The organism is Longicatena sp. (assembly GCF_982403165.1).
Genome location: NZ_CEVYEL010000009.1, coordinates 1 through 57,671, shown reverse-complemented (window position 1 = coordinate 57,671; position 57,671 = coordinate 1). Strand labels below are relative to the sequence as shown.

Annotated in this window: 66 protein-coding genes and 1 other annotated feature (1 of these 67 running past the window's edge); of the genes, 6 read left to right on the top strand and 60 right to left on the bottom strand. The window is 38.6% G+C overall.

Translation table 11 applies throughout. The annotated features are described in order from the left end of the window. Both AC1VS3_RS03310 and AC1VS3_RS03305 read left to right on the top strand, forming a co-directional pair. Positions 1–115, top strand: the 3' end of a protein-coding gene (locus AC1VS3_RS03310; RefSeq protein WP_008688560.1) for a TetR/AcrR family transcriptional regulator C-terminal domain-containing protein. It extends 458 nt beyond the left edge of the window; only the last 115 of its 573 coding nucleotides appear in the window; the start codon falls outside the window, past its left edge; it ends in the stop codon at positions 113–115. Further along, a complete protein-coding gene (locus AC1VS3_RS03305; RefSeq protein ID WP_008688570.1) occupies positions 116–454 on the top strand; it encodes a cupin domain-containing protein in 339 nt (112 codons plus the stop codon). It begins immediately after the preceding gene. A gap of 126 nt (positions 455–580) precedes the next feature. Here AC1VS3_RS03305 and AC1VS3_RS03300 read toward each other — a convergent pair whose 3' ends face one another. The 11 genes from AC1VS3_RS03300 to AC1VS3_RS03250 all read right to left on the bottom strand — a co-directional run bounded on the left by AC1VS3_RS03300 (position 581) and on the right by AC1VS3_RS03250 (position 8,415). After that, positions 581–934, bottom strand: coding sequence for a hypothetical protein (locus tag AC1VS3_RS03300; protein ID WP_008688572.1), 354 nt, complete (start codon positions 932–934; stop codon positions 581–583). Beyond that, positions 931–2,235 carry a pyrimidine-nucleoside phosphorylase gene (locus tag AC1VS3_RS03295; protein WP_008688574.1) on the bottom strand — a complete coding sequence of 435 codons (1,305 nt, stop codon included), beginning with the start codon at positions 2,233–2,235 and terminating at the stop codon, positions 931–933. Before AC1VS3_RS03295 ends, AC1VS3_RS03300 begins: the two co-directional genes overlap by 4 nt. Beyond that, positions 2,232–2,720, bottom strand: coding sequence for a dihydrofolate reductase (locus AC1VS3_RS03290; protein WP_008688576.1), 489 nt, complete (start codon positions 2,718–2,720; stop codon positions 2,232–2,234). The genes AC1VS3_RS03295 and AC1VS3_RS03290 overlap by 4 nt, the downstream gene beginning before the upstream one ends. Further along, a complete protein-coding gene (locus AC1VS3_RS03285; RefSeq protein WP_008688577.1) occupies positions 2,717–3,415 on the bottom strand; it encodes a pseudouridine synthase in 699 nt (232 codons plus the stop codon). The genes AC1VS3_RS03290 and AC1VS3_RS03285 overlap by 4 nt, the downstream gene beginning before the upstream one ends. Position 3,416: 1 nt before the next feature. Beyond that, positions 3,417–5,069 (bottom strand): oligosaccharide flippase family protein, encoded by a 1,653-nt coding sequence (locus AC1VS3_RS03280; RefSeq protein WP_008688578.1) that lies wholly within the window; start codon positions 5,067–5,069, stop codon positions 3,417–3,419. Positions 5,070–5,083: 14 nt separating this feature from the next. Next, complete coding sequence (locus AC1VS3_RS03275) at positions 5,084–5,647, bottom strand: hypothetical protein (RefSeq protein WP_008688580.1); 564 nt, start codon at positions 5,645–5,647, stop codon at positions 5,084–5,086. A 151-nt stretch (positions 5,648–5,798) separates the two neighbouring features. Further along, the gene (locus tag AC1VS3_RS03270; protein ID WP_008688582.1) at positions 5,799–5,963 is read right to left on the bottom strand and encodes a DUF1540 domain-containing protein; all 165 of its coding nucleotides are present in this window, start codon (positions 5,961–5,963) and stop codon (positions 5,799–5,801) included. Between the two features lie 40 nt (positions 5,964–6,003). Then, positions 6,004–6,189, bottom strand: coding sequence for a sporulation protein Cse60 (locus AC1VS3_RS03265; RefSeq protein ID WP_226906244.1), 186 nt, complete (start codon positions 6,187–6,189; stop codon positions 6,004–6,006). A 33-nt stretch (positions 6,190–6,222) separates the two neighbouring features. Next, positions 6,223–7,074, bottom strand: a complete 852-nt coding sequence (dapA, locus tag AC1VS3_RS03260) for a 4-hydroxy-tetrahydrodipicolinate synthase (protein WP_008688586.1) — start codon at positions 7,072–7,074, stop codon at positions 6,223–6,225. After that, on the bottom strand, positions 7,074–7,655 hold the full coding sequence (locus AC1VS3_RS03255; protein WP_008688587.1) for a dipicolinate synthase subunit B: 582 nt from the start codon (positions 7,653–7,655) through the stop codon (positions 7,074–7,076). Before AC1VS3_RS03255 ends, dapA begins: the two co-directional genes overlap by 1 nt. Next, on the bottom strand, positions 7,645–8,415 hold the full coding sequence (locus AC1VS3_RS03250) for a hypothetical protein (protein WP_008688588.1): 771 nt from the start codon (positions 8,413–8,415) through the stop codon (positions 7,645–7,647). The genes AC1VS3_RS03255 and AC1VS3_RS03250 overlap by 11 nt, the downstream gene beginning before the upstream one ends. A gap of 129 nt (positions 8,416–8,544) precedes the next feature. Between AC1VS3_RS03250 and AC1VS3_RS03245 the strand changes: the two genes are divergently transcribed. Both AC1VS3_RS03245 and AC1VS3_RS03240 read left to right on the top strand, forming a co-directional pair. Then, the gene (locus AC1VS3_RS03245; protein ID WP_008688589.1) at positions 8,545–9,117 is read left to right on the top strand and encodes a TetR/AcrR family transcriptional regulator; all 573 of its coding nucleotides are present in this window, start codon (positions 8,545–8,547) and stop codon (positions 9,115–9,117) included. Positions 9,118–9,295: 178 nt separating this feature from the next. Further along, positions 9,296–9,712, top strand: a complete 417-nt coding sequence (locus AC1VS3_RS03240; RefSeq protein ID WP_008688590.1) for a DUF2871 domain-containing protein — start codon at positions 9,296–9,298, stop codon at positions 9,710–9,712. A 536-nt stretch (positions 9,713–10,248) separates the two neighbouring features. On the opposite strand, the gene tyrS is transcribed toward AC1VS3_RS03240, so the two are convergent. The 23 genes from tyrS to gpr all read right to left on the bottom strand — a co-directional run bounded on the left by tyrS (position 10,249) and on the right by gpr (position 34,066). Beyond that, the gene (gene tyrS, locus AC1VS3_RS03235; RefSeq protein WP_008688593.1) at positions 10,249–11,472 is read right to left on the bottom strand and encodes a tyrosine--tRNA ligase; all 1,224 of its coding nucleotides are present in this window, start codon (positions 11,470–11,472) and stop codon (positions 10,249–10,251) included. A 38-nt stretch (positions 11,473–11,510) separates the two neighbouring features. Further along, positions 11,511–11,716, bottom strand: a binding site (T-box leader). Positions 11,717–11,758: 42 nt separating this feature from the next. Next, positions 11,759–12,754, bottom strand: a complete 996-nt coding sequence (locus AC1VS3_RS03230) for a LacI family DNA-binding transcriptional regulator (RefSeq protein WP_008688596.1) — start codon at positions 12,752–12,754, stop codon at positions 11,759–11,761. A gap of 18 nt (positions 12,755–12,772) precedes the next feature. Beyond that, positions 12,773–13,306, bottom strand: a complete 534-nt coding sequence (locus AC1VS3_RS03225; protein ID WP_008688598.1) for a hypothetical protein — start codon at positions 13,304–13,306, stop codon at positions 12,773–12,775. Then, positions 13,303–13,698: a hypothetical protein gene (locus AC1VS3_RS03220; protein ID WP_008688600.1), complete on the bottom strand. Its 396-nt coding sequence runs from the start codon at positions 13,696–13,698 to the stop codon at positions 13,303–13,305. The genes AC1VS3_RS03225 and AC1VS3_RS03220 overlap by 4 nt, the downstream gene beginning before the upstream one ends. A 49-nt stretch (positions 13,699–13,747) precedes the next feature. Next, a complete protein-coding gene (gene murC / locus AC1VS3_RS03215) occupies positions 13,748–15,061 on the bottom strand; it encodes a UDP-N-acetylmuramate--L-alanine ligase (RefSeq protein WP_008688601.1) in 1,314 nt (437 codons plus the stop codon). Positions 15,062–15,079: 18 nt separating this feature from the next. After that, entirely contained in the window at positions 15,080–15,835 is a 756-nt protein-coding gene (locus tag AC1VS3_RS03210; RefSeq protein WP_008688602.1) for a hypothetical protein, read from the bottom strand. Between the two features lie 19 nt (positions 15,836–15,854). Next, a complete protein-coding gene (locus tag AC1VS3_RS03205; RefSeq protein ID WP_008688603.1) occupies positions 15,855–16,193 on the bottom strand; it encodes a thioredoxin family protein in 339 nt (112 codons plus the stop codon). Positions 16,194–16,274: 81 nt separating this feature from the next. Further along, positions 16,275–16,934 carry a tRNA (guanosine(46)-N7)-methyltransferase TrmB gene (gene trmB / locus AC1VS3_RS03200; RefSeq protein WP_008688604.1) on the bottom strand — a complete coding sequence of 220 codons (660 nt, stop codon included), beginning with the start codon at positions 16,932–16,934 and terminating at the stop codon, positions 16,275–16,277. An 8-nt stretch (positions 16,935–16,942) separates the two neighbouring features. Next, positions 16,943–18,334: a dipeptidase PepV gene (gene pepV / locus AC1VS3_RS03195; RefSeq protein ID WP_008688606.1), complete on the bottom strand. Its 1,392-nt coding sequence runs from the start codon at positions 18,332–18,334 to the stop codon at positions 16,943–16,945. A gap of 194 nt (positions 18,335–18,528) precedes the next feature. After that, positions 18,529–20,736 carry a polyribonucleotide nucleotidyltransferase gene (pnp, locus tag AC1VS3_RS03190; protein ID WP_008688607.1) on the bottom strand — a complete coding sequence of 736 codons (2,208 nt, stop codon included), beginning with the start codon at positions 20,734–20,736 and terminating at the stop codon, positions 18,529–18,531. Between the two features lie 110 nt (positions 20,737–20,846). Further along, on the bottom strand, positions 20,847–21,113 hold the full coding sequence (gene rpsO, locus AC1VS3_RS03185; protein WP_008688610.1) for a 30S ribosomal protein S15: 267 nt from the start codon (positions 21,111–21,113) through the stop codon (positions 20,847–20,849). Between the two features lie 251 nt (positions 21,114–21,364). Next, on the bottom strand, positions 21,365–22,474 hold the full coding sequence (gene hemW, locus AC1VS3_RS03180; protein ID WP_008688614.1) for a radical SAM family heme chaperone HemW: 1,110 nt from the start codon (positions 22,472–22,474) through the stop codon (positions 21,365–21,367). 22 nt (positions 22,475–22,496) lie between these two features. Continuing rightward, the gene (locus AC1VS3_RS03175; protein ID WP_008688616.1) at positions 22,497–23,216 is read right to left on the bottom strand and encodes a sporulation initiation factor Spo0A C-terminal domain-containing protein; all 720 of its coding nucleotides are present in this window, start codon (positions 23,214–23,216) and stop codon (positions 22,497–22,499) included. A gap of 17 nt (positions 23,217–23,233) precedes the next feature. After that, entirely contained in the window at positions 23,234–24,100 is an 867-nt protein-coding gene (locus AC1VS3_RS03170) for a hypothetical protein (RefSeq protein WP_008688617.1), read from the bottom strand. A 147-nt stretch (positions 24,101–24,247) separates the two neighbouring features. Further along, a complete protein-coding gene (gene lepA, locus AC1VS3_RS03165; RefSeq protein ID WP_008688619.1) occupies positions 24,248–26,053 on the bottom strand; it encodes a translation elongation factor 4 in 1,806 nt (601 codons plus the stop codon). A 254-nt stretch (positions 26,054–26,307) separates the two neighbouring features. After that, positions 26,308–26,991: a ribose-5-phosphate isomerase RpiA gene (gene rpiA, locus AC1VS3_RS03160; RefSeq protein ID WP_008688621.1), complete on the bottom strand. Its 684-nt coding sequence runs from the start codon at positions 26,989–26,991 to the stop codon at positions 26,308–26,310. A gap of 4 nt (positions 26,992–26,995) precedes the next feature. Further along, the gene (zwf, locus tag AC1VS3_RS03155; RefSeq protein ID WP_008688623.1) at positions 26,996–28,384 is read right to left on the bottom strand and encodes a glucose-6-phosphate dehydrogenase; all 1,389 of its coding nucleotides are present in this window, start codon (positions 28,382–28,384) and stop codon (positions 26,996–26,998) included. Then, positions 28,377–29,792, bottom strand: coding sequence for an NADP-dependent phosphogluconate dehydrogenase (gndA, locus tag AC1VS3_RS03150; protein ID WP_008688625.1), 1,416 nt, complete (start codon positions 29,790–29,792; stop codon positions 28,377–28,379). Before gndA ends, zwf begins: the two co-directional genes overlap by 8 nt. Next, positions 29,793–30,746 (bottom strand): lactonase family protein, encoded by a 954-nt coding sequence (locus AC1VS3_RS03145; protein WP_008688626.1) that lies wholly within the window; start codon positions 30,744–30,746, stop codon positions 29,793–29,795. Between the two features lie 172 nt (positions 30,747–30,918). After that, a complete protein-coding gene (fmt, locus tag AC1VS3_RS03140; protein ID WP_008688628.1) occupies positions 30,919–31,848 on the bottom strand; it encodes a methionyl-tRNA formyltransferase in 930 nt (309 codons plus the stop codon). A gap of 51 nt (positions 31,849–31,899) precedes the next feature. Continuing rightward, the gene (locus tag AC1VS3_RS03135) at positions 31,900–32,190 is read right to left on the bottom strand and encodes a hypothetical protein (RefSeq protein ID WP_008688630.1); all 291 of its coding nucleotides are present in this window, start codon (positions 32,188–32,190) and stop codon (positions 31,900–31,902) included. Between the two features lies 1 nt (position 32,191). Further along, entirely contained in the window at positions 32,192–33,106 is a 915-nt protein-coding gene (locus AC1VS3_RS03130) for a stage II sporulation protein P (protein ID WP_008688632.1), read from the bottom strand. Between the two features lie 84 nt (positions 33,107–33,190). Further along, a complete protein-coding gene (gene gpr / locus AC1VS3_RS03125; protein ID WP_008688634.1) occupies positions 33,191–34,066 on the bottom strand; it encodes a GPR endopeptidase in 876 nt (291 codons plus the stop codon). Between the two features lie 103 nt (positions 34,067–34,169). Between gpr and rpsT the strand changes: the two genes are divergently transcribed. Both rpsT and AC1VS3_RS03115 read left to right on the top strand, forming a co-directional pair. After that, the gene (gene rpsT, locus AC1VS3_RS03120) at positions 34,170–34,436 is read left to right on the top strand and encodes a 30S ribosomal protein S20 (RefSeq protein WP_008688635.1); all 267 of its coding nucleotides are present in this window, start codon (positions 34,170–34,172) and stop codon (positions 34,434–34,436) included. Positions 34,437–34,690: 254 nt separating this feature from the next. Beyond that, positions 34,691–35,788: a transglutaminase domain-containing protein gene (locus AC1VS3_RS03115; protein WP_008688638.1), complete on the top strand. Its 1,098-nt coding sequence runs from the start codon at positions 34,691–34,693 to the stop codon at positions 35,786–35,788. Positions 35,789–35,922: 134 nt separating this feature from the next. Here the strand turns inward: AC1VS3_RS03115 and rseP are convergent, their stop codons facing one another. The 26 genes from rseP to AC1VS3_RS02985 all read right to left on the bottom strand — a co-directional run bounded on the left by rseP (position 35,923) and on the right by AC1VS3_RS02985 (position 57,598). Next, positions 35,923–36,993, bottom strand: a complete 1,071-nt coding sequence (rseP, locus tag AC1VS3_RS03110) for an RIP metalloprotease RseP (protein ID WP_008688639.1) — start codon at positions 36,991–36,993, stop codon at positions 35,923–35,925. Beyond that, positions 36,990–38,150, bottom strand: coding sequence for a 1-deoxy-D-xylulose-5-phosphate reductoisomerase (gene dxr, locus AC1VS3_RS03105; RefSeq protein WP_008688640.1), 1,161 nt, complete (start codon positions 38,148–38,150; stop codon positions 36,990–36,992). The genes rseP and dxr overlap by 4 nt, the downstream gene beginning before the upstream one ends. Next, positions 38,147–38,926, bottom strand: a complete 780-nt coding sequence (locus tag AC1VS3_RS03100; protein ID WP_008688641.1) for a phosphatidate cytidylyltransferase — start codon at positions 38,924–38,926, stop codon at positions 38,147–38,149. The genes dxr and AC1VS3_RS03100 overlap by 4 nt, the downstream gene beginning before the upstream one ends. A gap of 2 nt (positions 38,927–38,928) precedes the next feature. Next, complete coding sequence (locus AC1VS3_RS03095; RefSeq protein WP_008688642.1) at positions 38,929–39,633, bottom strand: isoprenyl transferase; 705 nt, start codon at positions 39,631–39,633, stop codon at positions 38,929–38,931. Between the two features lie 273 nt (positions 39,634–39,906). Then, positions 39,907–40,449 (bottom strand): ribosome recycling factor, encoded by a 543-nt coding sequence (frr, locus tag AC1VS3_RS03090; protein ID WP_008688643.1) that lies wholly within the window; start codon positions 40,447–40,449, stop codon positions 39,907–39,909. 19 nt (positions 40,450–40,468) lie between these two features. Continuing rightward, on the bottom strand, positions 40,469–41,182 hold the full coding sequence (gene pyrH / locus AC1VS3_RS03085; RefSeq protein ID WP_008688644.1) for a UMP kinase: 714 nt from the start codon (positions 41,180–41,182) through the stop codon (positions 40,469–40,471). A gap of 287 nt (positions 41,183–41,469) precedes the next feature. Then, positions 41,470–42,360, bottom strand: coding sequence for a translation elongation factor Ts (gene tsf, locus AC1VS3_RS03080; protein WP_008688645.1), 891 nt, complete (start codon positions 42,358–42,360; stop codon positions 41,470–41,472). A 24-nt stretch (positions 42,361–42,384) separates the two neighbouring features. Then, entirely contained in the window at positions 42,385–43,338 is a 954-nt protein-coding gene (gene rpsB / locus AC1VS3_RS03075) for a 30S ribosomal protein S2 (protein WP_008688646.1), read from the bottom strand. 238 nt (positions 43,339–43,576) lie between these two features. Beyond that, positions 43,577–44,494 (bottom strand): site-specific tyrosine recombinase/integron integrase, encoded by a 918-nt coding sequence (gene xerA / locus AC1VS3_RS03070; RefSeq protein WP_008688647.1) that lies wholly within the window; start codon positions 44,492–44,494, stop codon positions 43,577–43,579. After that, positions 44,494–45,786: a methylenetetrahydrofolate--tRNA-(uracil(54)-C(5))-methyltransferase (FADH(2)-oxidizing) TrmFO gene (gene trmFO / locus AC1VS3_RS03065; protein ID WP_008688649.1), complete on the bottom strand. Its 1,293-nt coding sequence runs from the start codon at positions 45,784–45,786 to the stop codon at positions 44,494–44,496. Before trmFO ends, xerA begins: the two co-directional genes overlap by 1 nt. Then, entirely contained in the window at positions 45,783–48,002 is a 2,220-nt protein-coding gene (topA, locus tag AC1VS3_RS03060; protein ID WP_008688650.1) for a type I DNA topoisomerase, read from the bottom strand. The genes trmFO and topA overlap by 4 nt, the downstream gene beginning before the upstream one ends. A 72-nt stretch (positions 48,003–48,074) precedes the next feature. Beyond that, positions 48,075–48,812 (bottom strand): DNA-processing protein DprA, encoded by a 738-nt coding sequence (gene dprA / locus AC1VS3_RS03055; RefSeq protein ID WP_008688652.1) that lies wholly within the window; start codon positions 48,810–48,812, stop codon positions 48,075–48,077. A gap of 115 nt (positions 48,813–48,927) precedes the next feature. Beyond that, the gene (locus AC1VS3_RS03050; RefSeq protein WP_008688654.1) at positions 48,928–49,317 is read right to left on the bottom strand and encodes a hypothetical protein; all 390 of its coding nucleotides are present in this window, start codon (positions 49,315–49,317) and stop codon (positions 48,928–48,930) included. Between the two features lie 20 nt (positions 49,318–49,337). Continuing rightward, the gene (locus AC1VS3_RS03045; protein WP_008688657.1) at positions 49,338–50,276 is read right to left on the bottom strand and encodes an SPFH domain-containing protein; all 939 of its coding nucleotides are present in this window, start codon (positions 50,274–50,276) and stop codon (positions 49,338–49,340) included. A gap of 25 nt (positions 50,277–50,301) precedes the next feature. Continuing rightward, positions 50,302–50,727 (bottom strand): NfeD family protein, encoded by a 426-nt coding sequence (locus AC1VS3_RS03040; RefSeq protein ID WP_008688659.1) that lies wholly within the window; start codon positions 50,725–50,727, stop codon positions 50,302–50,304. A 7-nt stretch (positions 50,728–50,734) separates the two neighbouring features. Beyond that, on the bottom strand, positions 50,735–51,115 hold the full coding sequence (locus AC1VS3_RS03035; RefSeq protein ID WP_008688660.1) for a hypothetical protein: 381 nt from the start codon (positions 51,113–51,115) through the stop codon (positions 50,735–50,737). Positions 51,116–51,328: 213 nt separating this feature from the next. Then, a complete protein-coding gene (locus tag AC1VS3_RS03030) occupies positions 51,329–51,952 on the bottom strand; it encodes a ribonuclease HII (RefSeq protein ID WP_008688661.1) in 624 nt (207 codons plus the stop codon). After that, positions 51,942–52,802, bottom strand: coding sequence for a ribosome biogenesis GTPase YlqF (gene ylqF / locus AC1VS3_RS03025; RefSeq protein ID WP_008688662.1), 861 nt, complete (start codon positions 52,800–52,802; stop codon positions 51,942–51,944). Before ylqF ends, AC1VS3_RS03030 begins: the two co-directional genes overlap by 11 nt. Continuing rightward, a complete protein-coding gene (gene lepB, locus AC1VS3_RS03020; protein WP_481275514.1) occupies positions 52,792–53,370 on the bottom strand; it encodes a signal peptidase I in 579 nt (192 codons plus the stop codon). The genes ylqF and lepB (AC1VS3_RS03020) overlap by 11 nt, the downstream gene beginning before the upstream one ends. 8 nt (positions 53,371–53,378) lie before the next feature. Beyond that, positions 53,379–53,978, bottom strand: coding sequence for a signal peptidase I (gene lepB, locus AC1VS3_RS03015; protein ID WP_008688664.1), 600 nt, complete (start codon positions 53,976–53,978; stop codon positions 53,379–53,381). 60 nt (positions 53,979–54,038) lie between these two features. Then, positions 54,039–54,386: a 50S ribosomal protein L19 gene (gene rplS / locus AC1VS3_RS03010; RefSeq protein WP_008688665.1), complete on the bottom strand. Its 348-nt coding sequence runs from the start codon at positions 54,384–54,386 to the stop codon at positions 54,039–54,041. 260 nt (positions 54,387–54,646) lie between these two features. Further along, on the bottom strand, positions 54,647–55,402 hold the full coding sequence (trmD, locus tag AC1VS3_RS03005; protein ID WP_008688668.1) for a tRNA (guanosine(37)-N1)-methyltransferase TrmD: 756 nt from the start codon (positions 55,400–55,402) through the stop codon (positions 54,647–54,649). After that, positions 55,399–55,902 (bottom strand): ribosome maturation factor RimM, encoded by a 504-nt coding sequence (gene rimM, locus AC1VS3_RS03000; protein ID WP_008688670.1) that lies wholly within the window; start codon positions 55,900–55,902, stop codon positions 55,399–55,401. Before rimM ends, trmD begins: the two co-directional genes overlap by 4 nt. Positions 55,903–55,937: 35 nt before the next feature. Continuing rightward, the gene (locus AC1VS3_RS02995) at positions 55,938–56,186 is read right to left on the bottom strand and encodes a KH domain-containing protein (RefSeq protein ID WP_008688671.1); all 249 of its coding nucleotides are present in this window, start codon (positions 56,184–56,186) and stop codon (positions 55,938–55,940) included. Positions 56,187–56,188: 2 nt separating this feature from the next. After that, positions 56,189–56,458: a 30S ribosomal protein S16 gene (gene rpsP, locus AC1VS3_RS02990; protein ID WP_008688673.1), complete on the bottom strand. Its 270-nt coding sequence runs from the start codon at positions 56,456–56,458 to the stop codon at positions 56,189–56,191. A gap of 159 nt (positions 56,459–56,617) precedes the next feature. Then, positions 56,618–57,598 (bottom strand): D-isomer specific 2-hydroxyacid dehydrogenase family protein, encoded by a 981-nt coding sequence (locus AC1VS3_RS02985; RefSeq protein WP_017144644.1) that lies wholly within the window; start codon positions 57,596–57,598, stop codon positions 56,618–56,620. Positions 57,599–57,671 lie beyond the last annotated feature (73 nt).

Here is a 57,671-nt window from a genome sequence, read left to right as displayed (position 1 = left end):
GAAAGAGAGTCCCGAACAGGTTGCCAGTGCCTTGAAAAGTTTAGCCCAGGATTCTGAAAAACTGGCTTATGAGAAATATCGCGAATCCTATCGTAAAATGAAAGGAACTACCTAAATGAAACAACCTATTGAACATTATGAAAACCGTGCAGGTGGAAAAGGAACCATGCACATAGAACGTCTTTTATCACCAGAAGAAATGGGCCCACATGTGAAAATGTATGCTCGCGTAACAATTGATGTTGGATCTTCGTTGGGATATCATGCTCATCACGGAGATAGTGAAACTTATTATATTCTTGAAGGAAAAGCTCGTTATCATGACAATGGCACTATACGTATTTTAGAACCATTTGATGTAACGCATACTCCAGATGGAGCATCGCATGGCATTGAAAACATTGGTACGACGCCTTTGGTGTTTATGGCACTCATTATTTCTTCTGTAAGATAAAAACAACGTTATGCAATGAAAAACGATTTTCAAAGGAAAAGAGCAGATTCCCTGCTCTTTTGTTGTTCTTATTCAACTCATATACTTGTATTTAATGTTAAACCCATTTTCATTACGCAAATGGCTCTATTCATGAAAGGATAAGCAAATACCTGGTATTATAAACAATACATATGCTGGAACATAAGCGGAGAAAATAGGATATCTTATCATACCAGAGAGCCAAGGCAAGGTATGAAAGAAAAAAGTATCCACTAAAACAATCGTATAACACGTCAGCAATATGACACCCATCATGGTCAAAGTTGTATTTACATAAGTGATACGCTTACTACATAATGCATATGTGAGCAAAGTGATGCCATACGCCATACAGCCATATTTTATGACAGACCAAAAAGAACTAATCAATACTACTTTATCTATTGCCAAGGCAACTAGAATACAGATACAGGCAAGCGCAAACAAACCTTTTTTCATTCACCTAATACCTTATGAATCAAAGGCTGTTTTGCTAGTGGAACAGCGGAAAATGTATACGCGTCATAAAAATCCTGCAACCATTGTTTTGCTAATGGATGATTGCTATGCACATACGCAAGTACATCTCCTGTTTGCACATAATCGCCATCCTTTTTATTTAAAACGATACCCACAGAAGGATCTATGCGATCTTCTTTTACCATACGTCCGGCCCCAAGCTGCATCGCTAATGTTCCTAATTGCAAGGCATGCAGTTCTTTTACATAACCATCACATAACGCCTTTACCTCAAAAATGGCTTTTGCTTTTGGTAATGTTTCTGGATGTTTAATCTGTTCTACATTGCCTCCTTGGGCCTGTACCATTGCTATTAATTTTTCAAAAGCCTTCCCATTTTTAATAACTTCCATCAGCATCGCCCTAGCTTGTGACTCACTATTTGCAAGATGAGCCTGCTGTAACATAATACTGCCAGCTTTCAAGCATAATTCAGTAAAATCCTGCGGGCCTTCCCCTTTTAAGGTAGCTATTGCTTCCTTTACTTCTAAGGCATTTCCAATGGCATTGCCTAAAGGCTGATTCATGCTGGAAATCATGGCTCTAACATCTTTATGGAAATGCTTACCGATTGCTATCATCGTTTCGGCCAATTCTTCTGCTTTTTGTGCAGTTTCCATAAAAGCCCCTTCACCATACTTTACATCTAACAAAATGGTATCACTGCCAGCAGCTAATTTTTTTGACATGATGCTGGAGGCTATCAACGGTATTGAATTCACAGTAGCCGTGACATCTCGTAAAGCATATAATTTTTTATCCGCAGGTACTAATCGTTGCGTTTGTCCAATGATTGCCAAACCGATGGTATTGACTTGTTCAAGAAATTCCTGTTCATTTAAATCCACGCGAAAACCTTCAATACTTTCTGCCTTATCTAAAGTGCCGCCGGTATGACCTAAGCCGCGTCCACTCATCTTTGCTACCTTGGCGCCACAGGCTGCTACCATCGGTGCTAAGGATAAGCTTGTTTTATCACCTACGCCACCTGTAGAATGCTTGTCACATTTCACACCAGAAATCGCAGACAGATCCATGACATCTCCACTATACAACATTTCTTCACATAAGCAGGCCGTTTCCTGAGCATCCATACCATTAAAGTAAATAGCCATCAAGAGTGCACTCACCTGATAATCAGGGATGGTGCCTTTCACATAACCATCAATGAAAAAATGTAATTCTTCTTTTGTCAAGGATGCTTTTTCTTTCTTTTTTTCTATGATATCGACAAACCTCATAAAGATGCTCCTTTCTTTTTTCGCAATAAGCGAAAAAATTGAAATTTTGTATATCTAATTTGCTCTTTCACCATAAAGTCTTTCTCATCAAACTTAGGAAAAAATACCGTTCCTTCATAGGTGTCAGGAAGAAGTGAAAGCCATAACTCATCTGCATATGGTAAAGACTGCTCATATGTTTGCGCACCACCACAGATGAGTAATGGCTGTGCTTGTGGTTTCCAATTGAAGATGACTTTTTGCAGGGAAGTTTCGATATATTCATACCCTGGTTTGCCTGCATAGTTAGGATTCCTAGTTAAAACATGAACGTGTCGTTGCGGCAATGTACTTTCCATCGCCTCCCATGTTTCTCTTCCTATGAGTACATGCTGATGGAGGGTTTTCATTTTAAAAAATGCCAATTCTTCTGGCACATGCCAAGGCATTTTATCATGATTACCAATAAGTCCATGTGCATCCAGAGCAGCCATGAGAACAATCATGCGACTGCCTTAAGAGCAGCAAGCTCTTCCTGTGTCAGCGCTCGCCACTCGCCCACTTCTAAATGATCATCTAATCGCAAAGGCCCCATAGCTACGCGTTTTAAATACAGTACCTCATTGCCAACAGCTGAAAACATCCGTTTTATCTGATGATAGCGGCCCTCTTCAATGTGAAAGAAACAGCTTGTTTCATTAATGACTTCTAATGCAGCACATAATACTGTTTTTTCATCTAAAATGATGCTTCCATTGCACAATGTTTTAATTGCCGTTTCATCTAAACATAGCTGATGCTCGACATAATAGGTTTTACGTACATGGTGCTTAGGTGATAGTAAGTGATGCGCTAGTTTCCCATCATTGCTAATGAGCACCAGCCCTTCCGTATCCATATCTAATCTTCCAACTGGGAAGCAGCCTTTGGGCAACATGACATCAAAACAATCTAACACTGTTTCATGTTCACTATCCTGAGTAGCACAAATGACTCCACTTGGTTTATTCAGCATCAAATAGACGAAAGGTTCATAATAAATATGTTCCCCATCGAGTTGAACCAAATCATCTTCTTCCACATGCATATCATCTTTTACCACCAATTCACCATTCACACGTACATGTTTTTTGCGAATTAGTTGTTTCACTTCTTTACGTGTTCCCACACCGGCATGGGATAAATATTTATCTAATCGCATATTATCCTCTCTTCCGTTTCTTAAATAATACAGCAAAATCCAAGTGTAATAACGTTTGTGGCAAATGGAATACATACGTGAACGCAAAGTAGCCAATACAAGAAATACCGCCAGCAAAGGCCATTTGTATAAATGCCATGCCACGTCCTGCCTCATAATTTCCACGAAGTCCTAAATGAAAGCACAGTTGTGCAAGTATCCATAAAATACCACAACCGCATAGGATGACGAAAAGTCGATGCAAGGTATATTTCCATTGAATATCATGATGTTTTGTTAGTTCATACAAACTGATGCTAATATTCAGCATAGCTGAAATCACCGTGGAAAACACTAAGCCTTGGTAGCTAAATTTTACCAGCATGATATAGCTAAGGGCAAATTTCACAACGACTTGAATTGTCGTATTGCGCACAGAATTGCGTCGTAACCCCGTAGCCACCATTAAATTGGTAACAATTGGAGTCATCGTATCTAGAAAAGCGACAATGGAAAACCAGCGAATAATCTGGGCTACTGCCGGGATGTCTTTAGCATGTTCCGGCGGAAATAGTGTAACGATCAGCGGTTCAGCAAACACATATAGGCAAAACGATACCGGTAAAGCAATATACAAAACGATATCTATGCAATCGCGGATGTTTTTACGTACCTGTTTCATATTATGTTGCGTTATGGCACTTGTAATATGGGGAATGATCGCACTGGAAAAACCTGGTGCCAATACCATGGGAATACTCATCAACTTAACAACCTTATAATTAATAGTAGATGAAATCAGGGTGATTTCACTTCCTGAAAGACCATGCCCCTTTAAACCTTTTTGTAGGAACAATGTGTTAATAATGCTATCACTATAGCCTAATAAAGCTATTAACATAAACGGTATGGATACATATAACAATTCCTTTAAAATCTCTCTGCTTTCAATCTTATTTTCAAAGGCCTGTTCATGTGCCAATCGTCGTATTTCTTTCATTCGCTTACGATCATAAAATTTAAGATGGATCATCGCCGTGATAGCTGCAACGCTCGTTGAGAAAACGCCAAAATATACAGCCCATATATGATCACCATGAAAGATATAAACAGCGATGCTGGAAGCAATCAGCACAAACGAAGCATTTGCTAGCTGTTCCAAAACTTGTGACAATGAATAGATTTCCATCTCTTTCAATCCCTGATAAAACCCACGCATACTACTCAGAATCGGCACAAAGAACAAAGCAAAACTGGAGCCGACAAATGCCCAACGTAAATCATCTGCACTTCCTGCCCCATCGTACATCATATGCGCAATTGGTTTGGAAAACAGCATAAATAACAACATCATGACAAATCCTAAAGAAATCATCAATCGCGTGCTGAGCTTTTTCACAAAAATACTTGTCTTATAATCACCTTTTGTCGTGTAACGAGCTACCAGTGTTGCTATTGCAAAAGGAAAGCCCGCCTGACATACATTTAATAAATACATGTAGAGCGATTGGGTAATCGCATAATATTCGACGTTGACATTGGTACCCAAAATATTATTGAATGGTATTGCATAAATCAGTCCAATCAATTTGGCAAAAAAGATACCAGCAGAGCTTACCAATGCTCCGGCGACGATTGACTGTTTTCTTTTTGTACTTCTTGTGTTATCCTTCATGAATAGTTTCCTCTCTAATCCACATTTGCTTTACCAGCATCTGAAGTAGTCTTTTCTCCAATTGCCGTATCCCCTTTTTCCTGCACATAATTACAGTTGAAAAAAACACGGGATTGGTTTTGCAATGTGCTGTCTTTCCAAGTCACCATCACATTGACCGTAAATTGTTTCTTTGGTGATATCGCATCTAAAATGATCATTTTAACAAAGCCTTTTTCTCCCCGCGCTTGATAGGGAATCATATTATACTGACTGTTGGCATCATCCCCTAATATCCCAATACAAGGATATACATTCGTATTAGAATCCATATTCTGATCCACTGCGATGGCCTGGATATCATACATGGCAACTTGTGGATTATACAGCTCTATTTCATATTTATAATCATCCTTTTGTTTAAATACATTCATCTTATATTCAAAGGGAATGATTTTTGATTCTATCCCCTTATTACTAACTACGGCATCAATAAAGCTCTCATATACTTTTATGCTTTCACTATCTTGATGATGCAGATTTTTACATCCGGTAAGAAATACCGTCAACAAGATGCATAAAATCGAAAGTTTACGCATGAAATCACCTCGGTTTTAATTATACCATATGTATGTGAAATGCACCATACCTGTAATATCAAGGGGCTTTTATCTGTCGATGGGAAAGTATTGATGATTGTCTTAGGAATTCGCGGAAAGAAAAAGCGATCGTATGGATCGCCTTTGTTTGTTATTTTCCGCATTTGCAACGGAAAGAACTGCATTCAGTTTCGCAACAAGCATTTGGTTCAATGCAATTGTCGCAAGTAACACTGATGGTTTCTGCTACACAATGATTGTCTTTATGATAGACACAATTGTTCACACTACATAAAATTTCGGTTTTTTTCTGCATATTTACACCTCCATCAGTAGTATGCGCAAACACTTTCATGTTATGTGCGATATATGAGTAGTGCTGAAAAGCAATATATTTGTTCTTCCTCCTGTATACTGCAGGAAGTTGAAAATTTAATATCAACTACATCGATATCCGGATTATCCTCTAAAAATGCATTGATCATATCGCTGAGATCATCCTCATGCTCCTCATCAAACACTTTGACCTGAACCATCTTCATCACCTAAGATGACTCTAACATATTCATGAAGGATTACTTGTCGATAAAAGTAGCCTGTAGTTTCTTTTTTAAATGTTCATTTTGCACTTCGATCATAGGTAATCGCAAAACATTTTGAATTTCTCCTCTTTGTGCCAAGACATATTTCACACAAGCTGGAGATGGTTCCTGAAATAACAATGTCGCTTCCTGCTTTAATTCCTTACGCAATTCGTTATCTTTACGATTGCCACATAGAAAATGCTTTAGCTTGGTAAGTGATACATGTCCAAGTACAGATACCAAACCATCCATACCCGCATCCATGCCTTCGTCAATGGTTCCATCTTCCCCGCTATATATTATGAAATGAGGATGCTCTTTTTTTAACTTTTGAACTGCTGCAAAATCATCACATGCCTGCTTTAAAGCAACAATATTCGGACATGTTGTTATTAATTTTGCGATCGTCTCTGCTTCAAGTTTCACACCTGTCCGAGATGGGATATTATAAAGCATAACATTGACAGAGCTATGTGCAGCAATGCATGCAAAATGTTCATACAATCCAGCTTGTGAAGGTCGATTATAGTACGGTGCAGCTAAAAGCACACCATCAATAGGCAGCTGTTGAACCTGATGCACAGCCCGCAAAGTATCTGCTGTACAATTTGTCCCACAGCCAAACCATATTTCTATCTCATGATGGGTTTCTTGCAAGACAAATTTCACTATTTGCGAACGTTCCTCTTCACTTAAACAAGGTGTTTCTGCTGTTGTACCACATACGATAAACCCATCCGCTCCCTCCGCCATTAAGCGGGCAATTAATGCACGCAATGCCGGATAATCAACCTCATGTTCTTTGGTAAAGGGAGTAATCAATGCTACCATCAATTTTGCCATTATACGTTTCCTCCTAATAAGATTGGTTCTATCTGTTGATCTTGAAGCGCCATATCACAGGTTTCCATTAACAGATCCCATTTGGCGACAATACTGCGTTCTTTTTGGAATGGTGCATCTTGAGCAAATGGAATGGCATAAAACCCTCGATAATTCAGCAGAGTGAAAATATTAGCACCACTAATCCCCAGGCCATCATTTGTTGCTATTCCAAAAACAATATTTTTCTTATTTCGCAGCATAGCTTTGGCAGCTAGTGTAACAGGATGATCGTAAATGCCGTGCACTAGTTTTGCACAAACAGTAGCACTCATCGGGGCAATCACCATTAGATCGTAACAATTGCATGGGCCGACCTTTTCAGCCTCTACGATTGTATGAATGATACTGTGACCACTTAAATTTACCAAGCGATTCAAAAAATCATCTGCTTTAAAGAAACGTGTATCACAAGTGTACACATTTTCACTTACCACGATTTGTACATCATTTTCCTGACATAAGATTTCCAACTGCTTTAATACTTTCGCATGATTACAAAATGAGCCACAAATACCAAATAAAATGCGCTTATTCTTCATGTAATCTCCTCCTTATATGATCTGCGATAATATTACCGGCACTGATACATGCAAAACGACCTGGCAGATTACTGATCTTGTAATAGTTCAGATGCAGACGGTGTATTTGTTCCTCATGAAACAAAACGGGTGTTGAAATATCTAAGAATAATGGTGTTTTTGACCATGAACGTATCTGCGCATCATCCAATATTTGTACCGGAGCAGTATAAATGATGACATCGCCACATTCTTTCCATTCCTTTATTGGTAAAAATTCCTTACTCATCACACAATCACGGCGTATTACGCGTACATGAGTATGAAGATTTTTTAACATTGTATAAATAGCTTTACCACAATGCCCATATCCAACAATATCGATTGTTATAGCATAAATACTTTTACAAGTATGTGAAATTAATTCATTTAAAACACCTTCTGCTGTTAAAATAGCGTTTTGTGTTATGACCTCTTCCGCATTCATATAATAATCGACTTCTACATTTAATTTTTTGGCAGCTTCATTTTCTATACCCTGGAAAACAACCATTTCTTTTCCCTGAATTTTCCAAAAGCTACTGGGAATATGCATATAGGAATTCCACATCTGTACATTATGTTCTTCATTCATTCCCTTCACTGGCAAGACAAAAGCATCCAGCTGTGGTAATGTTAAAAAGTCAGTATCTTCCTGTATCCTATAAACTACATAATCTTTTTTCAGATTATCTGCTACCTGCATCATTCTTTCATCACTACAAACCACACCGATTTTCATAGCACTCCTCCTTTACTTTTATACTATGTGAATTGTATCGATTGGTTCTATAGCATAGAAAGGTATTCTACTTGACGAGCAGCAATAACGCGTCTATAATGAACAGTGTTCATATTAGGAGGAATCATTATGAATAAGGTAGTCACATCAAAAGACGAATTATTAGAAGCTGCCGAACAAATCACCTATGAGGAAGGAATGACTCACCTCAGTATTCGCTCGCTCGCCAAAAAACTGGATATATCTGTTGGTGTAGTGTACAATTACTTTCCTTCAAAAGCCGATTTAGTATTGGCTATCATCGAAAATTTCTGGAAAAAGGTTTTTCATAAAGATCTTTGCACATTCGATGAACCCCCTTGTTTCCCTATCTTCTATGAAACCATCTATCAACGTTTAAGCGAACATATAGAGGATTTCCAAGCTGTTTTTTTAGGACAATTGCATGTATTGCGCTCAGAAGATAAGCAAAAGGGGAAAGCCTTGGAACAACAATATTTACAGCACATACAGAAAGGGTTTCTTCTTGTCCTATCTCAAGATTCGCATATTCCTGAAAGCTTATGGACAGCAACCTTTACAAAGGAAGCCTTTCTACAGTTTTTATTTGAACATATGTTGGTAGATCTCTCACATCAACGCAAAAACTGTCAATTCACAAAAGAAATGTTATATCGCTTATTATATGCGAAATCAACATAATTTCACGTTACAACGAACAAAGTTCAGCAACAATGCTTTGCAAACAATAAATAATGGAAATAGGCTTTCATATTCTCTATCTAACCATTGTTATTTTTTGAAACCCTCTCTATTAAAAAGGCGAAGCATGATAAAGCAATTCCATTATTTAGCATCATAAGAAAGGAGTTCTATCATTATGAAAAGAACAGTAAACTACGCTATACTTTATGCAATTCTCGCCATGATTGGTGGTATCTTTTATCGCGAATACACCAAATTCATGGGATTTGACGGCAGGACAACACTTGCCTTTGTACATACCCATCTCTTTCTGCTGGGAATGGTCATGTTTCTCATCGTGACATTTGCCATTCATCAATTTCATATCGAAAAACAAAAACATTATCGGCTATTTCTTATTCTCTATCATCCCGGTGTCTTATTAACTTCCCTCATGCTCTTTCTGCGCGGTATCACACAAGTAAATGGTAATGAACTAACCAATACTGTTAACGCTATGATCTCCGGTGTTTCCGGTATCGGCCATATCCTAACAGGTATCGGTCTTCTTCTTTTCCTGTTTATATTGAAAGCGAGTGTGAAAGATGCGTAAACGAATGTATATCCCTAAAAACTACCTTTTGTTACTAGCCGGCTTCATTTGGTTGCTAGCGGGTATTAATATACTAAATATCGGCTATCAATCCACTTCTGTTCTTACTTTATGGATGATGCTAGCAACGATCTTGACCTTTCTTGTTTTCTATTTTGCTATTTTTCGCAAACTCATTCATAAGCATACAAATCGAATCTTACGTTATGCCCATGCTTATATGCATATATTACAATTTTTCGATAGAAAATCATACATCATCATGTTTTGTATGATGAGCGGTGGTATTTTATTAAGAATAAGCCATGTATGGCCAACAGTATGCATAAAATCTTTTTATACCGGTATAGGTCTAGCCCTATGCATATCAGGCCTGTGTTTTATAAAGCAATTTTATCACCAGCAGCTTTCATTCACTAATAAATAAAGCACATCAGATACTATTTCTGTATGTGCTTTTTTCTCATATATATATAATCTTTCATATTGAAACGTGGGATTTCATAAGTATATCTGTTTGAAATTCTTTGTTTATCTTATTGTGTAATTACATAATAATTACGTTTCCCGCGTTTGATAATGGTTTTATTCGTTGTGATTGCATGTGTTGAGCTTACGATAAATTCACAGTCTTTTATACGTTCACCATTGATTTGAATAGAACCTTGCTTGATCCATTCTCTTGCTTCACGTTTACTACTAGCAATTTTCGCTTGTACTAAGACATCAAGTAACGGCATATGATCATCCACTGCGATACTATCAAAACCATGCAACGCATCCTCGAGTTCATCGCTGGTTAAATCTTTAATATTTCCTTTGAAGAAAGCATTCGTAATTTTTAATGCTTTTTCATATTCCTCTTCACCATGCAAATCAATAACGACGGCTTTCGCAAGTGCCTTTTGTGCTTCTCTGCGTCCCGCATCTATCTTTGTCTTTTCTTCTAAATCTTCAATTTCTTCGCGGCTTAAGAAGGTCAATGTCTTTAAATATTCAATAACCTTACTATCTTCACTATTCACCAAGAACTGATACAGTTCATAAGAAGATGTTTTATTTTTATCCAGCCAAATCGCCTTGCCTTCGCTTTTGCCAAACTTTGTTCCATCCGCCTTAGTTACCAATGGCATTGTAAACCCATATGCTTCTTTACCTAATTTCTTACGAATCAATTCAATACCGGCTGTGATATTCCCCCACTGATCTTGTCCTGCTACTTGCATGATACAGTTGCGGTTTTCATACAAATGCATAAAATCCAACGCCTGTAAGATCATATAAGAAAATTCTGTATACGTAATTCCTTCATCCAATCGACGAGCAACAATATCTTTATTCAACATATAATTAATGTTAAAATATTTCCCATAATCGCGCAAGAAATCCAAAGTATTGATATCCTTAATCCAATCGTAGTTATTTACAACTTCAAAGCCAAATACATCCTGCGCCTGTTTCTTTAGACATGCAAAGTTATGCGCAACTTCATCTTTTGATATCATAGCGCGTTCTGCTGTTGGCTTAGGGTCGCCAATTAACCCTGTTCCTCCACCAACTAACAAAATCGGATTGTGCCCTGCCTGTTTTAAACGCTTAGAAATTAAAAAGGATGAATAATGTCCAATATGCAAGCTGTCTCCGGTAGGATCAGTACCAATATAAAAAGTGACCTTTTCATTATTCAGCATGTTTTCAATTTTCGGTGAGCTGCAATCTTTAATTAAGCCTCTCCATACCAATTCTTCATAAATATTCATAGTCTATTCCTTTCTCAGCCATTAAAAAAGCGTCCTTATCCAAGGACGCCGTTTTTTATTTGCGTGGTACCACCTTAGTTCCTCATAACATGAGGCTCTCAAGCTCATAACGTGAGCATACGGCTTTACTTTTCATAAAGCAGCTCCAAGGTGTATTCCATAAGTTCCTGACTGCGGCTTTTCACCAGCCAGCCGCTTCTCTGTGCTCATTTCCTTATGTACTCTTTCTTATCATAGCTGTTGTAGTATTAAGTATAATGTAATTTTTTACTTTGTCAAGCAATGATTACTTGGTTGATTTACGTGGAGTGAAAATATAGCTCAATTCGATTTCTTTATCTGGAACATCATTTTCATCCGTTAGCATCTTTGTCAATAAACGCATAGCAACAGCACCTAAATCATAATCTGGAATTTTAAAGCCAGAAATCTGAGGGCGTGCCATAGAGTTATATTTACTATCTAAGATACATACCAATTCCACATCATCCGGAATATTCATTCCTGCTTCTTTCACGGTGTTCATAACCGCCATAGCTTGAGAATCACGATACGTAATGACGACATCATAAGGGACGCCATCCTTCACATATTCTTTCAAAAATAAGTAAGAGGAACGATATTCCTTAGGAATTTCAATATAGCCGTCAAATTCCATACCGTTTTCTTTATAAGCACGTGATAATCCATCACGAAGTTGTTTGATCATTGCTGGATTCTTACGATCCTCAATCAATGCCAAACGTTTTTTCCCTTTTGCGATGCAATCCATTGCATAATCATAAACAAGGCTGGAGTAATCCACATAAACAGAACCAACAGTTTCATCACTCATCTTATTACCGATGACAACAATGGGAACTTGATATTTTGTTAACTGATTCAATTCTTCCTTATTTAGCTTATCATTGAAAATCACAACACCATCCACACGGGATTTGATGATATTTTCAATAATATCATTCATTTCAGTAATGCCTTCCGTCGTTGTATGCAGCATCAGATTATATTTATAAATTTTTGCCACATCAATCAAACCATTAATAATCTGTCCCGTATAGAAATAGCTTGCTTCTGGTACGATCAGAGCAATCGTCGTCGTTTTCTGAAGTGCCAATCCTTGAGCAATCGCATTCGGTTTATAGCCTAATTTTTCAATTGCCTCCTGCACTTTCACACGTGTGTCTTCACGGACAACTTCAGAACCGTTGATAACACGGGAAACGGTTGCCAGTGAAACATCTGCTTCTTTTGCTACATCATAAATGGTAATTCGTTTCATAACACTTATCCCTTCTGACTAATCGTCTTCATCCTTCGTGTCTAAGACACGTTGTAACCCTTCAAAGGCTTTTTCCGCTGCTTTCAGCGTACCCTTTTTTAGCTTCTTTACATTCTTCTTAACGCGCTCATCTTCACGAATAGCACTAACCGTGTCCGTAATGGTATCCATCGTTTTCACAACATAGTCCTTCTTCATAAGCTCATCTACACCATCACTGAATGCATTCGTCACTTTGCCCGTCATTTCATTCAGTTTTTCCTTGCCATTTTTTACATCCTCACGCTGATTAAAGGCTGCTACTTTCTGTTTCGTTGTTTCCAATAACAAGGCCGTATCAGTCTTCAGTTTTTCTAAACGCTGTGTTGTTTCCTGCGCATTCACATTATTTTTTATCCACTGACGAAATTCTGCGTACATCCGACTTAGTTCTATTTTGGCATCCGCAAAAATTGAAGAGGCATTTTCATTATCCTCGTCATCTTCCATTTGAATAATGGTATAACGCGTTTCTTTTTCCATGTCATCAACATGCTGGCTTTCATCGCTCATGAAGTATGCACCTCCTGCTCACAGGCTTCTTCCTGTTGCTCATCGCTGCCATCTTTTCCCATATGATGTAAAATCCAATCTTTAATCAAAGAGAAATTTTCAATCACCATCACCATCGTACTGCGAACAGCATGTTTGCTTGCTTCATGCACACTGTCAACAGTCTCACTTAATTCATTTAAAGTCTGTAAAGGCTTTTCCAGTGTTTCCAATTCTTTGTTTGTCGTATCGAGTGTTTTTTTCATACTGATCACTGCTTCATTCGCACTTTTTAATAACACGATCAGATGCCTGACAAAGATAACCAGAAATATCAGGACGATAACACCTACAATCGGTAATGCCTTAGCGGCAACATTACTCGTTAATTCCAATAACTGATCTAAACCCATAGAAACACCTCTTTTTATATTTTACCTTATTTTGTAAACATTTACAAGTTTACTGAAAACTTTTTACAATATTTTTTAATTTATAAATATCTTTACTGCTCATAAACAGATATACTGCAGGGCCGCGATCTGCTAAAAACTTAGCCGCTGTTTCATCTTCTTGAATCACTTGAGCATGCGCGCAACGATCTGCTAAATCTTGTATCGTAATATTGATTCCTGGCTCTTTTGCGGCATTTTCAGGAAAATGGCATAAATATGTCTCGTCAGCTTGATCTAATTCTTGGGCAAAACGATCCATAAAATAATAGATACGAGAATAACGATCCGGTTTAAATATCGCAATGATTTTTTTATCAGGATACTTAATGCGAGCAGCCTCAATCATATACTTAACAGCAGTTGGATGATGTGCATAATCATCAATATACACATTACCATTTTTTTCTTCTATCGTAAAACGGCGTTTTACTCCCGGAAAACTTGCCAATCCTTCCTGTAACACTGCCGGTTGTAATCCTTCCATGATTCCTAAAGCGATTACCCCTAGGCTGTTCCACAATAAAGGTTTCCCAACAAACGGTAATTTAAAACTGCCAAAGTACGCTTTTTTATATAAAACATCAAAAGACATACCTTCTTCATTTTGTATAACATGAACAGCTTGTACGTCATTGTCATCCTGTAAACCATAATACAAATGCTTCGTTTTGACGTGCAGGCGACGCACTTCTTCATCATCACCAAACAGTACAATACCTTTTTTTACTTGATTGGCAAAGGTTTCAAATGCATCGCGATAATCTTCCATATTTTTATAATAATCCACATGATCCAATTCAATATTCGTAATGATCGCGTATTGCGGTTTATAAGCCAAAAAGTGACGCTGATATTCACAGGATTCTAAGACAAAATATTCACCATCATCCGGCATATCTCCTGTACCATCACCAATCAAAAAACCAGTTGGTGCTACTTCGGCCATCACATGAGAAATCATGCCTGTCGTTGTGGTCTTACCATGGGTACCGGCAACACTGATACTTGTATATTCTTCGACCAACTGCCCTAAAAAATCATGATACCAGTATACCTGCACTTTTCCTTGCTTGGCCAATTCCATGGCTTTTTTCACTTCCGGATTGCTTTCATTAAAAGCATTGCCAATGATGATTGTCATTCCTTCTTTAATGTTATTCTCATCAAAATGGTAAATCGGAATATGTCGTTCCTCTAAAGGTTTTTGGGTAAAGATATATTTATCAATATCCGAACCGCTCACTTGTTCATGGCGGTCAAAGACGATCGTAGCTAAAGATGCCATACCGCTTCCCTTGATACCAATAAAATAATATTCCATATTACGTTTACACTCCCTTTATTTTTCCGTTACATCTTTTATATTAGATTCAGCCTCTTTGATTGGCGTAGAATCGCCAAACAGCGAAATTTGCAACAAATCTTCAGTATCCGTATCATCATCTGCTAAAATAGCTTCCAAGGGTAACGTATGTTCTTCCTCTTCTTCTACCTTTTGTAATAAATCTGCCGGCATTTCTTGTGATGAAAGCTCATCCCTTGTTTCCGTCATGATGATTTCTTCCTGCTTACTTTTGGCTTTTTCTTCAATATCTTTTTTCGCTTCTTCTTCAAATTCTTCCAATTCATTCACACCATAATACGGTGATATAATTGTCCCTAACGGATTTTCCTTACGTTTGCGAGCGCGTGGCATATTGACATTAGGTGTCTTCGTTGAAGTCTTCGCTTTTGCGTTTTCTTCTTTCGCTCCAAAAATCGGCGAAATCACCGGTGTAAACTCATATTCTTTCTTTTCTTCTTTTTTCATAACAGGTCGACTTTTTATTGTCTCTTTTGGTTGTTTTACTTCTTTTGCTGGTTCTTTTTTTGTCTCTAAATCAATACTGACAAACTTTCTCGTCTCCTGCTTGATTGGCGTCTGTTCCTTTTTAACACTTTCTAGATCCGCTTGTTTCGGCGTATTTTGCGGTTCTTTATCCACTGTTTTTGCTTCTTTCTCTTTTAAAGAAATTGCTTCCAAATCATCTTCTGCAATGATATCTGCCTCTGTTTCTTCAAACAGAAAGGAAGTAACTTTTTTCCATAACGACATTTTCCTCACCCTTTCTGCGTCATTGATTTACTTGATTCAAGAATTGTTCTATTTCTTCTCTTGTCTTGCGCTGCTTCGATACAAACCGATTACTTTCTTTCCCATTTAGATAAATGACAAAGCTAGGTATGCCCATGATCATCAAGTCTACACATACATCCATGCATTGATCACGGTCAACATAGTAAAAGGTAAAGCCTTTTGCCGTATATTCTTTTACGACGTCTTCAAAAAAGCCTTCTAAAAAACGACAGTCAGGACACCAATTCGCAGAAAAGACAAAGACATTTTTGCCTTCGCTGGCACATGCTTTATAAAACGCTTCTGCATTGTTAATTACATTCATATATTCTTTCATGGTATGACTCCTTTTGTTGAACCGTTTACATGTTCTTATTATAGCATCATTCGATGAAAATTTACTTTTTATTTTCATTATTTATGCATTCTTTTCATTCATAGGATGTTTCTTCCAAATGGCACGATAAATAGGCTGCCCTTTTTCCATGAAGCGATGCTCATATTCCGTAATTACATCTTCATCATGAGCAACACGGCGAAAATCCACACTGAAATCATGAAGAAACCAACCTGCATTTTGGAATTCTATTATACTATATTCAAATAATGAGCTATTATCTGTTTTCATCTGAATTTCCCCATCATCTGCCAAGATTTTCGCATATTGGGCAATAAATTTATGATTTGACAATCGCTTTTTATGTGCTCGTTTTTTAGGCCAAGGATCACTGAAATTCAAATGGATGACTTGAATTTCACCTTCTGCAAACCAAGAAGCAAGCTGCTCAGCATCATCGTTGATGAATCGCATATGTGCTTTTTCTTTTTCTTGTTTTGTATATTTACGTACCGCCAGAGCAGCTACATTGTTATTTTTCTCAACACCGATCCAACCGTATTCTGGATATTGCAAAGCCATCTTTGTCCAATAATCCCCTTTGCCACAGCCAATCTCTAAATGTAGCACATCACGTTTTAGCGTTTCTTTCCATTTGCCTTGCAAAGCAGCGGGTTCTTTAATAACGACATCCTGCTCCTTTAAAAAGTCTTCTGCCCATGGTAATTTTCGCATTCTCATAGATCGTCCTACTTCTTTCCCAGCTTTTCCACAGCTGCTGTATAAATAGCGATAGAAGTCATTAAATCTTCTAGTTTTACCCCTTCATCTTTTTGATGACATCCTCCGACATATAATCCTTCAGGAATCTCGGTTTTCGGAAACTCAGGTCCAAAGGCGACAAAGTTTTTAAATTTCTTCGCATAGGTACCTCCGCCAATTGTCTTATTTGGTGTAAAGGTGTCCTTGCTGTATTCTTGATATACTTCACTTAATGTACTTACCAAGGTAGATTGTGGATCAACAAACAAAGGTTTTGTATCGTGTTCTAATAGTACATCTAAAGCATATTGACGTTTTTCGGCACTTTTTTTCATATTATCTATGATCAGATTTGCATCCGCATCATTTGGATAACGGATATCAATGGTAATATCCGCCTTTCCATCAGCAATATGAATGATCCCGGTATTCATTGTCAAAAATCCCATATAAGCGCCCTCAATGGCAATATTCAATGGTTTTCCCTGCCAATCATGCAGCAGTGCATACGTATCATACGCAAATTTATCCTGCATAGCACTTCCTACAAAATTCAAGAGATGCAAACCAGCATTTACTCCATTGTATGGCATCGCTGCATGTGCGGATACCCCCTCCATGGTTAAAACAGCTTGTTTTCCATCATAGGCAACACTGCCTTTTAACCCATTCGATTTTAGGTAAAAATCAAACATATCCATATAGGCATCGTTCCATTTATCCACGCATAAACTAGCTTTACCGATGACGATATTTGGACGTTCACCGGCATGCATGCTGGTTATACACGTTTGCACATCGCCTTTTAACCTAACATGCAAGCCGCCTTTTTCACCATAAATCACAGGAAAATCAGCATCGGGTGTAAAGCCCATAGTAGGTATTTCTCCATGTTGTGTATAATACTTCATGCATTCCATTCCCGTTTCTTCATTGCACCCTAAGATCAACATGATCTTGCGATCCAATTGGATACCTTTATCTTTTAACATCTTTAAGGCATAAAAACCCGCCATAGCAGGACCTTTATCATCCAAAGCCCCTCTGCCAAACAAATAGCCTTGTTCAATTTCTCCTCCATAAGGATCTTTGGTCCAGCCATCACCTAAAGGGACAATATCCAAATGTGCTAATACACCAACACTTTCCGTACCTTCACCATAGCTGATCACGCCAGCATAGCCATCATAATCCTTTACTTCAAAGCCTTCCTTACGTCCCAGCTCTAACATATAATCCAAAGCTTTGCGGCACCCTTCGCCAAAAGGAGCACCTGCTCGAGCACTTGCTTTATCTTCTATTGAAGCAATGGCAATCAAGCCTCTTAAATCACGAATAAAATCTTCTTTATATGTTTCCAATTCCTGTAACCAGTTCATGTTTTTCACCTCGCATATTATTTTATCATAAAGCGAATTGAATACCTACGCTTTTTTTCATAAATTTTCATTAAGATGACAAATTGGTTGTAACCTTTGCAGCCCCTTTTTTTGCTGCTTTGTACCTATCGTGTAAGAAATATCCATCCACAAAAAAAAGGACAAGTGTATAACACTGTCCTCACGTATTCACCTTATGATTCTACAGCCGGTGTTTCTTCTTTTTTTGTTTCAACCGTTTCTTCTGCAGGTACTTCATCTTTTTTCACAAGCTGTTTTTCTTCTTTTTTAGGTCTTGGCAATAATGCTTTCGCACTGACATTGACACGTCCGCGATCATCGATTTCCATCACCTTAACTTTTATGGTATCACCAATATTCAGCTTGTCTTCAACCTTTTCAACACGCTCATGACAAATCTTTGAGATATGCAATAAGCCATCTGTACCCGGGAACAGATTTACAAAGGCTCCGAATTTTTCAATACGTACAACCTTACCTTCGTAAATATCACCGACTTTTGCAACACGTACAATGTCACGGATCATATTCGCAGCTTTGGTAATAGCCTCTCGGTTCATATGATAGATGACCACATGTCCATCGTCTTCAATATCAATTTTGACCTCATCGCAAGCTTCGATGATCTTATTAATCATCTTACCATTAGGTCCAATGACTTCGCGAATCTTTTCTGGGTCAATATAGAATTGTTCGATCTTAGGTGCATATGTACCAACATCTTCACGTGGTTTATCAATAGCAGTCATCATATTTTCCAGAATCTGTGCACGCGCACCTTTGGCCTGTGACAAAGCTTCCCGGAAGACATCTTCTGTAATACCAGCAACTTTGATATCCATCTGCAGTGCTGTAATACCTTCACTTGTTCCCGCTACCTTAAAGTCCATATCGCCAAAATGATCTTCCATACCCTGAATATCGGTCAATACGGTATACTTCCCGCTATCCTCGTCCATGATCAAGCCCATTGCAATACCCGCAACAGGTGCCTTAATAGGAACTCCAGCAGCCATCAAAGACATTGTGCCGGCACAGATAGATGCCTGCGAACTAGAACCGTTTGATTCCAAAACTTCCGCTACTGTACGAATCGTATATGGGAATTCTTCTTCACTAGGCAATACCTGTGATAAAGCACGTTCTCCCAAAGCACCATGACCGATTTCACGACGGCCTGGATTGCCCATTCTTCCTGTTTCACCAACAGAATATGGTGGGAAATTGTAATGATGCATAAAACGTTTATATTCTACATCGGTAACATCATCAATGATCTGATTATCATTCATCGGACCTAACGTCGTTACCGATAATACCTGTGTTTCCCCACGTGTAAACAACGCACTGCCATGCACTCTTGGTAAAATATCAACCTGTGAATCCAATGGACGGATTTCATCAATCTTACGTCCATCTGGGCGTACTTTATCTTCAATGATCAAACGACGTACTTCATTTGCCTCAATGCCATGACAGATTTCTTTTACCTGCTTCAAAGCTTTGGCTTTTGCACTCTCTGATGCATATTCTTTTTCTTCAAAGCGAGCTAGCGCTGCTTCTGTTAATTCATCAATCTTACCATAGCGCTCCAATTTCTTTTCAATAGACACCGCTGCGCGAATATCGGCTTCAAAGTTTTCCCGTACTTCCTGATCAATTGCTTCATCTACAGTATACAGTGTTACTTCCATTTTCTCTTTACCGATAGCTGCCGCAATTTCTTCTTGGAAAGCAACTAATTTTTTAATATGTTCATGACCGAACATGATAGCTCCAAGCATAGCGTCTTCATCGACTTCTTTTGCTCCAGCCTCTACCATGTTTACAGCATATTTTGTACCGGCAACAGTCAAGTGAATATCACTTTTTTCTAATTGTTCCGGTGTTGGATTAATGACATATTCGCCATCTACACGTCCAACGATTACTCCGGCAATCGGACCATTGAAAGGAATATCCGATACACATAATGCCAAAGATGCTCCGAACATTGCAGTCATTTCCGGTGTGCATTCCTGATCAACAGAAAGCACCGTATTCACAACCTGTACCTCATTACGGAAACCTTCCGCAAATAAAGGACGAATCGGACGATCGATCATACGAGCCGTCAATGTTGCATGTTCACTAGGTCTTCCTTCTCTTCTTAAAAAGCCTCCGGGAATCTTACCAACAGAATATAGTTTCTCTTCAAATGAAACAGTCAATGGAAAGAAATCGATCCCTTCTTTTGCCTGTTTGCTGGCAGTAGCTGTTGATAAAACAACGGTGTCATTATATCTTACCAGAGCACTTCCTCCGGCCTGTTTTGCTACTTCTCCAGTTTCTACTGTGAGCACCCGCCCACAGAACTCTAAACGAAATGTTTGTTTAGCCACGTTTTTCACCTCTTAATTTTTCTATCTTTTAAATGATATCATAAATTAAACACTTAGGAAAGAAAAAAAGCCGCAAATTCATGCGACTTTCTGTTTCCTTTACAAATAAATTACTTACGCAGTCCTAAGCGAGCGATCAGTTCTTTGTAACGGTTCAGGTCTTTGTTCTTTAAGTATGTTAATAAGTTTCTACGACGACCTACCATTTTCATCAAACCTCTTTGAGAATGGTAATCGTGCTTATGTTCTTTGAAGTGTTCTGTCAGCTGATTGATTCTAGCTGTTAATACAGCGATCTGAACTTCTGGAGAACCTGTATCCCCTTCAAATCTTGCATACTCTTTCATGATTGCCTGTTTTTCGCTTTTTAATAACATGTTATTTCCTCCTGTATTTTCATAATGTTTCATACTGAGTGAGCCGTCGAGGAATACACGTGCAGACCAAGTATAAAACCTTGTTAATAATAGCATACTCCCTACCGTATCGCAAGTGTTTTTCAATATTTTTGCACTTCATTTTATACGTCATTGCATTATTTCTTTGCTCTTTGCAAGCATTTTAATATCCTTTTCTGTATTATCTCTTACCTAAAGTAAAAAACGCTTGATTTTCATGCATATCTTATTTATCCATGTGCTTTATCATCACCTAAAAACTCTACCAACACATCATTCAATAGATGAAAGCCTCTTTCACTTGCCCAAATTTTCTCTTCATCTACTAAAAGCAAGCCTTTCTCTTTTTGTTTTTCGATTATTGACCCATATACTTCGCTGATATCCTTTCCAAAACGCTCAAAAAAAGCTTGTCGGGAAATACCCTGTTTCATTCGTAACGACATCATGATCATCTCAAACATCTGAGCCTTCGTATCTAGCTTTTCATATACTGAAGATGCCCCTTGTTGCAGATAGGTTTCTAAATTGCTTGTGTTTTCATAGCGACCTCGCTTGTCTTTTCCACTAGCTCCACAGCCAATGCCATAAAAATCTTCATATCGCCAGTAAACTTGATTATGTAAAGAGGCATACTTGGGCTTTGCAAAATTGCTGATTTCATATTGTTGAAAACCATATTGTTGTAACAAGGTTATCGCAAGATCATACATATCCGCCTCTATATCCTCATCAATATTCTGTATACCTTGACGACCAAATTCCGAATGAGGTTCTATTGTCAGTCCATACAAAGAAATATGCTGAATGGGAAAGGATGATACGATGGTATGTAAATCTTCCTCCCACATAGCCAAGCTTTGCTTAGGTAAACCATAGATCATGTCAATAGAAATATTATGAATACCATGTGCATGAATACGTTTTATACAAGCAAGGACATCTTCGCTCGTATGATGACGATGCATCTGATTCAGCAAAGATGGTTGCAAGCTTTGCACTCCCAGAGAAATACGATTCACGCCATAACGCTGACATATATCTAACTTTTCATCCGTTAAGGATTCAACATTGGCCTCGATCGTATATTCGTTTACTTCTTTTGTATAAGGAACTAGTAAGGATAATAGTGTTTCCAGTTGTTGCGGCTGTAATGCACTCGGTGTCCCACCACCAATATACATCGTCGTTAGCGGTGATAACTTTTTTATCGTCAATTCCTTTGCTATCGCCGCCAACCATTTTTCGGCAAGCCCAACATGATAACGGCATCGAAAAAAATCACAATAGGCGCAGATATCCTGACAAAATGGCACATGTAAATAAGCAGCTTTGCACATAAGGTTCCTCCTTAAAAAGCAATTAATAGGTCAACATCGTTAATTTCAAATGTTCACTCACATAATGAATGATCTGTGAGCAGGTTGGCTTGGTATTATAGACGCAGATTAATTCCGGACAATGACGATACGCATAGGCAATCGCTGTACGCATACATTTTTCAACACGTATTTGGGTCGTAGCATGAACTTTTGCCACCATAGCGTATAAGGTCCCCATCTTTAACTGTAACGGATCTTCCTGCTGTGAAAATAAAATCGCAGCGGTACGTAAATAATTATAGCCTTTTAAGTGCGCCGGCAGGCCAAGTTCTTCCAGGATCCTGCCAGCCACACTTTCCGAGGTCCAGTTGCCATTTTCCACAAGCTTATGATAGCGATTCTTGCTATGGATGGCTTCCATCAATTCATGAGGATTATAAGGTTTTGCTAAAAAAGTATGTAGATCATATTGTGCCATAAGTTGAAAAACATCGCTATCCATTTCATCAAACATCATGATAATTTGCAAATTCACTAACGCTTCGCTCAGCGCAATTTCTTCTAATAAATATTTCGCCTTTTGCTGGTCGATGGCATAACGCATGATAAAAATATCTGCATCTTGTTGTATGAGTTCTGTGGCAGACTGTGGAATGGATGTGGTAATACCAACGATTTTAAGATCTTGTTCCTCCATGCTCATATCCATAACTTGTTTCAGCAATACAATGTCATCCAGACAAACATACACTCTTGCCATTGTTTTATTCCCCTTTATCAGCTGTTTATATAATACACAAATTTACGACCGACTTTTTCTTTGGTATACCAACCTAAAGCTGCCAAGCCATCCATAGAAGTGCGGGCTGTTTCATAACATACATCATGTTCTTGCATACATTGGGCAATCGTATAATAATGATGTGCTTCATGATGCTTTGCATAAAAGGCGGCCTGTATCAAGGACATTGCCGGACATACTTCTTGTAAAGTTTGAGCATCATAGGTAAGAAATTGCCGGCTTTTCCGTTTTAATGATACCATTCTGTTTGAAATTTGCAACTGTAAATCTTCAAGAAACCTTAGCAGCGCATAGGTCAAATCGTGTTCCTGATGTTCGATCAGTATATCACGATATAGCGATTGCAATAATTCCCCATCTCCTAAACCACAAAGTCCTTCACAACGCAACATGAGTTCAGCTGCTCGTAAAAGCGATTCCTTATGTTCTTGCAAGAGAAAAAATAAACGTAATATCACATGGATAGATGTATTACAGATCAGCTGTACATACATTTGAGGAATCGCTATATGAAAGCATTTCACTGTTTCTGATATATCACAGGGCCATTGCTGCTCGATATAAAAGCGCTGTGCCTGTGTTAATGTAGATGAATGTGTTGGTTTCTTATGCCGTTGTTGATATTGCAGAAGTAGCCTTTCACAAAAGGAAAGCTTTTGTATTACATATGGGTTTAAGGTAACATAGTATGGTTTTTCTTTATATGGTGTAAAACGAAAGATTCGTCGATATTCTTGAATTTGTTGCCATACGCTTTCCAATACGACGCCTGATAATTCTTTCCTTAATTCCTCTTTCTTGATATATTGATCTTCACTATATGTCCTTGTTGTTTCAAACATACCATCACTCTCCAAGGCAATAGTGTAGCATGTTTTTACAGGAATCCTCAAAGTTTCGACAAAACTAGCGAAAAACAGACCTTTTACAGCCTGTTTTTCTTATCTTCCTCGTATTATGTATACGCATAAGTGATATGTTAGCTTATTTTAAGATTCATCATCCATAGATAGAACCGCCATAAATGCTTCCTGTGGAACCTCCACACTGCCTACCGCCTTCATCCGTTTCTTTCCTTCTTTTTGTTTCTCTAATAATTTTTTCTTACGGGAAATATCCCCACCATAACATTTAGCCAAGACATTTTTGCGTAAAGATTTAATATCTGCACGAGCAATGATTTTCCCATTGATTGCTGCCTGAATAGGAATTTCAAATTGCTGTTTAGGAATCAATTTCTTTAATTTTTCACAAATAGCTCTTCCTCTTGGATATGCAAACTCCCGATGCACAATGCTGCTTAAGGCATCGACAACTTCTCCATTTAACAAAATATCCATCTTCGCTAACTTATTGGGCTGATAACCGATTAATTCATAATCAAAGGATGCATAGCCCTTCGTACAAGATTTCAGTTTATCAAAGAAATCATAAACAATTTCTCCTAAAGGTAATTCATAAATCAGATTCATTCTCGTATCATCAATATACACCATATCCGTATAATTGCCACGCTTGCGCTGACACAGTTCCATGATTGCCCCGACATATTCTTTTGGTGTCATGATGCTGGCTTTGACAAACGGCTCTTCAATATGGTCAATTTTCTGCACATCAGGTAACAGGCTTGGATTATCAATAGCAAGCATGCTGCCATCTGTCAGATAAGCATGATAGACAACTGAAGGTGCGGTTGCAATCAGATCAATATGATATTCACGCTCAATGCGTTCTTGGACAACATCCATATGTAGTAAACCCAAGAAACCACAACGAAAACCAAAACCTAAAGCCTGTGAAGTTTCCGCTTCAAATTGCAAAGAAGCATCATTTAATTGTAATTTTTCCAAAGCATCACGAAGATCATTATATTTTGCCGAATCAATCGGATATAAACCACAATATACCATAGGGTTCATTTCCCGATATCCATGCAGTGGTGCACTAGCAGGATATTCGACATTGGTTATGGTATCACCGACACGCACATCTTGAATGGATTTGATTGACGCACATAACCAACCAACTTCTCCACATTCCAAACTGTCTTTCTTGACCTCTTTCGGTGTACGTACACCACATTCCAACACTTCATACTCTGCATCACTCGCCATAAAACGCACCTTATCACCAACGCGAATACGACCTTCCTTTACCCGCACAAAGGCAATGACACCACGATAGGCATCATAAACAGAATCAAATACCAAGGCCTGTAAAGGCGCATTAGGATCACCCTTTGGTGCCGGTACATTGGCTACGATATCTTCTAACACATCACGTATATGCAAGCCATTTTTAGCTGAGATCAATGGTGCACAAGAAGCATCCAAACCAATCACATCTTCAATTTCTTTTTTAACGACATCCGGTTGTGCACTAGGTAAATCTATCTTGTTGATGACAGGTAAAATTTCTAAGTCATTATCCAATGCTAAATACACATTTGCCAGTGTCTGTGCCTCAATTCCCTGAGCCGCATCTACGACTAAAACAGCACCTTCGCAAGCTGCTAAAGAACGAGATACTTCATAAGTAAAATCGACATGACCTGGTGTATCAATCAAATGAAAAATATAAGTCTTTCCGTTTAATGCTGTATATTGCAGCTGTACGGCATTTAGTTTAATGGTGATGCCACGTTCACGTTCCAGATCCATCGTATCCAACAGCTGTTCTTTCATTTCTCTTTGCTCAACGGTTTCCGTCAATTCCAAAATACGATCCGCAAGCGTTGATTTTCCATGATCAATGTGGGCGATGATGGAAAAATTACGTATATATTTTTGTTCCACAGGTATCACTCCTAACAACACAGACCTAATTATAACAGAGTTTTAATGGGATGCAAACAGAAATTGTGCAGGCGTTCTTGACGAAAGCGCACAGGCAGTGCTATAGTTATGTTTGTAAAGGATGAGAGAGCATCTCTTACACGAAAAAGAGCCATCTAGTTTGTATGCAGATAGCTCTTTTTTTCTTATTCTAGCAGATGCCTATAATACTCATACAAAGAACTTCCATCCATCATGAATCGATTGATCTATCTTTATACATCACGCACAGGATGAATACATACCCCCTTTGACGAGGCAATGATACATAGATTGTCTTCATCATGGAAGTAACCGGTTTGGACGATAGCAGCAAAAGACATAAGAAAGGTATGTGCCTGTGCCAACGTTACTTGCTTCGGCACGAAAACATCAAGAATATAATGCTGATTATCTGTCAGAAAAGGTTGTGTTTCGGCCATACGCAAACTCGTTTTATAACCATGTTCGTTAAGCATATGGCGCGTATGAGCAAGTGTAAAAGGCAGAACCTCAACTGGCAAAGCATAACAATGACAGTCATCAACCAGTTTTTCATCGTCGCAAATCCAAATCGTCTTATCGGCCCATTGAAATAACATTTTTTCTCTAACCAAAGCTCCACCACCGCCTTTGATGATATCGCCATGATGATTCAAGACATCAAAGCTGTCTACATAAACATCTAATGTTTGTACATACGTATCTGCCAGCAAAGGGATCTGATATTGCTTCGCCCATTGCTGCGTACATAGCGAGCTTGCCATTGCCCGAATTTGTAATCCTTTGGCACATCGTTGTTGCAATGCTTGTAAAAAGTAATTAACTGTTGTTCCACTTCCTAAGCCGATATGCATGCCATCTTTTAGATACGCTATAGCCGCTAGCGCTGCCTGTTTTTTCTTTTCTTCCTTTGTCATAAGATTATTCTCCTTGCGGCTGCATAGTGAAGAGTTCATAACTTGCTTGAGGTCCTTCACTGCCAGATGGATAGATATATACAGGAAGCTGCGCGTTTTCATAACGCTCTTTCAATGCATCGACATAGGCCCAGCTTGTTTCAATTTGATCCCAGCTGGAAAACCAGGATGTATCTGCATGCCAAACTGCCTGCAATAAGCGTTCATATGCTTCTGGTGTATTGATGCGATGAATATCGCTACAACTTTGACAAAAATCCATACTCACTGGCAAAATTTCTTCACTGTTCCCTGGCTTTTTAATGTTAAAACGTACATAAACTCCTTCGGTCGGCTGAATCTTGATGATTAATACATTTGGTTCCACATTAGGAAATGGAGCCTTAAAGGTAATGACAACTTCCATTTCTCGTTTATTCAGTTTCTTACCGGTACGAATCAGAAACGGTGTGTTTTGCCAACGTTCATTATCAATATATAAACGCAATGCCGCAAACGTTTCAGTCGTGGAATCATGTGCGACATGAGCTTCTTTTTGGTAACCAAAATATTGACCTAGTACCATAGTATCCTGTATATTCAGCTGATCTACGGGACGTAGTTGTTGTAGAAGCGTAAGCTGCTTCTCATGCAAATCTTCTTGGGTAAAGGCTTCTAAAGGTTCCATGGCGAGGATACTGAGAATTTGAAACAAATGATTTTGAACCATGTCTTTTAATGCTCCGCTTTGATCATAATAGGTACCACGCGTTTCTACTCCGACTTCCTCCATAGCAGATATTTGTACATGAGCAATACATTCATGATTCCAAACATTAGCAAATAATGGATTCAAAAAACGAATCGTTTGAATGTTACGCACCATTTCTTTGCCTAGATAATGGTCAATATGATAAATATGACTTGCCTTGAAGAACGATTCCAATTGTTCATTTAAGCGTTTGGCACTCTTGCGATCTTCTCCAAAAGGCTTTTCTATGACCACTCTGCCTTGTTTTGCATGCGGCACACGAAGCAATCCTTGGGCAATCGTTGAAAAGAATCGAGGAGCGACAGCAAAGTAGAAAATATGCTGTGTATCCTGATGTTGTTTGTAGAAGGCAGCCAGTGTATCATAAGCCTCCTCTTTCGTAAAATCCATACATACATAAGATATCTTTTCACAAAACGATTGAAAAAGGGTTTCACGATATGGCAATCGCGCAAATTGCATTACCCAGTCTTTTATGATCGTACAATACTGTTCATGATCATAGGGTCGTCTGCCAAGCACAACAATCTTCGCATGCTGAAAAGCTTGATTGGCATATAAATTATAAAAAGCCGGTAATAATTTGCGATACGCTAAATCCCCAGTGCCTCCAAAAATCGTAAACGTGACTTGTTCATTCATGATCTCTCCTCCATTCATGATGAAAACTTCCTGACATATCACATCTTTCGAATGTATGTGCGCCAAAATAATCACGCTGCGCCTGAATCAGATTGGCACCGCTATGAGATGAGCGAAACATATCCAAGTAACTGACAGCATTTGCCATCGCCGGAATTGCCAGACCCTGTGTGATTGACATGGCTACCATATCACGCAAAGCTTGCTGATGTGTCTGCAATTGTTTGGCAAAGAAAGGATCAAATAGAAGGTGCGATGCTGGATTCTCTTTAGTAAAGGCCTGTTGAATATCGTTCAAAAAACGTGCCTGAATAATACAGCCAGCCCGGAAAATAGCGGCTATCTCACCTAATGCCAGCTGCCAATCATATTGTGAAGAAGCATGTGCTAACAAAGCAAACCCCTGTGCATAGGCAAGTATCTTTCCTGCATATAACGCCTGGCGTACAGTTTCTACAAATGCATCATTTTTTCTTTGCAAAGGTTTTCTGTCGGGATAAAGGATTTGCGCTTGATGACGCTGTGCTAACAAATTTGACATGACACGAGCATTACAGGAAGCCGTAATCATGGAAACATCCACTCCCTGTTTCAATGCTTCTATGCTTGTCCAGCGTCCAGTCCCTTTCTGTGCAGCACTATCTACAATAACATCTAGCAAATCCTGAGAGGAACGATCATCTGAAGCAAGAAAAATATCTGCTGTTATACGGATAAGAAAGCTCTCTAATTCGTCGGCATTCCATTCTTTAAAAATTTTTGCGATTTCCGTATTTGTATAGCCACCTATATATTTTAATTGTAAATACGCTTCACTGATCAATTGCATATCAGCATATTCAATTCCATTGTGGACCATTTTCACATAATGTCCTGCTCCATTTTCTCCTATATACGTACAACACGGCTTCCCATCACTTGCCTTAGCCGCTATTGTTTCTAAGATAGGGCGTATTTTATCATAGGCCTGCTTATTTCCACCGGGCATAATACTAGGGCCAAAGCGGGCACCTTCTTCACCGCCGGATACACCTACTCCAAAATAATGCAAACCATTTTTGCGTAATGCTTGTTCTCTTCGTATCGTATCCTCAAAAAATGAATTACCACCATCTAAAATGATATCCCCTTCCTCTAATAAATCCACTAACTGTTCTATCACCATATCCACTGCTTTACCGGCCTTTACCATCAGCATTACTTTCCTTGGCTTTTTCAGTGCCGCAACACAATCTTTTAATTCCTTATAAATGTGTATATGAGGATGAGGGTGGTTTTTAGCCATCTGCTCACTAACCGCATAACTACGATTATACGCAGCCACAGCAAAGCCGTGATCTGCCATATTCAACGCTAAACTTCTTCCCATGACGGCTAAGCCGATCACAGCGATATCCTGTTGTTTCATTTAACTTTCCTCCTGTTCAAATACGATACAAACACCTTCCTGTACATGTAATTTTGCACGTAATGGCTGTATTAAACCGCTTTTTTCATCTCTTTCAAAAACACGGATGTCATGACTGAAACGATGTATGACAAAGACAAAACGTCCATCCTTTGACAGTTGCATATCACGAGGATGATCTCCCATAGTCGATAAACGTTGAACGATACGTTTCGCTTTTCTGTCGAATACGATGATCTGGTTGACTTCTCGTAAAGTGATATACAAGAATTTTTCCCGTGCATCTATACGTATAGCGGCAGCTGCTGCTTTTTGATTTTGTGTATCCCAAAGTTTCTGGACAACTTGCACATTCCCTTGCATCTTTTCATTCATATGACACATAAATAACTCATTGCTTAATTCACTGACGACATACAAGTACTTATTCTTGGTAAAGACGCCATGCCGCGGTCCACTATGCGCAGGGAAAGGCAAAATGTGAACACAGGCAAAATCTTTTCGACGATCAAACACATATATGGCATCCAATAATAAACATGGCACAAGCAGATAATTTTCCTGTAATAAAACCTGATGACACCCTGCTGCTTCTTGAATATAAATACGTTTGATCAAAGGCAGATCTTGAACCTTTTTATAAACTGATATCGTACCTTCATGATAATTAGCTGTATAAATATAGCTATCATCCTGCGTAATAAAACACGATGTTTTGGTTTCACTCAAATGTGTCATTGTTTTATCGCAAGAAATGTCCCATAAAGTGATTCCCGCAGCATTTCTACGACATACCGCTGCCAATTTCTTGTTAACATAAGAGAGATATTTGGCATCTTCAAAGCCAGGAAGCTCTTTGCGCTTTGTGAATTGCTTCGTAGTCTCATCAAAGCAAAACTGTATCAGACATTGGCTTTGTTCACTGGCATAGCTTCCTGCATAACCTTTGATCATCTTACACACTCCTTTCTGTAGTGACTTTACTTTTTAAAGTATCTATCTATATCCTATCATAGTGTCACCACATACACTATTCATATGCTCTGGAAACCTTTACCAGCATCGCATAAAAAAAGATTTCCACTCAAACACAATTGTTGTGCTGAATCGAAATCAATGAATCTTATTATTCGCAGATACAACCGATAAGCTGTTTCCCCATTCCATTATAGAAGGATTTGGCATCTACTTTGGCTTTCCCTTCCATTTGAATCCTATCGACCAGAATATATCCATCTTTTGCCGCAATCGCATAACCATGTTCTAGCCAGCCAATGATTTCACCTGGTGTATAGGAATGGTCACAACGCATCATGCGCACTTTATGAAATTTTATCTTTTTCCCCTTCACAATCGCATTTCCTACTGGGAAAGGTATTAACCCACGTATATGATCGTATACCTTTTGGACATCCTCTTGAAAATTGATGTGCTCTTCTTCTTTTTGAATCGTATATGCAAATGTTGCCTCTTCTTCCTTTTGTTCTACAAAGATGGCACTGCCATCAATAATTTTCGGTATACTTTCACTTAATAAATCAGCACCGGCAACAGCAAGTTTCTCATATAAATCACCGGTCGTATCCTCTTGTGTAATCGCAACACGACACTGTGCCATAACCGCACCGGCATCCATTTTCTTCACCATCCGCATAATCGACATGCCACTTTCCTTATCACCTTCTATAATAGCTTTATGAATAGGAGCTCCCCCACGCCATTTTGGCAATAAAGAAGCATGTACATTTATGCTGCCATAAGTTGGGGCATCCAGTAACACTTGAGGAATAAACTGTCCATACGCACATGTAACAATCAGATCCATATCTAGTTTTAATAATTCTTGATATTCTGAACGAATAGACAATGGCTGATAAATCGGCAAATGGTTGGCAAGTGCACATTGTTTGACCTCTGACATTTTTAACTGCTGTTTTCTTCCGGCTTTTTTATCCGGTTGGGTAACAACTCCAATGACATCATAACCATCTTTTAATAAACGCTTTAACATCACTTGCGCAATGTCCGGTGTTCCCATAAATAAGATTTTTATCATTAACATCACCTCTGCTGTGGGTATTATAGCATGTTTTCAGTTACGTTTCATCTAATTTAGTAAGGAGTCAAACAAAGACGAAAGCACTTCCACTCCACCATGCAACGTATCAACGACAAAAGCACTGCCATACTTCGCCATGCGACTTGCTTTATTATCTTCCTTATCTTGTAAATGTACCTTCGTATTTTTAGGAGTAATCCTTTTATGCTGTGCTATAGTATCCTCAAAAGCTTCAACCTCTGCCTCGATGGAAGGAACTTTTTCATCCTGTTTTTGGACATAGCCTCCTAAGCCTACTAGTATGAGAATCAATATCGCATCCGCTAAAAACCGTTTCATGTTACCATCCCTTCTTCATTAGCTCATCAATACCCTGTGCAACAATACCTAAAGTGTTTTTTACTTCTTCAAATGTATTATAATCACTTCCACATTCCATTAACACGATACCTTTATGGACATATTGATTATAGTAAGCCTCTTGTCTGGTCATGACATGCTTCATAATACCATTTTTCCGCTTGTTGACCATGTCGGTTAGTGTCGTCGATATTTTGGTAGCGCTCTTTACATTCGAAGAACTGCCAGCCACGACCATCATTGCCTTTGCATACGTCTTATTGCCAATCTTGATATAGCTATACGCTCTTGGAACACTATCACGATGTAGATCAATGCATAAATCAAAACCACCATAATTCACCAATGCATCATTAAGATATTTATTGGATACGGTATATAGATCATTATAGGTTAACCCATGCGTATTACAATATGCATTAAAATCATTTGTTTCCAAAACAACCTTATATCCCTTTTTTTCTAAATGTCCTGCTAGGATCACAGCTGCATCCATGACTGTTTTACCACCTTGATACTTTTCATCCTGATGGGTATTGTAGATGTATATTTTCTTACCATTTGAAGGGACATTTTGTTTTTTATCCGTAGATGCATCCGAACTATTTTCCTTTTTTTCCTGTTTATTGTCACCAGGTACGATCATAGGATCCTCAAGTGTTGTTTCAACTTTAATTTCATCTTTGGGCAACGTCAAATTCTCGTTATAACTCCAAACATTGAGCTGTTTTTTTAACGAAATATCTTGTGCAACCACCTGTTGATGATAGATCAGATTATGCATGAAATCCTGCGAGTTTTCAAAACAATTTAACAAGCCATCATAAAACGGTGTCACATAAAGAAAGAGAACTAGCATTGCCAGTTTGACTATGATCTTGGCTGTATTTTTCATAAAAAGCACTCCCTTCTCTATACTTTATGAGAAGAAAGTGCGTATCATGTTGGGAAACCATCTTCTAATTTCGACAGTATTTGCTTATAGCTTTAAAAAATCAGGGTGAAGAAAACGATTTAAACTTTGTGATACAATATAGATCAAATGTTTTAATTCATCATCCATTGATTTTGGGGTGACAACAAGATCTAAATGTTTATTGCCATAAACACTTTCCAATATTGCTTCTCGATTAATTTCCGCTTGATCAAGAGCTTCGTTTAAGATTGCCCCGATACTTGTAACGGTGGCAACTCCAATAGCAATCACTGGCACATGTAAGGAATCTTCATTCAATGCCATGCGATGATTGCCAACACCACTTCCCGGTTGGATCCCGGTATTGTTAATTTGAATGACGCGATTGATACGGTTTAAGTTCCGCGTAGCTAACGCATCGATTGCGATCACCAAATCTGGTTTGTATAAAGCTGTCACACTTTGAACGATCGATAATGACTCCAATCCGGTCTGCCCCATGACTCCTGGCTGCAGCACTGCTACATTACGCGTTCCTTTCAACATTCGCGACGATTGTTGTGCATAAAGATGTGCTGTCACCAGAATTTCATTCGCTACTCCAGGGCCTAAAGCATCACTGGTAATAAAACGATTTCCTAAACCAACAACGAGTATCTTCTTCATCTTGATGTTCATATTGGCACTCATATGTTGTAAGTTTTCCAAAATAGCATCCACCATTTGCTCTCTTATATCGTGATCATACAAATCCTTACATTCAATGGAAACATAATCACCTTTCGCTTTTCCTAATTCATTTTCATCCAGCAATACTTTGATATAATTGCTTTTGATATTGGCATTTTGTTTTTCAATATGTTCATACGTTTTCGATCGGATATCGGCGCTCAATATCTCATCGGCAAAATCGCTACGTATCTGATAACTTTTGCCCATATTCATCACCTCTACCATAGTATGGAAATTTTTATCGTCCTTATTGCTTTTTTAAATTCTTTTTGTTATAATTTACTGGCAATTAGAATTTAGGAGGTGCAATATGCCACAGATCCAGTCTCAGAAAAAACGTGTAAAAACTAATAACAAGAGAAACCTGGCTGTTAACGCTCAGAAATCAGCTCTGAAAACAGCTATCAAAAACGTTCTGTCTGCTGTTGAAGCAAACGACAAGGAAGCTGCAGTTGCTGCCCTGAACACAGCAAACTCTAAGTTAGATAAAGCAGTTGCCAAGGGAATCCAGCACAGAAACTATGCCGTTAGACAGAAATCACGTTTAGCTAAAGCAGTTAACTCCATTGCTGCATAATGTCGATCGTAAGATCGATTTTTTTTATTCTCGAAAAAGAGTTGTACTTTTGCTATCCAGTTTAGTAAAATAGAACTAATGAGGTATGATAAAATCTCATTTAAGAGGAAAGCAATCAGTGAACTCACATCTTCATCTTTTATAAATGATATCAACCGTTATCAACCGCGGTGAGAAAGGTTGATAGAAAGGAAATGTATATTGTAAGTATGACTGCTTTGATGCGTTATGTACAATATATCAAGTGAACGTATATGAAAAAATTAGGCGTCCTATTGTTGTGTGCGGGTTTATTACTAAGTGGGTGTTCATCAGCTGTTAAAGAGCCAATAGCTGCAACAGCTGAAACCATGAAGATGTATCAATGTGGCAGAGATCATCTGGATAAGAAAATACAACCTTCTTATGATGCTGTCTTACAAGGATATAAAAATTTAGATAAAGAAATTATCTTAAAAAATGTTACGATTTCTGACGTGAATGATATTCATGCAGCTATTAAGATGGATCATCCTGAACTTTATTATCTTGAAGACAGTTTTGATTATGTAACAGATAAAAACGAATATGAAAGCAAAGCTACGTATTTATTCTTAAAACCAAGTTATCGTATGATCAAAAGTGAAATCGAAAGTCGTGATAAAGAAATCAAGCAAGTAACAGAAAAAATAATCAATACTGCAAAAAAGAAAAAAAGCGATTATGAAAAAGTAAAATATGTATATGATTATTTAATCGATCATACCTCCTATGATGAAAAAGCCAAAGAGAATCAGAATATATTAAGCACCTTTCTTGAACATAAAACGGTTTGTGCCGGTTATGCAAAAGGTATGCAATATTTATTGAATCAGATAGGTGTTCCCTGCACGTATATCACCGGTTTTACACGACCGGACAAAAGAGATGTATCCCATGCATGGAACATGGTAAAAATGGATGGCAATTACTATTATATGGATGTTACCAATGGGGATATGTTAAATAATACAAAAGAATCACGATATATGTATTTTGCTATGACCAAGAAACAGATTCTTGCGGAAAATCGACCATTCACAGATGATTATATGGAAGACACACCTTCCCGCAAAGATTCTTACTTCATGAAAGAAGGAGCTTATTTCACTTCTTGTGATAAGCAGCAGATGACAAAGCTTATCCAAAAAAGTGCAAACAAAGGATATCGTTTGGTTTTCCAATGTTCCAGCAAAGCATTAGGTGAACAACTCGATCAGATGCTGACAGCGAATAACTTTATTTTTAATATGACTGGATATGATTATTATGCTTATTATCGTTACGAAGATACCAACACTTATATTTATGTACCAGATCATCAAAAGCTTTAATCCTTCTATTACACATTCATGATAACACGCATATGAAAAAGGTCCCTACACGCACCGTTTGATGAAACATTGGTGGTTGAAGAGGACCTTTTTTTATGTGATTAGAGAACAACGCACAATACTAGCAATAGAAATCAAAATAAGCGAACTATATCATTCCAGGTTGCTAGCACCATGATACCAACGATCATTAATAAACCAGCCATCATGATAACCGACTGCATACGCTCACTCAATTTTTTCCCTATCAGTGTCTCGATCAGAATGATGAATATACGTCCACCATCTAAAATGGGAATCGGAATCAAATTGACAATACCTACATTTACTGATAATAAAGCAATTAAGGCTAAGGTTGATAATAAACCATCCTGTGTTGTCTGTGCCGTAATCTGGAAGATTCCGACCGGACCACTCAGATTATTTAAACCGACGCCACGAACAAGCTTTCCCAAGGAATCCATAATACTGGTAACAGAGCTAACCATCCGCTGCGTTCCATATGGAATAGCTTCCCAGAAAGAAATTTCTTTAGCGGCACTTTGCGGATAGCCAATACCTAAAATATATAAGTTTTCATCTTTATGAAAGGCGGCTGTTCCTTGTAGGGTTACCTGCTTTCCATCCCGTAGGACGGTATAGGTAATTTCTCCTGGATAATATTGCAAAAACTCCATGATTTCACGTGTAGAATCAGGTGTTAATGTTTCCTTTTTACTTTTGTTTTCTAAACGGATGATTTCATCCCCTACGTGAAAACCGGCTTTCTGTGCAGGTGAATTTTCTACAACACTTGCCACGATTGGCTTTGGCGGTACACTTACACTACCCTGACATGCAGTGATACCGATAAAGATCAGCCATGCCAACAAAACATTCATAAAGGCTCCGGCAGCCATCACGATGACCTGTTTCCAAGGCTTAATTCCATTTAAGGTTCGCTCAAAAGGAATATCTAATTCATCTTTTTCATCACTTTCTTCATCTTCTCCAGCCATGGCCACAAACCCACCGATAGGCAAAGCACGAATAGACCAAGCAGTTTCTCCTTTCTGCTTCTGCCACAGCAAAGGACCCATACCAATCGAAAATTCTTTACAATATACACCAAACTTCTTAGCCGCTAGCAAATGTCCAAACTCATGAACAATGACAATTGCGCCTAGAATTAATACAAACCACAATAAATTTACAATACCACTCATTCCATAGCCCCTTTCCACATATCTTTTACAAACCGTCTGGCGGCTGCATCACTTTCTATAATATCTTGCAATGTTGGTTCAGCAATAAAACGTACACCTTCCACTGCCTTAATTACGGATGTTTCAATATCCAAAAAGGCAATTTTCTTATTTAAGAAAAGACGAACGGCCTCTTCATCTGCAGCATTCATAATAGCACCAAGATTCCCACCTTTTTTGCCTACTTCAAATGCCAATTTTAATAAAGGATATCGTTCCATGCTTGCCGGTTCAAAATGCAAGGTAGCAAATTTGCCAAAATCGAATGGTTCATCATTATACATCTTCAAACGTTGCGGATAAGAAAGGGCATATTGAATTGGCAGACGCATATCCGCTGTTCCTATTTGCGCAATAATTGCATGATCCTGAAACTGAACCATTGAATGAATGGCACTTTCGCGATGAATGAGTACATCGATTTTTTCATAAGGGATATCAAACAAATAATGTGCTTCTATCACTTCAAAGCCTTTATTCATCATGGTAGCAGAATCAATCGTGATTCTTCCACCCATATTCCAGTTTGGATGATGCAAAGCTGCTTCTACACTGACGTCTTGCAACTGCTCACGCGTCAGATCACGGAAACTGCCTCCACTAGCAGTGATGATCAACTTATCAATACTATCATGTGTATTGCCTTGTAAACATTGGAAAATGGCAGAATGTTCTGAGTCAATCGGATATAGAGGAACCTGATGTTTCGCTAATGCCGCTTTCACTAGCGGTCCTCCTGCTACCAAGCTTTCTTTATTCGCCAATGCGATAACCTTATGATTTGCGATTGCTGTTAAAGCCGGCAACAATCCACGAAAACCAACTACAGCATCCACAAAAATATCATATTCTGCTAAACCGGCTAACGCTTGCAGACCTTCATCGCCGCTGTACCATTGTTTATCTGGATATTCTAGTCGTAAGACTTCTTTTACTTGTTCATCTGCTACACAAACATGTTGAATCGATGGTATCTTCGCTAACAGCATTTTTAATTTCTCGATATTTTTACCGACGCTTACCGCCACAATGGAAAATTCATCCTTGTGATGCAATACGACATCTATCGTTTGGGAACCAATGGAACCACTTGCTCCTAATAAAACAATTCTCTTCATAATGTTAACACCACCAGTATTAAGTCAAAACAAATAAAATTAAAGACCAAGGAATCTACTCTATCTAATACACCGCCATGCCCTGGTAACAAATCAGAAAAATCCTTAATCCCAAAATTACGCTTGATCGCGCTGAAAGCTAAATCACCGATTTGTCCGGTAATCGTCAATATCAAACTCGCTGCTAAGATTTGTGGCAAAGTCATCGTATCAATTAAAAAGTATGCGAGGGCAAAAGATAAGGCAGCCCCCAATAACCATCCCCCAAAGGCACCTTCCCAAGTCTTTTTAGGAGAGATACGAGGGTTCATTTTATGCTTCCCTAAAAATCTACCACAGAAATATGCACCGGTATCACAGCCATAAGTGGCGACAATGATATACCAGACATATAACGGGTTGCGATCGTATATATGCAAAAAACCTCTAGCAATTATAAAGAAAAAAGTTATATAGGCGATACATAAAAATCCATCTTTCGCATGAAAGCGTTCAGTAAAAACAGGAAGGGATAAAAAGCAAAGGACAAAGATTCCTAACAAAGGAAATAATAAGGCATCTTTTTTGATAAACGTTAATGCAAATACACAGGCGATTGCCAAAGGTTTTATCAGCAAGGGCCATGTTTCGTCCTTCTGCTCACGTAGTGCCATCAATTCCAAACCACCCGCAACAATGATAAATGATAATAAGGCATATAATAATACACCACCAAACACCAAAGGAGGAATGACACAAGCGATGATAAGAAAAGCTGTTATGATTCGCGTTTTCATACTCATAAACCTCCAAAGCGGCGATTGCGATGTGTATATTCATCAATCGCTTCTACTAGACAGTCACGGTCAAAATCCGGCCACGTAACTGGTGTGAAAATCAATTCGGCATAAGCTAGTTGCCATAACAGAAAATTAGATATGCGAAGTTCCCCACTTGTACGAATCATTAGATCAAGTTCTGGCATACCTTCACTCATCATATAATGACCAAACGCTTCTTCATCAATTGCGGCATCAGCTATACCACGTACTACATCAGCCGCATAACGTTGTGCCGCCAAGGTGATTTCTCTTCTTCCGCCATAATTTACGGCAAGACATAAAATAAGTCCGGTATTATCTTTTGTTTGTTCCACTGCCGTAGTAATAACAGAACGTGTCTCGTTAGGAAAACGCTCAATTTCACCTAAAAAGGTAACGCGAATATTGTTTTTCTTTAACTCTGCTAAATAGCGTTGAAAGAAAAGTTTAGGCAGTTTGCAAAGATATTCTACTTCACTCTCTGGACGTTTCCAATTTTCTGTAGAAAATGCATAGCAAGTTAATGCTTTTACCCCTAACTCATTACATGCTATCGCGATTTTTCTTATATTCTCCGCCCCCTGCTTATGGCCAGCAGTTCGCGGTAACCCTCTTTTTTTCGCCCATCGGCCGTTTCCGTCCATGATGATGGCAATATGCTGCGGGATGATTCTTCCTTCCATGTCCAGCAACCTCCTATAACTACATTGTATAATTTAACTCTGATATTATATCATAAAAGATAGAAACATTGTATCTATGCGCAGCATTTCATCTAAAAAAGTGTCGAAAACTGCATCTTTTCTTTCAATCTGCAAACAGTCATAAACGGATAATTTCGGATTATTTAATTGTCGCGTTTTCTTATTAAATCACTGAACTTCAAATAATCACAATGTTTGTTTACACTTATACATGAAAAAAAGGAAAGCTATCCGCTCTCCCCTTCGTTACAATTAAACCTTCATAATTTCTTTTTCTTTTTCACTGACTTCTTTTTCAATTTTCTTAGCAAATTCATCTGTTAATCTCTGTACTTTTTCCTGCATTCTCTTCGCATCATCTTCTGTTAATTCTTTATCTTTTTTGACTGCATCATTCGCTTCACGACGTACATTACGAACAGCAATCTTTGCTTCTTCTCCCATCTTATCTGCTTCTTTTGATAGTTGTTTACGACGTTCTTCAGTCAATGCTGGCACATTCAAACGAATGACCTCACCATCACTTTGAGGCACCAATCCGGTGTCACTTGTCGCAATTGCACGTTCAATATCTTTTAAAGTAGAACGATCATAAGGTTTGATCATTAATTGACGTCCTTCTACGACCTTAATACTAGCAACCTGATTGATAGGTGTTTCACTTCCATAATATTCAAAATGTACATGTTCTAACAAAGATGCGTTTGCTACTCCTGTGCGAATCGTTTTTAAATTTTCGTCAAGCTTCTCTACTGCTTTCTCCATTTTGTGTTTCGTTACATCTAACAGTTCCATAGTTTCGTGTCCTTTCTTTTTATCTATGATCTTTTGAAATTACTGTACCCGTAATGTCTCCACGAACAGCTTTCAAAATATTTCCGCTTTCATTCATATTAAATACTACCAGATCAATATCATTATCCATACACATACTGGTAGCTGTAGTATCCATGACCTGCAATCCTTCCTGAATCAGATCCATATAAGTTAAAGCATCATATTTAACAGCCTCAGGATGTGTTTTAGGATCCGCATTGTATACTCCATCTACACCGTTTTTGGCCATCAAAATGACATCAGCACCGATTTCACTGGCACGCAATGCAGCCGTTGTATCGGTAGAAAAATAAGGGTTTCCTGTACCTGCGCCAAAAATTACGATGCGGCCTTTTTCCAAGTGACGTAATGCACGACGCACAATAAATGGTTCTGCCACTTTTTGCATCTCAATAGCCGTTTGCACACGCGTAGGCACGCCTTCTTGTTCCAACGCACTCTGAACAGCCAATGCATTTATGACCGTCGCAAGCATTCCCATATAATCCGCCTGTACACGCTCAATTCCCATCGTTTCTGCCATTTTACCGCGAATGAAGTTTCCACCGCCAACAACAATGGCTAAATCCACACCAAGCTCATGAATTTCTTTCAATTCTTTTGCCAACGCTTTTAAAATTTGTGGATCAAATGAATTACCAGGTGAAGATAAAGCCTCACCGCTTAATTTCAATAATACTCTTTTGTACATGTCTACTTCCACCTTTACTTTTGTCGTTTTTTTAACTCTCCACTGTATATTATAAAGAAAAGATTTACAAAAAGGAAGAGCTATTCTCCTTTTTTTCATTTTTCTTTGGATACTTACAGACAAGACTATCATCTTACTGAATAAACTGAAAACCAATCCTCATTTGCGAGCACAGTAAGATCCAACTATATTCCATATCTATGGTAATTGTGTCTACATATCGTCATTCTTTTTTAAGGATATCCCCTTAAAAAAAGAGAAGTCCAATGACCTCTCCCTATCGTTAATTATCCACCAAATGCCTGGCTCATTACTTCTTCAGCAAAATTATCCTGGCGTTTTTCAATACCTTCACCAACTGCATAACGTACGAAGCTTACAACGTCACAGCCATTTTCTTTCAGGTACTGTGCAACCTTCATGTTTGGATCCAAGAAGAATTCCTGTTCTACCAAGCACAGATCTTTCAAGTTCTTGCTGATCTTACCTTCAATGATACCAGCCAATACTTTTTCTGGTTTGTTAGCCAATTTTTCATCGTTTTTAACGATTTCAGTCTGTACTTTTCTTTCATGTTCTACAACTTCTGCAGGCATTTCATCACGGTTTACATACTGTGGAGCCATACTTGCAATCTGCATAGCGATGTTTTTAGCAACAGCTTCATCAGCTTTACCCTTTAAGGTAACAAGTGCAGAAATCTTTCCGCCCATGTGCATATAGCAACCGAAGAATTCATCATCTGCTTTTTCAACTACTGCGATACGACGTAAAGAAATCTTTTCACCAATCGTAGCTGTTGCTGTCGTTACAGCATCCGCAACAGTGCCTTCACTTGCAGCACATGCTAAAGCAGCATCTAAATCAGTAGGTTTGTTTTCAATTAACACACCCTGGATTTCATCCAACAGACCTAAGAACTTTTCATTCTTAGCAACAAAGTCTGTTTCAGAGTTTACTTCAAATACAACACCGGTATTTCCATTGACAGCTGCACGAGTCAAACCTTCCGCAGCGATGCGGTCATTTTTCTTAGCAGCCTTAGCAATACCTTTTTCACGCAGCCAGTCGATAGATTTTTCCATATCTCCATCACACGCTGTCAATGCTTTTTTACAATCCATCATACCTGCGCCTGTTCTTTCACGCAGTTCTTTTACCATTGATGCAGTAATCATTTTTTCATTTCCTCCTTTTCGTGATTATTCAGCAGTATTAGTTTCTGCTGGTTTTGCTTCTGTTGCAGGTTTTGCTTCAGTAGCTGGTTTTACGTTTTCACGTTTCTGATAAGGAGCTCTGCCTCCACGTCCACCATTGCGGTTACGATCGAAATTGTTACGACGGTTACGACGTTCTTCATTTCTCTGACGACGACGTCTTTCATTTTCAGCAATCTGCTCTTCAACATTGATGATAACATCTTTCATTGTTACATCTTCTTCGTTTTCATCAACACTGTGTGCTACGCTTAACAATCCGCCTTTTGCTTCTACGATTGCATCTGCCATCAATGTTGTGATCAATTTTACAGAACGGATAGCATCATCATTTGATGCGATTGGGTAATCTACCATTTCTGGATCACAGTTAGTATCTACCATAGCGAATACAGGGATACCTAATTTCTTAGCTTCTGCAACAGCATTGTGTTCTTCCTTAGGATCGATAACAAACAATGCGTTAGGCAGTTTCTTCATTTCCTTGATACCACCTAAGAAGTTTTCCAAACGTGCTTTCTGTTTCTTAACCTGTGCGATTTCTTTCTTAGGATACAGATCTAAAGTTCCGTTTGCTTCCATTTCTTCGATTTCTACTAAACGTTTTACACGTTTCTGGATTGTACGATAGTTTGTTAATAAACCACCTAACCATCTCTGGTTTACGAAGAAACTTCCAGAACGTAATGCTTCTTCTACAACTACAGCCTGTGCCTGTTTCTTTGTACCTACAAATAATACCTTACCGCCTTTTTCAGCGATTTCTCTCATTGCAGCATACGCAGTGTCCAGCTGTTCTAATGTTTTTTCTAAGTTGATGATGTATACACCATTTCTGCTTGCGTAGATGTTTGGTTTCATTTTTGGATTCCATCTACGTGTCTGATGACCAAAATGTACACCAGATTCCAATAATTTTCTCATTGATACTACTGACATGAAAATATCCTCACTTTCCGTTTTTATCCTCCATCACTTCAAACTGCAGCAACTTATCATTGACGCTTACTTAACGCATCTAAAGCACGGGCTGCGGAATCCATGATGTGTGTTGTATGCGAACTTCGTCGCACCGTTGTTTATTATAACATAGAAAAGCCCTAATTCAAGGGCTTTTTTTATTTTTTTACAGAAATTGGCGCCATTGTTTGCTTCACCATTCATAAATATGATCTTACTATGTGTTTTCTTTGCCGGCACGAGGATGTGCATGTTCATATGCACTTTTTAAGCGATCCTGTGTCACATGGACATAGATTTGTGTCGTAGATAAGGAAGCATGTCCCAACAATTCTTGCACAACACGCAAATCAGCTCCATTATCCAATAAGTGTGTGGCAAAGCTATGACGAAACATATGCGGATGAATATGCAGATGCAGATGGCACTTTTTAGCAGCCAATTCCATGCGATATTGCACACCGCGACTTGTTAATGGCTTGCCCTTCTGATTCACAAAGACATATTCATGTTGCAACGTATTCACCCATTTTGGGCGTACATGTTCAATATAATCAACGAGACGTTCTTTTGCCAGATCATAGAAAGGAACCAAGCGTTGTTTATCTCCTTTGCCAACGATATGTAAGATATTATCATGGAAATCAATATCGGATAAGCGTAGATTTACTGCCTCACTGACACGCAAGCCACTGGCATACATCAATTCAAATAATGCACGATCACGAACATCTACCGCTTCATGCAAATCAAACGATGCTAGAAATAATGCAATTTCATCATAAAATAGAAATTCCGGGATCCTGCGTGTTTGCTTGGGTGCTTTGAAATATAAGAACGGATTGTTTTGCACCCCAACATACTCATTCAAGTAACGATAATAGGAACGCAATGAACTTAGCTTACGGGCAACCGTGGCATTTTTCATCGTTCCCTGTCGGCCATCTCGCTCACGCAGATGACTCACATAATTCATCACGATGATGCGATCTACATCATCTAAGCTCATGATATTCTCACTTTTTAGAAAATCCAGAAATTCTGTAATATCACGCTGATACGCATCCTTGGTATGTGCACTCCCGCTATTGACCGTATCTAAATAGTCTAAAAACCGCGTCAGATAAGATTCCATCAGTCAAACAATTCCCGATAGCTGTCAATAACTGCCAATGCTTGTTTGCCAAAGGCTTCTTTACGATCTTTTTTCTTCACCTTGGCTTCTAGCTGCATGATGCCAAAATTCGCATTCATCGGTTGGAAATACTTTGCGGATGCATGCGTAATATAATTGACCATAGAGCCAATTACGCAGGTGCTTGGCAAGGTAACAACTGCCTTTCCTCTGATCAGATTTGCCATGTTTAAGCCCGCCAACAATCCACTGGCAGCACTTTCTACATAGCCCTCCACGCCAGTCAATTGCCCGGCAAAAAACAAATCATCCCGCGTTATATGCTGATAGGTAGGACGCAACACCTTTGGGGCACACAAATATGAATTGCGATGCATGACACCATAACGCACGATGGACACGTGTTCCAATCCCGGTATCATGGATAAGATACGTTTTTGTTCGCCCCATTTTAAATGTGTTTGAAAACCAACGACATTATACAAGCTGGCAATCGCGTTATCCTGTCGTAACTGGACCACTGCATAAGGCAAACTACCATCCGGCTTTTCTAAACCGACAGGCTTCATCGGTCCAAAAAGCAACGTTTTCTCGCCACGGCGTGCCATTTCTTCAAACGGCATACAACCTTCAAAGAAGGTTTTATCAAAATCATGCAGTTCCGCTGTTTCCGCATGTAATAAAGCATCATAAAAAGCGTCAAATTCTTCTTTGTTCATCGGACAATTAATATAGGCAGCTTCTCCTTTATCATAACGTGATTTTACATAAGCCTTGGAAAAATCAATGGATTCTTTTTCAATGATAGGAGCTGCCGCATCATAGAAATGGAAATAATCCTCATGGGTCATTTCCTGAATTGCCTTACTTAGAGCATCACTTGTCAATGGTCCACTGGCAATAATCACCGGACCTTCAGGAATCTTCGTTATCTCTTCACGAACAACCTCCACCAAAGGGTGTTCACTTAAAATTTTAGTGATTGTTTCGCTGAAAGAGGTACGATCCACGGCCAAGGCACTACCAGCCGGTACACGGTGAGCATCCGCTGCCTTCATGATCAATGAATCCAAATGCCGCATTTCTTCTTTTAAAATACCAACTGCATTTTGTAAAGAATCACTGCGCAAAGAGTTTGAGCAAACAAGTTCTGCAAACTGATCACTGTGATGGGCATCACTGGATTTTAACGGACGCATCTCTACTAATTTCACAGGGATCCCACGTTTGATCAACTGCCAGCAGGCTTCACAGCCCGCCAATCCGGCACCGATTATGGTTACTTGTTTCATTCTGCTTCCACCTCTGTCGCTTTCTTCTTAACTGTTTTTTTCACGACTTTTTTAGCCGTTTTCTTTGGTGCTGCCTTTTTCTTGTCAGTTGTTTCCTCATCACTCTTTTTCTTTTTTGGCTCTTTTTTGATATACCGGCATTTAGGATAATTGCTGCAGCCGATGAAGGTTGTGCCAAAGCGTGATTTACGCTGTACAAGTTCATGACCACATTCCGGACACATTTCACCGGTTGGTACAGGTTCCTCCTTTGGCTTATTGCTTTTAATATATTTACAATCCGGGTAATTGCTACATGCCAAGAAAGAACCATAGCGTCCTTTCTTCATGACCATCTTACTACCACATTTTGGACAGACTTCTTCACTTTCGGTATTTTCCTCTTCATTTTCACTTTTCGTGTAACGACAAGTAGGAAAATTAATACAGGATACAAATTTCCCATAACGTCCGATACGATACACCAATTCGCTGCCACATTCCGGACAAGTTTCACCGGTACGTTCCAGCTCCTTTTTCTCCATATGCTCATAAGCATTTTCCAGTAATGGTTCAAATTCATTATAGAATGTTCGCACTTCTTCGATGTTGTTACGTTTTCCTGCTGCGATTTCATCTAAGTGATGTTCCATGCCTGCCGTATACGAAACATTGATGATGTCCTTGAAGAATTCTTGCAATTTGGCATCCGTCAATTCCCCTTGTTCACTAGGGATAAAGACTTTGGTCTTACTGCCTTCACTTGGGCGTTCTAATGATACATAACCTCTAGCTTGCAATGTATCAATAATAATAGCATACGTTGAAGGACGACCTATGCCCTTTTCTTCCATTTCTTTGATCAAGCGAGCTTCACTATAACGTAAAGGTGGTTCTGTGAAATGCTGCTTGCCTTCCAATTCCACATCCTTTAATTGTTCCTGTTCTTGCAATGGTGGCAACATCTCATCTTTTACTGTTTCATAATCGTGATATACTTTCAAATAACCATCAAATGTCAGAATCGAACCATTGGCACTAAACTCACAGCCATTTGAAACAATTTGCGCATTCACGACATCACTTTTGCTCGGTGCCATTAAAGAAGCCAGCGTTCGTGCATAAATCAGCTTATACAATTTGTACTGATCATTTGTTAAATATGGTTTCACTTTTTCCGGTGTATTGAAAACACTGGTAGGACGAATAGCCTCATGCGCATCCTGTGCATTTTCATTATTTTTCTGGCGTGCACGACCTTTATACTCCTTACCATAAACTTCTTCAATATATGATTCAGCATCTTTCACGAACACGTCTGATAAACGCGTAGAATCTGTACGCATATAAGAGATAAGACCTTCACTCACCCCATCTGCTAAGGGCAGACCTTCATAAAGCTTTTGGGCAATCTGCATCGTCTTTTTTGCTCCGAAATTTAACTTTGTGCTGGCCTCCTGTTGTAACGTCGAAGTGATAAAAGGCATTCTTGCTTCTTTTTTACGAACCTTTTTTTCAATAGCGGACACAACAAAAGCAGCACAGCGTTCAATGATAGCATCTACATCTGCCTGTGTTTTTAATTCTGCCTTTTTGCCATCCACTTTATTCAGACTGGCACTGAATTGTTTGCCATTTTTTTCGATATTTGCTGCTAACGTCCAATATTCTTCGCTCTTAAAAGCGCGAATTTCATTTTCGCGTTCAACGATCAAACGCAAAGCAACAGACTGTACTCGTCCTGCTGACTTTGATTTTATTTTACTTTGTAATAACTTTGATAACTTAAAACCGATGATCCGATCCAGCATGCGTCTTGTTTCCTGACTTTTCACCAAATCCTGATCAATCGTACGGGGATGTTGAAATGCTTCTGTTACAGCATTTTTCGTAATTTCATGAAAGATGATACGATTTTCTTCTTCCATATCTAGTTCTAATACATTTGCCAAATGCCAAGCAATTGCCTCACCCTCACGGTCAGGGTCACTTGCTAGAAAGACATGTTCACTTTTTTTGGCAAGATCTTTTAATTCTTTTACGACTGCACGTTTATCAGAGCTTATCTTATACGTAGGTTCAAAGTCATGCTCCACATCAATGCCTAAGCCACCTTTACCTGTTGTCGCAAGATCACGTATATGTCCCTTGGAAGAAACGACATGATAGTCGCCACCAAGATATTTTTCTATGGTTTTCGATTTGGAAGGGGATTCCACGATTACTAAATTTTTCATTTTTAGCCTCCTAGCCTAAACTACACGTCTTTTATTATTTGTTTTTTTTTAGCATTTGTCAAACATTTTATGCTAAATCATGCGAATATCTTGTTCATCTACTAAAATCATTGCACCTTGTGCAATTAACGTATTGCTTCCTTTTCCTTCTCGTTGATCCATCGGATGTGGTACACAATAAATTGGTATATCCAGCGAAAGCGCCTCATTAACAGTTAGCATTGTGCCACTTCGCATCCCTGCTTCCACAACGATAACAGCATCACTCAAGGCCGCAATTAAGCGATTGCGCCAAGGAAAATGATAGGGCTTTGGCGGTGTATGGGGTGGATATTCACTTAGGACCAATTGCTTTTTGGCCATGATTTGTTGAATATCGGCATTAACTTTCGGATAATACACATCCAATCCACACCCCATTATACCGATTGTATGCTGAGCAAGAGCTTCGCGATGTGCAATGCCATCGATTCCCTTGGCAAGCCCGCTCACAATGCAATAGCGCAATGCTAAGATTTTGGTGATTTGTGCGCACATCTTACTTCCATAAGCGGTTGGCTGACGGCTGCCTATGACAGCCACACTTCGCTGTTCACATAAAGCAAGATTACCTTCATAAAACAAAATCCACGGTGGACATTGCAGCCTTCTAAATTTGCAAGGATATGTAGGATCGACAATTGTAACATAGGTACATGAACATGCTGGTAAATTCCATGCTTTATTTTCCTTAATGGCTTCGCGCATCTTATACCAATCCCCTTTATACTGTATCGCATAAGCTAAAATTTGTTCTCGATATTGCATCATTTGAACCTCCTTACTTTTATATACGACACAGATAGGTCTTTTTCGTAAAAGTGCTTTATTTTATCAAATAATATAAAAAGAGCCCTATTTTCATAAGGCTCCCATGCAACATAGTTTATAAGATTGCTGTACGTTCTTCATAAGAATCAGCACGCAACATTAGCAACATGCTTATCAATAACAACAAGATAGCAATTACATTAAACAACAAAGCGCTAGTATGCAGATGTTCAACAAATTCGGCCATGATCTTCATGCATGCTCCAGCTATACCGAAGATGTGTCCGGCATGCAGTTCAAATCGTATGGATACATGTTTTTTCGCATATTGCTTGCGTTGTAGCAAATATACAGCAACAACAAGTGATATACAGACAACATCACTCAAAAGCTGATAAGATTTCCCAAACGCGTAGCTTTGTGGGTACAAAACATACAAGAGCTGAAAGATTGTTGCTATCCAAAAGCTACACGCTATGGCAATTCCCGTTTTGCGATATTTCATGTCCTCTTCCTCAGGACAAATTAATTTTTCTTTTTCAAATCTGGCAGAAAGTCTTTTTCTGCATCGTCAATCAGAATTTCACGAGCACTTGTCAACAATGAGGCCATATTCTGTAATTCACTAGGTACAACGATCTTCGTAGCCTTGCCATCTGCCATTTTTTCATAGGTTTCCAAGCCTTTTAAGCTTAAATATTCCTTGGTTGGATTCGCTGTCTTGATCATTTCAATACCACGTGCCTGTGCCTCATAAATACGTTCCATTGCCTGTGCCTGACCTTCTGCTTCAGCAATCATCGCTTCTTTCTTAGCTGTTGCGCGTAAAATGACTGCTTCTTTTTCACCTTCAGCTGTTAAAATAGCACTTTTCTTTTCACCTTCCGCACGTAAGATGGACTCACGACGTTCACGTTCTGCACGCATCTGTTTTTCCATCGCTTCTTGGATATCGCGCGGTGGGATGATATTTTTTACTTCCACTCGGTTGACTTTAATTCCCCAAGGATCGGTTGCTTCATCCAAAATTGAACGCATTTTCGTATTGATGATATCACGTGATGTCAAAGTTTCATCCAATTCAAGATCACCAATGATATTACGTAATGTTGTAGCAGTTAAATTTTCAATAGCCGTAATTGGTCCGACAACTCCATAAGTATAAAGTTTAGGATCGGTAATCTGAAAATAAACAACCGTATCAATTTGCATTGTTACATTATCCTTTGTGATAACCGGCTGTGGAGCAAAATCTTTCACAACCTCTTTTAACGTTACCTTATTAGCTACACGATCAACAAAAGGTACTAAAAAATGTACACCGGTATTCCAAGTTGTATGATATGCACCTAAACGTTCAATTACAAAAGCCTTTGCTTGTGGAACAATACGCACCAAATAGGCAAACAGCCCAATGACAATCAATGCCACTACTACTAAAATAATAATTGTAAAAATATTCATCATTTACCCTTCTTTCTTTTTTATGTTAAACCGCTTTACGAACAAGCAGTTTAGCACCTTCGATTGCAATTACTTTCACTCTTGCAGCTTTTTCAATTGGTGTACCATCTACACTTATGGCATGCCATAAGGAGCCATTCACCTTTACTTCTCCCCATTCATCTGCCATGATCGGTTTTACCACAACACCAAATTCACCAATGCAGCGATCCGCATTTGTGGCAATTGTATTCCCACGTAAATAACGGGATGCAATTGGTCTTACCACAAGCATACTGACAATAGAAACAATAGCAAAGCCGGCTATTTGTACCCATATAGGAAGATTTAACAGACTAAGCAAAACAGCAATGATACCGCCAACGGCGAACCAGATAGAAACCAAGGCTGTCGGTGTGATTAATTCTACTACCAGTGCCGCAATACTGATGCCAATCCAGATTACTACCATGTTTTCTTCACCCCTCATTCTTGTTGATCAGGTCTTTTAAATCTGCTATCAACATATTTTCTTTTTCATCAAAGCGAGCATTGACTTTTAAACCATCCATCTTCTGATGCGTCAGTAATGCGATTTCCTCCATGATTGCCTTGTTTGTGATTCGGGCATAACCTTTACCCAGTGATATTTTATGCAATTGATCCATTTCTACTAAATGCAAATCTATTTCGCGCTTACTTACCGGACGTATTCCCAATTGACTGTTTTCCGCATCAATACCAATCATGCACCATCGCACATCTTCAAAGTAACCGGCTGCGCTACTATTCAGCGTGATATTACTGGGATATAACGTCAAAATCAGCGTATATACATTACCTTTGACCCATGTAAACATCCTGACACCACCTTTCTTATTCATATTATATTATTTTTCTTATTTTTTTGCAACCACTATTCTTACTTTTCTTATTTTTCTTATAATACAAACAATTTACTCACAGTGTTCTCAAAACTTCTCATCCTAGGTGATGTTCTAATGCAATCGTCTAATGCGATTCTATGCTAATCTTAGTAAAAAAGAAGCAGGCACATACTGCTTCCTTATCTGCTAAAGATCAAATACCAATTGTTGCATAGCCGCAACCGGACCATAACTTTTTCGATAGATATCGTTAATCACTCCATAAGTATGCATTGCCTCAAGATGCCCTTTCGTAGGATATCCTTTATGCTTTGCAAAACCATATTGTGGATACTGTTTATCATACGCGCACATAATACAATCCCTTGTGACTTTTGCCAAAATACTGGCAGCCGCAATACTAACACTTTTCTGATCTCCCTTTACTAAAGATATGACATCCAATGACGCATTGGGCAAGGGCATGGCATCTGTCAAAACACCATCAGCATCATGAAAGCTGTTCGATAATTCCAGCATCGCCAACTGTGTTGCTCGATAAATATTTTGTTCATCGATTATTTGAGGAGAAACAATCTTAATATGATATTCACTAGCCAATTGAATGATTTCTTGAAACAAGGCCTTGCGTTTCTTCTCACTGAGTTTTTTTGAATCATAAATACTTTCATGCGAAAAACCAACAGGAAAGCTGACTGCTGCTACAACCAATGGTCCAGCAATAGGACCACGTCCAGCTTCATCAATACCAATGATTTTCTTTTTACCTTCTTTCCACCAAGCTATTTCATAAGCATTCTCACACTGCATCCGGAACCTCCCAGCTAATTGGACCAAGCTTATCATCACGCAATTCACGCAAAAACGTTTCAATGGTGCGCTTTTCATCGATTTCATGATTACGCATGTAGCCACGCTTTTGCGCAATTCGATTTAACATTTCATAAGGGTCTGAGCACAATGCGATATCATAACGTTTCGTTAATGCTTGCGCATGATGCTGCAACAGATAGCGCATAGCCCAAGCTGCAATTTCCTCTAAAGGCAATATTTCATCTCGGATAGCACCGGTGATGGCCAACAAGATACCAACACGTTCATCTTCAAACTTCGGCCATAAAACACCTGGTGTATCTAATAATTCCAAATCTTTATTGATTTTTGACCATTGCAGTGATTTCGTAACACCCGGGCGATCTCCGGTAACAGCAATTTTTTTCTTTGAAATCTTATTGATAAATGTAGATTTTCCTACATTGGGAACACCAACCACCATAGCACGCATCGCACGCGGTTTCATGCCCCTTCGTATCATACGCTCAATTTTCGCCTGCATCAGTGTCTGTACAGCTTTTACGATCTTTGGCGTAATATTTTCAGTTATGATATCCAAAGCTAAGACCATTGTGGACGCATTGCTCAAAGTCTGAATCCATGCCTTTGTAATAGCCGCGTCAGCCTTATCTTTTTTAGAAAGAATGATGAGTCTTGGCTTTTGCTGAATCAATTCTTCAATCATCGGATTCTTGGAAGCATTAGGAATACGGGCATCTCTTAATTCAATAACCAAATCCACCATCTTCATCTTATCTTGCATTTCACGTTTTGCTTTGGTCATATGACCCGGAAACCATTGTATTCTTATCTTATCATTTTCCATAATTTACATACCTCGCTTGTTCAAAAGGATAATAGACAAACATGCCTTTCGCAAGTATTTGACTTCGCTTAAAAGGCCCCACACTCTCTGAGCGTGAATCCAAAGAATTAACGCGGTTATCACCAACCAGCAAATATTCATCTGCTTTTAATGTATGCTTAGGATAATCTGTTGTAAACATACCTTTTTCTTTCTCAATACGTTTTCTATACGTGTTGTCTAAAAAGGGTTCTTTAACCTCTAAATCATTGATAAACAGTTTGTTACCTTTATATTCTACAGTTTCATTGGGCAAACCGATAACACGCTTCACCCATAAATCATCATCAGATGCATGTTTTACTACAACGATATCAAACCGTTTGATATCGCTTAAATAAGATGCTGCAACATTGATAAAAACCTGTTCCCCATCCTTTAAGGTCGGATACATAGATTCCCCCACGATTGTCTTACCTCGCAACACAAAGGTAAACATCAATAAGACGATCAGCATACAGACGGCAAACATTCTCACAGTATCTATAACTTGATAAAATCTATCCCATTTTGTTTTTTTCTTTTGCATGAACTCACCTACTTTGGTATATGTATCTTATGAAAAGGGAAAATGACCAACGCATCCTTTCCTTTGATCTGGCTGCGTTTAAAAGGTCCAAAGTCACGCGAATCACGTGAATTGATCCGATTGTCTCCCATTAGCCAATACTCATCTTCCTGTAAACACACTTCGGTAAAATCTTCCGTAAATGCATCGACAGTATCACGTATGGCATTTGCCCATTCATTATCTAAATACGGCTCATCTAATGCCTTATCATTCACATATACTTTATCATCTTTACAAGATATGCGATCCCCCGGTAAACCAATTACGCGTTTAATGATCATGCGATGCATCTGCTTATTCTCATAAGCTATAACGATATCCCCACGCTCTATTTCTTGAAATTTTGCACTGAACGCATTGCTTAGCGCAAAGTCGCCTTCTTCAATCGTAGGAAACATGCTTTGTCCACTGACGTGAATTGGTCTTACAGCAAAATTAATGGTAAGGTATACAAGCACGAAGCATGCCAAAAAAATCTTCAATAACGATAGAAGATTACTGCCGATAACTCTTCCCAGAGTCTCGTCACGTTCTTGTCTGTGTTTGCTGTTCACAGATTTGTGCATTGCGACTCCTCCACAATCTATAAAAGAAAAAGCCGGAACATATCCCGACTTTTCTCATTCTTAACGAATTTCTTTAATACGAGCAGCTTTACCTGAACGTCCGCGAAGATAATATAATTTATTTCTTCTAACCTTACCGTGACGGACAACTTCAATCTTCTCAACAATTGGAGAGTGGATTGGGAAAGTTCTTTCTACCCCAATCTGGTTAGAAATCTTACGAACTGTAAATGTTTCAGCGATTCCTCCACCCTGACGTGCGATTACCAGACCTTCAAAAACCTGGATACGTGATTTGTCGCCTTCTTTAATCTTAACGTGTACACGAACGGTACTACCAGATTTAAAGAAAGGGATGTCTTTCTTCAATTGAGATTTTGTTACTTCATTAACTAACTGTAAATTCATACTCTCGGCGCTCCTTTTCTACAATATATTTACGTTGGGCTCATAAACAATTAAGACGTCCAGCGGAACCTCGTTTGCCAATAGGCTTATTGATTATAGCACACTTTCGTTTCTCTTGTAAATAGGAATTTGTAAAATTTTACAGTCATTCATGAAGACACTGCTCTTTGGAAAGTTCGGGTTCTTTCCCTTATAATCATACCATTTTTCATGCCCATCTGAAAAGAAATTACATAAATTTCGCAAATTCTTTATATTTCTTAAGATTTATCATTTTTTGTATGCAAATCTTCCTTTGCTTCTTTTCGCACTTCTTCCATCAATTCTTGTTCTTCTTTAGTAAAAACACGTGTAGCCAACAAATCCGGACGGCGCTCCAGCGTTTTCTTTAAAGACTGTTTTAGCCGCCAGCGTCGGATATTCGCATGATGGCCACTCAGCAATACCTCTGGCACCCGCTGCCCTTCAAATTCAATCGGACGCGTATATTGTGGATATTCTAAAAGACCATTTTCAAAAGAATCATCCGCATGACTATCTTCTAAAATCACACCATCCAGCAAGCGAATGATGGCATCGCTCATCACCATTGCTGCAGGTTCACCACCTGTTAAGACAAAATCCCCTAAAGAAAGTTCTAAATCGACATACGAGCGAATGCGTTCATCAAAACCCTCATAATGTCCACAAAGAAAAATCAAATGATCATATGTTTTCACAAAATGATGTGCTGTTGCTTGCGTAAAAGTCTCTCCTTGCGGTGATAACATCACCACATAGGAAGATGGCGTACGAATATCCTTCAGGCAATCAGCAATCGGCTGACAAGATAAAACCATTCCCTGTCCACCACCACATGGGGTATCATCAACATGGTTATGCTTATCTTTCGTATAAGCGCGAAAATCAATCGTTTCAAAGGTAACCAATTCACGTTCAATTGCCCGTTTAATGATAGAGGTTGTAACAAAACTGTCAAAAAATTCAGGAAACAATGTCATGACTGTAATCTTCATAATAACCCATCCATCAGCTTAATCACAATGCATTTCTCTTCACGCTTAAATTCCTGCACAAATGCTTTTACATATGGAACTAAAAATTCGCGTTCTTCATTGCGAACACGCAAGATGGCATTGGCACTAGTTTCTAACACCTCGATTACATCTCCTAAATATCTTCCCTCTTCATCCAATACTTGACAATCTTGTAATTCAAAGAAATACGCCTCATCTTCTTCTAATGCATGCAGTTGTTCCTCGCTGATAGAAAGAAGACTGCCTTTCCATGCCTCAACCTGATTGATATCATCATATCCTGCAAACTTCACAATCAACAACTGTTTCGCCCATTTTGCATACTCCACGCAGACATCAAGAAGCTGTTGCTGATATTGAATATGAATATGTTTTCCTTTCGCAAAACGGATATCGACAAAATCCGTTGTAGGTTTCACTTTAACTTCGCCACGTAAACCATGTGTATTTACCAGTATTCCTATGTTGATTTCGTTCATATGATCCTCCTGAAAAAAGGATGCTTTCCTGCATCCTAATAAGATTCGAATTTAATTGTAACTCGTTTATCTTCTTTTCTTGATGCCACAGACATCATCTGACGAATTGAAGATGCCATGCTACCGCGTCTTCCGATCAATCTGGCTACATCTTCACTGTTTGCATATACATACAATAAGATTTCATTTTCATCCAATGTATCCATTTTCTTCACAGAAACACTCGCTTTATCTTCAACCATCGGTGTTACAAGATCCAATAACACTTTTTCGTAATCAATCATACTTACTTAGCGTTTTTTTCTTCGTGCAGACGTTTCATGATGCCCTGTTTAGACAGAATGTTACGTACTGTATCAGAAGGCTGTGCTCCATCTTTCAGCCATTTTACAGCTAATTCTTCATTTACTGTGATAGATGCTGGATTGGTTGTTGGATTGTAAGTACCGATTGTTTCAATGATACGTCCATCTCTAGGTGAACGAGAGTCAGCAGCTACTATTCTGTAGAAAGGTTTTCTTTTAGAACCCATTCTTTTTAATCTTAATTTTACCATGTATTTTTCCTCCTATATTGCGTTATGCTTGTTTATTGTACCATATTTTTATAAGGTGTCAAGTATTTTTCCTTTACACCTTTTATTTTTTATACATGTTTCATTCGTTCAACAATAAAATATTGCTTTTAGCCAAAAAGCTATATCCTGGATTGGTATTTATAAGATTCGCATAGCATCTTCTTCCCCTTCCATAAACGCAAGACAGCTTTCCATTGAGTGATAGACCATATCGCGATTAGAATCATCTGTCAGAAATGCCATATGTGGAGATAAGATTACATTAGGATAACTATTTAAAAGCAACATTTCTCGTGAAGGCAACACTCTTCCCTTTTGTTTTTGATAATAAATACCTGTTTCCCCTTCTACCACATCGAAAGCAGCTCCTTGAATCTTACCCTTTTCAATGCCTTTTATCAGAGCTTCATTATCAATCAAAGCGCCTCGCGCCGTATTAATCAAAATCACACCATCTTTCATCATAGCGATACGTTCTTGATTAATGATATGATAAGTTTCCTCATGCAATGGCAGATGCAGTGTGATGATGTCACTTTTTTTCAACAAAGTTGCTAAATCGCAAAACTGCGCATACGGAAGTAGTTCTGGTTTTATATGTCGATTATAAGCCAAAATATCACATTCAAAACCTGCCAAATGACGTATCAGCGTCGTGCCGATATTGCCGCAACCGATGACCCCTACTATCTTCCCCTTTAAATTTCTGCCTTGTACAGATTCAAAGGAATAATCTTGCAATTCCGTGCTCTTCATAATAAGTTTCATTTTTCTAAGCGTCATCAGAATCAGCATAATTGTATAATCGGCAACACTTTCCGGGGCATAATTGGCATTCCCTATTCCCATACCTACTTTTTTAGCAGCTGCCAAATCAATATGATCATAACCTATCGTACGTGTTGAAATGAAACGCACACCCTTACGATGAAAGGATTCAATAAGGGCCGCATCACAAGGTGTCGATAAGATGCTGATACATGGATAACCACATGCCAAATGAGCATTTTCTAAGGTTGGACGTTTACTGCATGCAGCATACGCAATTCCATATCGTTTTGCACATTCTTCAAAATATACACGTTCTTCTTCTCGAAAACCATAAACAAACACTTTCATGAGACATCCTCCTTATAAGAAAGAGGCTGTAACGAAATAGACTGAATTGACAAGTCTATGAGGTTACACCTCT

Coding starts and splice junctions, on each gene's coding strand:
- AC1VS3_RS03225 (WP_008688598.1), bottom strand. CDS start 13,306: ATGAGCGATGAAAGCCAGCATGTTGATGACATGGAAAAAGAAACGCGT.
- rpsP (WP_008688673.1), bottom strand. CDS start 56,458: ATGGTAAAATTAAGATTAAAAAGAATGGGTTCTAAAAGAAAACCTTTC.
- rpsT (WP_008688635.1), top strand. CDS start 34,170: ATGCCACAGATCCAGTCTCAGAAAAAACGTGTAAAAACTAATAACAAG.
- dprA (WP_008688652.1), bottom strand. CDS start 48,812: ATGATGCAATATCGAGAACAAATTTTAGCTTATGCGATACAGTATAAA.
- rpsB (WP_008688646.1), bottom strand. CDS start 43,338: ATGTCAGTAGTATCAATGAGAAAATTATTGGAATCTGGTGTACATTTT.
- rimM (WP_008688670.1), bottom strand. CDS start 55,902: ATGAACGAAATCAACATAGGAATACTGGTAAATACACATGGTTTACGT.
- AC1VS3_RS03290 (WP_008688576.1), bottom strand. CDS start 2,720: ATGATTGTTCTCATGGCTGCTCTGGATGCACATGGACTTATTGGTAAT.
- pepV (WP_008688606.1), bottom strand. CDS start 18,334: ATGAACTGGTTACAGGAATTGGAAACATATAAAGAAGATTTTATTCGT.
- murC (WP_008688601.1), bottom strand. CDS start 15,061: ATGGAATATTATTTTATTGGTATCAAGGGAAGCGGTATGGCATCTTTA.
- AC1VS3_RS03280 (WP_008688578.1), bottom strand. CDS start 5,069: ATGAAGGATAACACAAGAAGTACAAAAAGAAAACAGTCAATCGTCGCC.
- tyrS (WP_008688593.1), bottom strand. CDS start 11,472: ATGAATATTTATGAAGAATTGGTATGGAGAGGCTTAATTAAAGATTGC.
- trmB (WP_008688604.1), bottom strand. CDS start 16,934: ATGAGAATGCGAAAATTACCATGGGCAGAAGACTTTTTAAAGGAGCAG.
- AC1VS3_RS03175 (WP_008688616.1), bottom strand. CDS start 23,216: ATGGCAAGAGTGTATGTTTGTCTGGATGACATTGTATTGCTGAAACAA.
- AC1VS3_RS03130 (WP_008688632.1), bottom strand. CDS start 33,106: ATGAAAAATACAGCCAAGATCATAGTCAAACTGGCAATGCTAGTTCTC.
- AC1VS3_RS03265 (WP_226906244.1), bottom strand. CDS start 6,189: ATGAAGATGGTTCAGGTCAAAGTGTTTGATGAGGAGCATGAGGATGAT.
- AC1VS3_RS03135 (WP_008688630.1), bottom strand. CDS start 32,190: ATGAAACGGTTTTTAGCGGATGCGATATTGATTCTCATACTAGTAGGC.
- rseP (WP_008688639.1), bottom strand. CDS start 36,993: ATGAGTGGTATTGTAAATTTATTGTGGTTTGTATTAATTCTAGGCGCA.
- topA (WP_008688650.1), bottom strand. CDS start 48,002: ATGAAAAATTTAGTAATCGTGGAATCCCCTTCCAAATCGAAAACCATA.
- ylqF (WP_008688662.1), bottom strand. CDS start 52,802: ATGGAAAATGATAAGATAAGAATACAATGGTTTCCGGGTCATATGACC.
- AC1VS3_RS03305 (WP_008688570.1), top strand. CDS start 116: ATGAAACAACCTATTGAACATTATGAAAACCGTGCAGGTGGAAAAGGA.
- AC1VS3_RS03210 (WP_008688602.1), bottom strand. CDS start 15,835: ATGTCGTTATGGAAAAAAGTTACTTCCTTTCTGTTTGAAGAAACAGAG.
- AC1VS3_RS03230 (WP_008688596.1), bottom strand. CDS start 12,754: ATGAAACGAATTACCATTTATGATGTAGCAAAAGAAGCAGATGTTTCA.
- trmD (WP_008688668.1), bottom strand. CDS start 55,402: ATGAAGATTACAGTCATGACATTGTTTCCTGAATTTTTTGACAGTTTT.
- AC1VS3_RS03205 (WP_008688603.1), bottom strand. CDS start 16,193: ATGAAAGAATATATGAATGTAATTAACAATGCAGAAGCGTTTTATAAA.
- AC1VS3_RS03100 (WP_008688641.1), bottom strand. CDS start 38,926: ATGAAAACGCGAATCATAACAGCTTTTCTTATCATCGCTTGTGTCATT.
- rpsO (WP_008688610.1), bottom strand. CDS start 21,113: ATGTTATTAAAAAGCGAAAAACAGGCAATCATGAAAGAGTATGCAAGA.
- rpiA (WP_008688621.1), bottom strand. CDS start 26,991: ATGACAAAGGAAGAAAAGAAAAAACAGGCAGCGCTAGCGGCTATAGCG.
- zwf (WP_008688623.1), bottom strand. CDS start 28,384: ATGAATGAACAAGTCACGTTTACGATTTTTGGAGGCACTGGGGATTTA.
- AC1VS3_RS03295 (WP_008688574.1), bottom strand. CDS start 2,235: ATGAGGTTTGTCGATATCATAGAAAAAAAGAAAGAAAAAGCATCCTTG.
- AC1VS3_RS03040 (WP_008688659.1), bottom strand. CDS start 50,727: ATGGTAGTAATCTGGATTGGCATCAGTATTGCGGCACTGGTAGTAGAA.
- AC1VS3_RS03030 (WP_008688661.1), bottom strand. CDS start 51,952: ATGCAGTGTGAGAATGCTTATGAAATAGCTTGGTGGAAAGAAGGTAAA.
- rplS (WP_008688665.1), bottom strand. CDS start 54,386: ATGAATTTACAGTTAGTTAATGAAGTAACAAAATCTCAATTGAAGAAA.
- AC1VS3_RS03255 (WP_008688587.1), bottom strand. CDS start 7,655: ATGAAGAATAAGCGCATTTTATTTGGTATTTGTGGCTCATTTTGTAAT.
- AC1VS3_RS03245 (WP_008688589.1), top strand. CDS start 8,545: ATGAATAAGGTAGTCACATCAAAAGACGAATTATTAGAAGCTGCCGAA.
- pyrH (WP_008688644.1), bottom strand. CDS start 41,182: ATGTACAAAAGAGTATTATTGAAATTAAGCGGTGAGGCTTTATCTTCA.
- trmFO (WP_008688649.1), bottom strand. CDS start 45,786: ATGAAACAAGTAACCATAATCGGTGCCGGATTGGCGGGCTGTGAAGCC.
- dapA (WP_008688586.1), bottom strand. CDS start 7,074: ATGGCAAAATTGATGGTAGCATTGATTACTCCCTTTACCAAAGAACAT.
- AC1VS3_RS03045 (WP_008688657.1), bottom strand. CDS start 50,276: ATGAATATTTTTACAATTATTATTTTAGTAGTAGTGGCATTGATTGTC.
- AC1VS3_RS03050 (WP_008688654.1), bottom strand. CDS start 49,317: ATGAAATATCGCAAAACGGGAATTGCCATAGCGTGTAGCTTTTGGATA.
- fmt (WP_008688628.1), bottom strand. CDS start 31,848: ATGATAAAAATCTTATTTATGGGAACACCGGACATTGCGCAAGTGATG.
- AC1VS3_RS02995 (WP_008688671.1), bottom strand. CDS start 56,186: ATGATTGATTACGAAAAAGTGTTATTGGATCTTGTAACACCGATGGTT.
- xerA (WP_008688647.1), bottom strand. CDS start 44,494: ATGGAATCTTATCTGACGCGGTTTTTAGACTATTTAGATACGGTCAAT.
- tsf (WP_008688645.1), bottom strand. CDS start 42,360: ATGATTACTGCATCAATGGTAAAAGAACTGCGTGAAAGAACAGGCGCA.
- AC1VS3_RS03220 (WP_008688600.1), bottom strand. CDS start 13,698: ATGGGTTTAGATCAGTTATTGGAATTAACGAGTAATGTTGCCGCTAAG.
- dxr (WP_008688640.1), bottom strand. CDS start 38,150: ATGAAGAGAATTGTTTTATTAGGAGCAAGTGGTTCCATTGGTTCCCAA.
- AC1VS3_RS03270 (WP_008688582.1), bottom strand. CDS start 5,963: ATGCAGAAAAAAACCGAAATTTTATGTAGTGTGAACAATTGTGTCTAT.
- lepB (WP_481275514.1), bottom strand. CDS start 53,370: ATGCAAAAGAAAAAAACAAAATGGGATAGATTTTATCAAGTTATAGAT.
- AC1VS3_RS03095 (WP_008688642.1), bottom strand. CDS start 39,633: ATGGAAGGAAGAATCATCCCGCAGCATATTGCCATCATCATGGACGGA.
- hemW (WP_008688614.1), bottom strand. CDS start 22,474: ATGTGCAAAGCTGCTTATTTACATGTGCCATTTTGTCAGGATATCTGC.
- AC1VS3_RS03035 (WP_008688660.1), bottom strand. CDS start 51,115: ATGTTTACATGGGTCAAAGGTAATGTATATACGCTGATTTTGACGTTA.
- AC1VS3_RS03250 (WP_008688588.1), bottom strand. CDS start 8,415: ATGAAAATCGGTGTGGTTTGTAGTGATGAAAGAATGATGCAGGTAGCA.
- gpr (WP_008688634.1), bottom strand. CDS start 34,066: ATGGGCAAAAGTTATCAGATACGTAGCGATTTTGCCGATGAGATATTG.
- lepB (WP_008688664.1), bottom strand. CDS start 53,978: ATGCACAAATCTGTGAACAGCAAACACAGACAAGAACGTGACGAGACT.
- AC1VS3_RS03170 (WP_008688617.1), bottom strand. CDS start 24,100: ATGTTTGAAACAACAAGGACATATAGTGAAGATCAATATATCAAGAAA.
- frr (WP_008688643.1), bottom strand. CDS start 40,449: ATGGAACTGTTAGATGTAACGAAACACAAAATGGAGAAAGCAGTAGAG.
- AC1VS3_RS03285 (WP_008688577.1), bottom strand. CDS start 3,415: ATGCGATTAGATAAATATTTATCCCATGCCGGTGTGGGAACACGTAAA.
- AC1VS3_RS02985 (WP_017144644.1), bottom strand. CDS start 57,598: ATGAAAGTGTTTGTTTATGGTTTTCGAGAAGAAGAACGTGTATATTTT.
- AC1VS3_RS03275 (WP_008688580.1), bottom strand. CDS start 5,647: ATGCGTAAACTTTCGATTTTATGCATCTTGTTGACGGTATTTCTTACC.
- AC1VS3_RS03145 (WP_008688626.1), bottom strand. CDS start 30,746: ATGATCAAAGGTTATGCAGGAAGCTATGCCAGTGAACAAAGCCAATGT.
- AC1VS3_RS03115 (WP_008688638.1), top strand. CDS start 34,691: ATGAAAAAATTAGGCGTCCTATTGTTGTGTGCGGGTTTATTACTAAGT.
- AC1VS3_RS03300 (WP_008688572.1), bottom strand. CDS start 934: ATGAAAAAAGGTTTGTTTGCGCTTGCCTGTATCTGTATTCTAGTTGCC.
- AC1VS3_RS03240 (WP_008688590.1), top strand. CDS start 9,296: ATGAAAAGAACAGTAAACTACGCTATACTTTATGCAATTCTCGCCATG.
- gndA (WP_008688625.1), bottom strand. CDS start 29,792: ATGAAACAACAGGATATCGCTGTGATCGGCTTAGCCGTCATGGGAAGA.